The following is a 56,233-nucleotide window of genomic DNA, read 5'->3' on the forward strand; positions in this document are numbered from 1 at the left end:
GAAGCCGATGGACCCGGCCAGCAGCGCGGGCTTGCGGCCGACGCGGTCGGAGAGCCGTCCGACGAAGGTGATGGACGCCATGAGCACCAGCATCACGATGATGATCGAGACGAGGGCCTTGGTCTCGCTGTAGTGGAGCGTGGACGAGAGGTACGTCGGCATGTACGACAGCAGCATGTAGTCGGTGATGTTGTACGCGGCGACCAGCGCCATGCACAGCACCATCGCGCGCCACTGGGTCCGGAACACCTGCCAGAACGGCAGCGTCGTGCGCTCGTGCGCCGCGGACGCCTCTTCCTCCAGCTTCTGGAAGGCGGGGGTCTCGTCCAGCTTCAGCCGCAGGTACAGACCGACGAGTCCGATGGGCGCGGCGGCCAGGAACGGGATGCGCCAGCCCCAGGACATCATCGTGTCGTCGGAGAGCGTCACGGTCAGGATGGTGACCAGTCCGGCCGCGGCGGTGTAGCCGATGAGGGTGCCGAATTCGAGGAAACTGCCGAAGAAACCGCGCCGCTTGTCGGGGGCGTATTCGGCGATGAACGTGGACGCGCCGCCGTATTCACCACCGGTGGAGAATCCCTGCAACATGCGGAACAGGATGAGGAGCGCGGGCGAGGCGTAGCCGATGGAGTGATAGCCCGGTATGAGGCCGATGGCGAGCGTGCTCGTCGCCATCATGATCATGGTGAAGGACAGCACCTTCTTCCGCCCGATGCGGTCACCGAGCGGCCCGAAAAACATACCTCCCAGCGGCCGTACGAGAAAGGCCACCGCGAACGTCGCGAAGGAGGACAGCACCTGGATCGTGGCGTTCCCACCGGGGAAGAAGACCTTGCCGATGGTGACAGCGAGATAGCTGTAGATCCCGAAGTCGAACCACTCCATGGCGTTCCCGAGCGCGGCCGCCTTGACCGCGCGGTGAACGTCCTTCTCCTCGGTGACCGTGATGTCAGTGCGCCGCAGAGGAGGGTTCTTGCGCCGCTTGATGGCGCGGTGGAGCATGGGGTGCCGGACTGCGGCGGGGGCATCGGAATCGGTCAGGGCAGGCACAGCTATTTTCTCTCTCTTCGTCAGACGGATTCGTGCACCTACCCAGCGGTTCCTGGTTGATGCATATAACCGGTCTGGAGGTCTCGTGATGGAGTCAGCCGCCCGTGTGTTCGCCCGGCTCAGTACGGACGAGCCGATCGCCAAAACCGAGGTCCTGATGGGCAAGGCCGTGGTGCTCGGCGGGAGCATGGCCGGAATGCTGGCGGCGCGCGTGCTGTCCGACCACGCCGAAAGCGTGGTGATCGTGGAGCGGGACGCGTTACCCGCCACCGCCGCCCCGCGCCCTGGCACCCCGCACGACGGGCAGTTGCACACCCTGATGCACGGCGGCCGGATGCAGCTGCGGCGGCTGTTCCCCGGCTTCGAGGACGAGGCGGAGGCGGGCGGCGCGCTCATCTCGTCGCCATACACCATCCGGGCCTACGCCGACGGCGTCCCGAAGGTGAGCGACGGCACGATGGGGCTGATATCCAGCAGCCGCCCGTTCCTGGAGTCGCTGGTGCGGCGGCGCACCCTGGCCCTGCCCAATGTGAAGGTCCTCACCTGCCGCGCCCGGGGCCTGGAGTTCCGCGCGGGACGGGTCAGCGGGGTGCGCTGCGGCGGGTCGGGCGAGGACGAATGGGTCGAGGAAGCGGACTTCGTCGTCGACGCCATGGGCCGGGCCAGCAAGCTCGGCGACTGGCTGGAGAAGAACGGCTGGCAGCGGCCCGCGATGCGGCGGATGGCCATCAACATCGACTACGCCACCGGCTACTTCCGGCGCACCGAGGCCGACCCGGAGCTGGCCGCGGCCATCGCCTACCGGACCCCGACCGCGACCCCGCCGCGGGTGGCGAGCGGCGCGATCACCGCCATCGAGGACGACCGCTGGCTGATCACCCTGGCCAACTACGGCAAGCAGCCGCCGATCCGGGACGTGGCGGAGTTCCGGAAGCTGTGCGGCGAGCTGCCGCCGGTGTACCGCGAGGCGGTCGCGGGCGATCAGCTCGGCGAGATCCTCCCCTACCACCAGGCCGACAGCCGCCGCCGGGACTTCCATCTCCTCACCCGGTTCCCCGCCCGGCTGATCAGCGTCGGGGACGCGGTCGCCTCGTTCAACCCGATCTACGGGCAGGGCATGTCCTCGGCCACCCTGCACGCCTCGGCCCTGTCGGAGTATCTGCGCTCCCGGCCGGACCTCGACGCCCCCGCCCGGCGTTTCTTCGCCCTCCAGCGCGTCGTGGTGGACGCCGCCTGGCAGATCTCCACCGCGGCCGATCTCGCCCGGCCCGATGTGACGGGCCCCTATCCGCGCGGCTACCGCCTCAGCAAATGGTTCGCCGAGCAGATCGCCGACGCCTCGGTGACGGACCGGTCCGTCGCCGTGCGGTTCAACTCGGTGACGTACATGCGCACCCACCCCCGTTCCCTGGCCGCACCGTCCACGCTGCTGCGCGCCCTGCGGGTCAACCGCTCGCAGGGGAAGCCGCAGCGCGAGAAGGGTTAGCCCAATTGTTCGTCTCACTGGCCCGGTTCACCTGCCGCCGCAGCAAACTGGTGCTGTATCTGTCCGGAGTGCTGCTCGTCGTGGCGGGCGCGCTGGGCGGCGGAGTGATCAAGGAGCTGTCCGCCGGAGGGTTTGTCGACAACTCGACGGAATCGGCGAAGACCGCGCAGGTCATGGACGACAGATTCCGGGCGGGCGCCCCGGACCTCGTCCTGCTCATATCCGACGAACGGGGCGTGGACTCCCCCGCCGTGGCCGCCGCCGGGGCCCGGCTCACCGAACGCGTCGCCGATGAGCCCGGGGTCGAGCAGGCCGCGTCGTACTGGTCGCTGGGCAAGGCCGCGCCGCTGCGCGCCGAGGACGGCCGCCAGGCGCTGCTGATGGCCCGGATCTCCGGCGACGAGGACCAGGTCCAGAACACCTTCAAGCGGCTGGAGAGCCACTACGAGCACCGGGCCGAGGGGCTGGACATCCGGGTGGGCGGCAACGCCCTCGCCGACAAGGAGATGTCCGAGACCACCGAGAAGGACCTCATCAAGATCGAGGCGGTGACCTTCCCGGTCCTGCTGGTGGTGATGCTGTTCGTGTTCCGCAGCGTGGTCGCCGCCCTGGTGCCGCTGATGGTCAGCGGGCTGACCATCCTGTCGGTGCTGCTGGTCATCCGCGTCCTGACCCTGTTCACCGAGGTCTCCGCGCTCGCCAGCAACGTCACTACCGGCCTCGGGCTCGGCCTCGCCATCGACTACAGCCTGATCCTCATCAAGCGCTACCGGGAGGAACGGGGCCGGGGAGCGGAGACCGATCAGGCCATCGCCACCACGCTGCGCACCGCGGGCCGCACCGTGCTGTTCTCCGCGGTGACGGTGACCCTGGCCCTCGGGGCGCTGCTGGTGTTCCCGTTCTACTTCCTGCGCTCGTTCGCGTACGCCGGGATCCCGACCGCCCTGCTCGCCGCGTTCGTCTCGCTCACCTTCCTGCCCGCGCTGCTGAAGGTGCTGGACCACCGCATCGAGAAGGGGCGCGTCCTGCGCCGCCGCACGCCGAAGGCCGAAGACGGCTCCGGGGAGGGCTTCTGGCACCGGCTGGCCACCGGGGTGATGCGGTTCCCGCTGCCCGTCGCGGGCGCCGTCACCGCGCTTCTGCTGCTGCTCGGCGCGCCCTTCCTCGATCTGCGGCTGAGTCTGCCGGACGAGCGGGTGCTGCCCGCCGAGAGCCAGGCCCGGCAGGTCGGAAGCGACATCCGGGACGACTTCCGGGCCCAGGAGACCCAGGCGCTCAACGTGGTCCTCGACCGTACGCCCGGGCCGGGCGACCGGAACGTGGCCCCGTACGCCGAGCGGCTGTCGAAGCTCGGCGATGTGTCACGGGTGGACAGCGAGGCCGGGACGTTCGCCGACGGACGGCTGGTGCAGCGGCCGACGGACCTCTCGAAGCGCTTCGGCTCCGGCCACAGCACCTATCTGTCCGTCGTGCCGAGCCACCAGTCGCTCTCGGAGGAGGGCCGCGCGCTGGTCCAGGACATCAGAGACCTCCGGGCGCCCTACCCCGTCCAGGTGGGCGGGCCCGCGGCGGAGCTGACCGACTCCATCGACTCGATGAACGCCCGGCTGCCGCTGGCGCTCGCGGTGATCGCCGCCAGCTCCTTCACCGTGCTGTTCCTCTTCACCGGCTCCCTGCTGCTGCCCCTCAAGGCGCTGATCCTCAACTGCCTGAGCCTGAGCGCCACCCTGGGCGTGCTGGTGTGGGGGTTCCAGGACGGCCATCTGGAGGGGATCGTGGGCGACTTCGTGGTCACGGACTCGATCACCTGGACCGTGCCGGTGCTGCTGTTCTGCATCGCGTTCGGGCTGTCGATGGACTACGAGGTGTTCCTGCTGTCCCGGATCAAGGAGGAGTACGACAGAACCGGGGACAACGTGGCGTCGGTCGCCCGCGGCCTGGAGCGCACCGGTTCGATGATCACGGCCGCCGCGGTGCTGATCGCCATCGTGTTCCTGGGCTTCCTGATCTCCGGCATCGTCTATCTCAAGGCCATCGGGATCGGTCTGGCGATCGCGGTGCTGATGGACGCCACGCTGGTACGGGGCACCCTGGTACCGGCGTTCATGCGGCTGGTCGGCAAGGGCAACTGGTGGGCGCCGAAGCCGCTGCGGGCGCTGCACGCCAAGGTGGGCCTGCGGGAGAAGTGACCCACAAAGGCGCCGGGCGCGTCCGGGGAGGTCCCGGACGCGCCCGGCGTCGTGTTGTCGGTGGCTAGTCGCGGGCGCGCTGCGCTTCCCCGCGTTCGGCTTCGGCCTTCAGCAGGGCGTTCGGGGTGATCTCGATGTACGCGGCCTCCTCGTACACCGTGGCCACCGTGCGGTCGTAGAGCTTCCGGCCCTTGCCGTACGAGTCCACGATGATCCGCGCGGCGCGCGGCTTCTCCTCGTCCGGCAGGATGCGCGCGGTGCACGGGATGACGGCGCCCTTGGGCTTGCCGCGGATGTTGGACGGCGCGAACAGCACCTGGTCGTTGTTCCGCATCCGGCGCACCTTCCAGGAGTCGCAGCCGGTGCGCAGATAGGCCCGGCCGTTCTTGACGCCGAACCACATCGCCGACGGGACGGCGTCGCCGCTGCGCTTGTAGGTGACCAGCAGGGCGAACCGGCGGCGCCTGAACTGCCGCAGGTCACCGGGGCCGCCCGGGGTCGCCGTGACATGCCAGGTCACCGGGTCCCGCCAGGAGTCGTACATCCGCAGAAATCGCTGTTCCCACCATTCCTTGCTGAGCAGACGCGGCACGTACGGCCTTCCTTTCTCTTCCGGTCAGGGAATCCCGGTCAGGGGATCAGCACGATGCGGCCCGGGCCACCGGCACCGCCCTCGCGGCCCTCGAGCAGGCGGTGGGCGCGCGCCGCCTCCGTCAGCGGAAGCTCGGCACGCACCCTGCCGCGCAGCCGGCCGCCGGCCAGCTCGCGGTTGATGGTCCCGGCGGCGTCCGCGAGGTCCGCTGCCGAGGCGTTGCTGATGACGAAGCCGTGGAGGCTGATGTCGCGGGTGTAGACGGCGCCGACGGGCAGCACGGCGCGCGTGCCCATCCCGGCCATCAGGACGACGCGGCCGCCCCGGGCGAGCAGCGGGATCGTCGTCTCGAAGTCATGGCGCCCGGAGCAGTCCCACGCCACGTCGACCCCGTCCGGGGCGAGGCGGCGGACCGCGGCGGGGGTCTCGGGGTCGGCACGGTCGAGGACCTGGTCCGCCCCGCAGGTACGGCACCACTCGGCGTTCTCGGCGCGGTCGACGGCGATGACGCGCGCCCCGGCCGCGGTCGCGAGCTGGACCACGGCGCTGCCCACGCCGCCGCCCGCGCCCTCGACGAGGACCGTCTCCCCCGGCCGGAGGCGGGCCTCCCGGAACAGGCCGAGGTGCGCGGTCCCGGCGGTGTGCAGCACGGCCACCGCCGCGACCGGGTCGACCCCGGCGGGCAGGGAAAAGAGCCGGTCCACGGGCACGGCCGCGTACTCGGCGAAGGAGCCCTGTCTGCCGTCGTGGCCCAGGCTGTTGCACCACACCCTCTCGCCGCGGGCGAAGGCTCCGGCGGGGGTCTCGACGGTGCCCACCAGATCCCGCCCGATGACGAACGGTAAGGGCACCTCGGTGGCGTACGCCCCGGAGCGGACGAAGGTGTCCACGTGGTTGGCCGCCACCGCCTCGACCCGGACGAGCGCCTCGTCCGGGCCGGGTACCGGACGGGGCAGCGGCCCGGTCCGGATGTCATCGGCACCGCCGAGGGCGGTGATGTAGGCCGCCGTCATATCGCCGTTCACTGCACTGCGCTCCCCTTGCCGACCGTCATGCGAGAACGAAGGCGAGCGCCAGTCCCAGACATCCCAGATCGACCGAGCTGAGCCCGATGAAACGCGCCTTTCGCCACTCTTCCTTTCCGGCACCGTAATAGAGCTGCACGGCGTGGAGCACGACGACGGGCACGACGGTCAGCCCGAGGAGTGGATCGAATCGCGTCGTGGTGAACAGCAGGGTCAAAAGGGTGACGCTGGCGGCGAAGAGCAGGGTGAGGAATACCTTGAACCCCTTGGAGGGAAGGAGGACCGCCATGGTGTAGCGGTTCACCTCGGCGTCGCCTTCTTTGTCGGACGCGTTCCCGTAGGACACGATCAGCAGGAACCACAGGCCGACCAGGGCGCTGGCGATCAGGGATTCGGTGCTGACTTTGCCCGCGATCAGCCAGTACGGCACCAGACCGATACAGCCGATGACATAGAAGATGGTGACTTCGAGGCCGCCGGGCAGATAGCTGAGTTTCAGTCCCATCGAATACTGCACCGAGGCGATCTGCCCCACGAGCATCACCAGGACGGCGGCCGGCGGAGCCGTGCCGTCCAGGCTGGCCACGGCCCCGAGCCCGGCGGCGATCGCGATCACCCACATCGCGATCCCGAACCGGACCGCCTCGCGATCCGTCAGCACCCCGGTGAGCAGCGGCTTCTTGGCCACGGTGGAGGCGGGGCGGCCCGCGTAGTTGCGGGCGTCGCTGCCGTCCCTGAACCCGCCGAGGTCATCGGCGGCGCCCCCGCTCCACTGGGTGGCGCACACCATGAGCAGGGTCAGGGCGAGCGCGGCCGCGGTGTCACCGCCGACCCGGCCGTCGAGGCGCAGCAGGAGCAGGGCGAGGATCCAGCCGTAGGCGTGGTGGTAGATCCGGACCTTGCCGAGTTGGACGTACCCGATGAGCTTGGTGCCGAGCGGTATCTTCGTCGCGTCGGGCGTCGTGCCGGACGCGCTGGTTGCGGTCATGGACACGCTCCCTCAGACGCTTATGGAAAGGCGCTGTTCGGCCAGCGATTTCTTCAGCTGCTCCCGCTTGATCTTTCCGGTGACGGTCCGGGGGAACTCGCTGTCGGGGATGATGACGGGCTCGGCCATGGCGGCGAGACGGCGGGACGCGGATTCCCATGCCTTGCGCCGGAATTCGGTGCCGGGCCGCAGGGACAGGACGGGCTGGAGGGTGCCGTCCTTTTCCAGGACGACGAGTTCCAGGAACTCGGGGAACTTCTCCAGCAGGATGTCCTCGATGCCGATGCCGCTGATGGCGCCGGAGACCTTGTCGACCTGGCGGTCGATCAGGGTGATGCGTCCGATGCGCGATTTGGTGCCCCAGTCGCCGGTGTCCCACCAGCGTTTGTCGGGGTAGTCCTTGGAGGTCAGATCGGGCCGGTTGATGTATCCCGAGAACACGCCCGGGGTGTTGACGACCATGCGCCCGGGGGTGCCGGACGGTACGGGCCGCCCCGAGTCGTCGACGATGCGGACCCGGCAGAACGGGAAGCGGGGCCCGGCCGGGTGGCCGCGCAGCAGCTTGGCGCGGCGCAGTCGGCGCAGGGCGCGCAGCGGCTTCTGGGTGCCCTTGAGGTGGCTGCGGATGGCGACGGGCCCGGTCTCGTTCTGCCCGTAGACCTCGACGCAGACGGCGAAGCGGTGGTCCGAGCCCTTCAGCAGGGCGCTGACCGTGTCCGGGTGGATGACGTCGAATCCGGCGCCGAAGAAGCGGATCGAGCGGAACGCGCCGCCGGGCGCGAGGTGCTGCCAGGCGCGGAAGGTGTTGGGGTGGGTCTCCAGATAGGTGGGGCGGTGCCGCTTGAGCATCCGGTCCACGTTGTCCGGGGAGTCGTCCTCCAGGAGCAGCAGCGGCGCCTTGCGCATGAGGGCGGCGAGGATGCCGACCACGGTCCGGCCGTGCACGGGTGAGATGGCGAGGGCGAGATGGCCGTCCAGCCGGGACAGCCAGTGGATGACGGCCTGGACGCGGGCGTTGAACTGGATGCTGGCGCTGGAGCATTCGGCCAGCTTGGGGGTGCCGGTGGTGCCGGAGGTGTGGACGACGACGTACGCGGCGTCGGAGGCGACCTCGCGGGGCCGGGATATCCGCTTGTGGTCGGGGAGTTCGGCGGCGATGTCGCGCCAGTCGATGAAAGTGCCGATGTCCGGGAAGGTCTTCTCGCTTGTCCCGAGCCGGGCGTCGGTGGAGATGACGGCGGTGATGCCGGAGACGTTCTCCACCATGGAGGCGACGACCGGTCCTGAGAGGGTCGGGCTCATCAGGATGGGCACGGCGTCGAGGGCGGTGATGGCCGCGTACGCGACGATGATGTCGGTCGGGGACTCCAGCCAGACGACGCATCGCCGTCCCGGCTCGATACCGTGGGACCGCAGGGCGGTCGCGCCGCGCGCGGCGGCGTCGGCGACATCGCCCGGCCGTACCTTCTCGTCCTCGGCCGTGACGGCGATGGGCTGGTGGTCGACGATCCAGGGCTCGGCGTCACTGGGCAGACTCAGCAGCTTGTCGAAGATCAAGAGTGGGCCTCTTCTCGGAATGTGCCGTGTTTCCGGATGACCGGGTTATCGCGTGACGAGTTCCAGCAGTTCGTAGACCACGGGGCCTTCCGGCTCGTCCACGGTGGTGGAGTCGAGGGTGATCAGCCGCTGTTCATCGGCCGCCGCCAGCTCGTCCAGTTCGGGGCGCCCGGCCCGGCTGCTGAGGGCGATCAGCACCCGGCCCCCGGGCGCGAGGTGATTCCTCGCCTCGCGGAAATACCGCCTGTGCGCCTCGTATCCGGGGTCGACATAGGCCAGCTCATGAGCGGTCAAATCGAGTTCCGGCGGGGCCCACACATTGTTGGAATGCCAGTAGACCACGTCGAAAGCGGGTGCGTCGTGGAGCGCGTCGAACAGATCGCTGTGGACGGCGGTGACCCGGTCCGCGACGCCGAAGCGCTCGGCGTTGAGTTCGGTGTTCTTGACCGCCGCCGGATTGAGATCCGTGGCGTATACGGCGCGGCAGCCGGCGAGAGCGGCTTCGACGGCGATCAGTCCGATGCCGGAGCCGATTTCGAGGAAGGTGCCGCCGACCGGGAATTCCAGCAGGGACAGATGGGCCAGGCTGGACTTCGAATGCGCCGGGGAGAACACGTCCGGCAGCAGGGTCCATTCCTTGCCGCTCAGCTCGATGTCCGTCTGCTGCCGTACTTCGGCCCGGCTCGCCTCGCTCCGGCTCAAGGGCTGGGTGTAGTCGTACATTCAGCGCTCCGCAGGGGTCGTCGCGTAGTTCTCGATGTCGAAGCGGGCCAGGCCGTTGCGCAGCCTTTTGGTGGACCATGGCCAGGTGACGAAGTTCTTGCCCTTTTCGTCGAGATAGACGCTGCTGCATCCGCCGGTGTTGTAGACGGTCGAGGCGAGGCCGCGCTGCACCTCGTCGTTGAACGAGCGGAACGGCTCGGGCCGGATCTCCAGGGCGTCGATGCCCCGGGCGCGTGCGGTGCGTATCGCGTCCACGACGTAGTCGAGCTGGGCTTCGGCGAGGGCGAGCAGCGAGTTGTACATCACGATGTTCGGGCCGAGCAGCAGATAGGCGTTGGGCAGGGCGGGCAGGGTGGTGGCCCGGTATGCCTCCGGGCTCTTCGACTTCCAGGTCTCGGAGAGCAATTGGCCGTCCCGCCCCCGGATGCGTTCGGCGATCGGCGGATGGCGCATCTCGAAGCCGGAGCCGAAGACGACGACGTCCACCTCCACCCGCTCGCCGTTCGCCGCGATCAGCTCGCTGCCGTCCGCCCCGGCGAGGGCGTGCGGCACGAGCCGGGCGTTGGGCCGGGTCAGGGCCGGGAGGTAGGTGTTCGACAGCAGCAGCCGCTTGCAGCCGACGGTGAAGTCCGGGGTCAGCTGGGCGCGCAGTTCGGGGTCGGGTACCTGGCGCCGCAGGAGCCCCTTGCCGACCGGGGTGAGCAGCCGGGCGGAGCTTCGGCGGCGCATGACCAGGGCCAGTGCCTTCAGGAAGCCGTCGCTGACGCCGCGGAACAGCCGCTGGGTGACGGGGACGTGCCGGAAGAGCCGCCGGACGGGCCTCGGGACCCGGAAGTCGAGCCGGGGTATCACCCAGGCGGCGGTGCGCTGGAAGACGTACAGCTCGCGCACCTGCGGCTGGATCTCCGGCACGAGCTGGATGGCCGAGCAGCCGGTGCCGATGACGGCGACCCGCTTGCCGGTGAGGTCCACGTCATGGTTCCAGCGGGCCGAGTGGAACGTGTCGCCGGGGAATCCGTCCAGCCCGGGCAGGGACGGGGTGGTCGGCTCGTGGAGCAGACCGGAGGCGAAGATGACGTGCTGGGCGACGAAGCGCCCCCGGCTGGTGTCGAGGACCCATCGGCGGCGGTCCCCGGACCAGGCGGCCTCCAGCAGTTCGGTGCCGAAGCGCAGCGCCGGGGCGATGCGGAACTTCTCCACCGTGTCCTCGATGTACGACAGCAGCTCGGGCTGGCCGACGAAATTCCTGCTCCAGCCCGGGTTGGGGTGGAAGGAGAAGGAATAGATCGACGAGGGGATGTCGACGGCGCACCCCGGATAGGTGTTCTCCCGCCAGGTCCCGCCGACCCGGTCGGCCTTCTCCAGCACCAGGAAGTCGGTGATGCCGCCGCGCCGCAGTTTGACCGCGGCGGCGATCCCCGATAATCCCGCGCCGATCACGATGACATGCGCGTGCTGTTCCCCGGCCGGGGCCGGGGTGTCGTCCGCCGATATAGCCATGGGTTTCCCCCTGTCGCGTCACTACGCGCGTTCCAGGATCTCCTTGCTCAGCCGCAGTTCCCGCTCCACCGACACGGGGATGGTGCGCCGCAGAACCGGGTCGAGCATCCAGCGGGTGAGCGGGTTGAACTGAAAGGAAATCATGCGGGTGGCCCGGATGCCGCCGTCCACCGGCACACAGGAGAACCGGGCGCTGAATTCGGCCATCCGGTGATTGAACTTGTTCAGCGGCAAGGGCGCCAGCCGGATGTCGATGCACGAGCCCGGCGTGAGCCGCATCTGGGCGATGGCTTTCGGTTCCGGAAGCTTCAGCCCGGGCAGCTTGGGCTGGAACTTGAACTCGGTGAGATTTCCGTTCCTGCGCACCCAGGAGATCGGTCCGACCTTGTCATCGACTTCGACGTAGCGTTCGATGTCCATCACGAAGTCGAGGAAGGCTTCCGGTGTACAGGCGATTGTCTGTTCTTTCTCCACCTTGACCATGACGTCACACTACCGTCCTGCCTCGCTTTCACAGATACGCCCGCGCATGCAGCAGCGCGAGTTCGGCGAGTTCGCCTTCGGCCGTCAGCTCCCCTGTCGCGGAACCCCGGGTGCGCCGGGTCGCGACCCGGCACCAGGCCAGCAGCGGGCCGTGCAGCACATCGGTCGCGTCGTCGGGTCCGACGGTGTGGCCGGTACCGTCGTACGCCGTCAGCTCCAGCCGCAGGGAGCGGTCCGCGGGCGGGCGCACCCGGGCCCGGCCCAGGGCGTACCGCAGGGTGGCGTGGCCGAGTGCGGCGATGTGGCGCAGCCGGGGCGTCTCGGCCACCGGCAGCCCCAGCGCGTCCCGGATGTCCAGGCCGTGCGCCCAGTGCTCCATGAGCCGGGCGGTGGCGAACACCTCGGTGGTCATGCCGAAGCCCCAGGCCACGCGGTCGCCGGGGGCGCGTGCGGCCAGCAGCCGGCGGGTCTCCGTACCGGCCTTGTCCCACCAGGCGGTCAGGTCGCCGGGCGAGAGCCCGTCGCCCCGGCGGCATCCGGCGGCGGTGAAGTCCTCGGCGGTCGGATACGCGGGGACGGCCTCGGCGAACGCGCGCGGGCCGCCCGTCAGGGTGTCGCGGGCGACCTCCTCGGTGTCGGCCAGATGGGACACCTGGTCGGCCACGGTCCAGCCGTCCGCCGCCGAGTCACGGGCCCAGTCGGCGTCGGTGAGGGACCGCACCAGGGCGCCGAACTCCCGCTGCTCGTCGGCGAGATCGGCCAGCTCCCCGCGCACCGGGGCAGTCGCGGGCTGGCGTACCGGGGTCACAGGATCGCCACCGTTCCCGCCGAGCCGTCCACCGCGACCGGGCCGCCCGCGGCCAGCCGCTCCAGCGCCGCCGCGCCGACCCCGGTCACACAGGGCACCCCGAGTTCGCGGGCGACGATGGCGGCGTGGCACAGCATCCCGCCCTCGGCGGTGACCAGGGCGGCGGCCTCCGCCATCAGCGGGACCCAGTCCGGGTCGGTCTGCTCGGCGAGCAGCACCGCGCCCGGCTCCCAGCGGGGGTCGTCGATGTCGCGCAGCCGCAGCGCCCGGGCGGTGGCCGCCCCGGCGGAGTCCGCGGGGTTGTGGACGACCTTCCCGTCCGTCCCATCCGTCTCGTGGCGTTTCGGCGGCGGACCGCGGCGACTCCCCCAGCGCGGTGGTCATCGGCTTGGAACTGAAGCCACACCAGACCGTCTTCGAGCAGGGCGAATTCCAGATCGGCGGGGATGCCGAGCGCGTTCTGCACCGCGACGCACGCCGCGCCGACCGGCAGCCCGCCGCTGGTCAGCGGCTCCGGCTCCGATCCCCCGGCGGGCCCCTCGGGCGTCCACTCCTCCCAGGCGGGGGTGACGGCGCCGGAGACCAGGGCGTCACCGCTGCCGTGCGCCCACTCCAGCCGCCCCCTGCCGGGGCCGCGGCCCAGCCACAGCCCGCTGCGCACCGGGGTGCGGAAGGGCTGGAGCAGCACCGCCATGCCGACGTCGAGCACCGGTCCGGACGCGGTGCGCTCCCGGTAGGCGGCGACCCGGCCGCTGCGCGCGGAGTCCCGTACGGCGGCGATGGCGGTGGCCAAGTCGTGTGCGGGGACGTCGAGTTCGCTGCGGAACATGCCCGCGTAGCTGAGCGCCGCCCCGTCCTCGACCGTGGCCGAGCTGCGCACCGCCCAGCGCGGGGCGACCGCCGCGAGCCGGGCGAGGTCGTCGGTGGCGGGCTCGGCACCGACCGGCACCACCCAGGTGTCGGGGATGGTCGCCCCGGCGCGCAGCAGCGCGGCGAGCCCGACGGCCTTGCCGCCGACCGCGGTCCGGTCGCCGTCGCCGAGTTCGCCGGTGAGCCGCAAGACCGTGTTCGCACCGGTCACGGGGGTCTCCGCGCCGGTCACCGCGCCGCCCCCGCCCGTTCCTCGGCCTCCCGCTCGATCCCCAGCGAGAGCAGCAGATCGCGGTGCAGCTCCATCCAGACGTCGTGGTACGAGTCGCACATGACGCCGGTGAACGCCTTGTGGTCGCCGTCGCGCAGCCGGTCCAGGGCGCCGGTGAGCCCGTCGGCGTAGCGCCCGAACCGGGGGCGTACGGCGGTGAGTTCGCCGGTCACCTCCACGGCCTCGTCGTGCACGGCGCCGAGTTCGGCCACCCGCGCCTGGTCGTAGGCGGCGTCGGTGTGGTCGTTGGTGGCGCCGTCGCGGAGCTGCCAGCGGGTGCACAGCTCCTTGAACCGGTCGTTCACCGGCAGGAAGCGCTCGTATCCCGGTCGCAGCCGGTCCCGGCCGTCGCCCGCCAGGTCGTCGGCGATCAGCGCGGTGTGCCGCTCGCGGCCCTCGGCCGTGATGCGCCACAGTCCGCGCCGCTCCATATGGGTGGCGTGCCCGTCGGCCCGCAGTTTCTCCAGTTCGGCGAGGACGTCCTCGCGGTCGTGCCCGGACCCCGCCACCAGGGGGTCGGCCGGTGCCATGCCCTTGATGACGAGGGTGTGCAGGACGTCGAACGCGGCGGTGCCGGTGTCGCTTTCGGGAAGCAATGCGTCTCCCGTCGTCATGTCGTGGTGGCGTCGGCGCGCAGTTCGTCGAGGAGTCCGACGAGATCGCCGACCGTCGTGATGGTGGCGGCCTTGGGGTTGTCGACCAGCGCCACGCCGAAGCGTTCCTCCAGGGCCAGCAGGATCTCCAGGGTGGCCAGCGAGTCGATCTCCAGGTCCTGGATGATGCGATCGGTGGGCCGCAGATCCCGCTGGACCCGCTTGACCTGGGCGTAGACCTCCTCCAGGGCGGTCAGGGTCTCGGTGTCCGCGGACGCTCGGGTGGAGTCAGGAAGGGTCAAGGATGTTCACCTCTCCGGTACTGCCGTTGATGGAGACGGCCGTGCCCGCAGGCAGCGAGGCCGCGCCGGGATAGCCCACGACGCACGGAATCCCGTACTCGCGGGAGAGGATCGCGATATGCGACAGATCGCTGCCGCGTTCGCTGAGCACGCCCTCGGCGAAGGGCAGCAGCGGGGCGATGTCCGCGTCGGCGGACGAGCAGACGATGATCGCTGGATCGTCGGGCAGATCGCCCTCGGGCGTCATCACCGTGCCGGTGCCGACGCCGGGCGCCACCCCGCGCAGCCCCTGGGGCGTCCGGCTCAGCCACGGCCGGATCACCCCGTCGTCGCCGGTGAGGTCGAGGTGTTCGGGCATCGGGGTGGCGAGCGCCGCCCGGCAGGCCTCGATCCGCGGCCGGGCCCGCTCGATCAGCGCGGGCCGGGTGGCCAGTTCGGTGAACTCCCGGATCGTCAGATACGGCCACAGGTCGGCGTCGCCGCCCATCGAGGACGCCAGCGCGGGCAGCAGCCGCCGGTAGATGTGCAGGGTGCGCATCGCGAGGGACTTGGAGTGCTCGCGCCCCGCCATCATCTCGCCGACGGCGACCGCCAGCGACCGTACGGTACGGCCGCGCCAGGGCGAGACCATCCCGGCCAGAGCCTCGGCCGGGTCGATCGGCGCCACGGACGCCTCGCCGCTGCCGCCCGCCACCTGCTTGTGCCGCACCGCGTAGTCCTGCCAGGGCGCCTGGTTGTCCGCGACCTCGTAGAAGGAGGAGGCCAGGAAGTCGCCGGGGCCGAACGGGTCCAGGGTGGACGCCGCGGTGTGCAGCCGGTCCCAGACCAGTTCGCGCGGCCGGGTCAGCCAGTGCGCGATCTCCTTGCCGTGCCGCAGCAGCTTGCCGTAGACGCGCCGCTGGAGCGCGGTGACCGGCACCAGTCCTGACGTGGTCAGGATGTGCACCGCCCACGCCTCTTCGAGGACGGGCAGCGCGTCGCGCAGCACCCCGGCCAGCGCGATGGGGCTGTCGGTGGTGGTCGCGGCGCGCAGCCCCCACTCCAGCTCGGCGACCCGCTCCTCCAGGGAGCGCAGCCGCGGCCCTGTGTCGCGCAGTTCGCCCAGCAGCTTGGCGCTGCCCGCGACCTGGCGGACCCGGCCGGAGCGCAGCGCGGTGAGTTCCTCCGGGGAGTCGATGCCCTCGAAGTAGGCGTCGGTGACGTCGCTCGGCTGGAGTCCCGGGATGGAGGCGGACAGATGACAGTAGGCGGCCAGGTTGTGGTAGGGGCGGCAGCCGAAGTAGCCGACGAAGACGTAGTGCCCGCCCTCGGCCCAGGCCGGGCGCCCCCACAGCCGCCGGGCCAGCGCCCGGGTGCCGCGCTCCATCGGGTCGCCCACCAGCGACCAGGACATGGGCGAGAGCCGCTGCGGGGCCACTTCGCCGAAGTTGCCCGCCGAGTAGACGCGGAAGTAGGGGTGCGCGTCGGTGTCGACCGACACCTCTACCGACCGCGGTTGCTCGGTCGCCTGCTCGGTCATACGAGGGCCCTCCTCTCCGTACCGCCGCGCAGCGCCTCACCGGTGGCCCCGAGGTAGTCGGGGTCGGGGGCGGGCCAGGGCTCGGGGATCTCCTTGAGGACGTTCACGTCCAGGTCGAACCACGGCTCGGTGTACTCCGTCAGCTCCTTCGGCGCACCGACCCGTTCGCCGATCAGGCGGGTGAACCGGCCGAGCGGTCCGGCCTCGACGATCTTCGGCACCACGCCCCAGGGGCGGCACACCTCGGTGAACACTTCGCCGAGGGTGGGCATCGCCGGATCGAACCAGGTCCAGGTGGACCGGCCGATGGGTGTGGTGAGCGCCTTCAGCACGATCTGCGCGGCGGAGGTCGCGTCGGTGATCCAGCAGGGGAAGTCCCCGCGCCGGGCCAGGTGCACCGGGTATCCGGCGAGCAGATGCGGGAAGACCATCGGCAGGCCGTGCCGGGTGTCGGGCCGTCCGCCGCGCGGGGCGGGGCCGAGCACCGGGCCGAAGCGGACGACGCCGACGGGCAGTTCGGGGGTGTCCCTGACGAGCCGTTCGGCGCAGTACTTGCCGTACTCGTACCAGTTGCGGAAGCGCTGGCCGGTGTACAGCTCGCGGTTGGTGACGCGGCCCTTGGCGCGGCCGAGCGCCAGCAGCGAGGAGATGTGCACGGCCTGCCGCAGTGCGGGCAGCTCGCGCAGGAAGGCCAGCGCCTGGCGCATCCCGGAGCTGTGGGTCTCCAGCACCTCACCGGGGCCCGAGGTCCAGGACACCGAGCCGAAGCAGAGCACCACATGGGTGGTCTCCTCACGGACCCGGGCCAGATCGGCGGACGACAGGCCGAGGCGCGGCATCCGTACGTCACCGCGGACGCCCTCGCCGACGGCGGTACGGCCGCTGCGGGAGAGCACCCGGACGGTGGCGCCGTCCCGTTCGCACGCCTGCGCCACGGCCGTGCCCAGGAACCCGGAGCCGCCCAGAATCAACACGTTCATGCCGGGATCGTTCATGCCAGGAACCTCGACAATCCGCTGTCGGCGGGGGCCAGGGGACGCCCCGGCGCCGGGAGGTCGAACAGCAGCCGGGCGAGCAGTTCGGTGGAGGGTTCGGGCAGCGGGCCGTCCACCAGTCCGGCCAGCCTGCCGCGCTCCATCACCCGGTCCAGCCCGATGTAGCGCAGTCCGGTGAGGCTGTTGCGCCACGCCTGGGACAGCGGCAGGAAGCGTTCGGCGTTGGCGGAGAGCCACAGCACCTGTTCGGCGGAGGCCGGGACCAGCCGCAGCCACTTGCCGAAGTGCAGCGGCGACAGGGCGCGCGCCACCTCCAGCAGGCCGCGGATGGACGGGGCCCGCTCCCCGGCGGACAGATGGGTGACGACGGGCTCGGGGCGCGGTCCTGAGCGGTGCAGCCCGGCCAGCGCGTCCAGCAGGGTGCCCGCCGCCAGGTCGCGCGGCAGGACGTCGACCCGGGCGCCGCGCATCGCGGGCAGCACCCGGCCGGGCAGCTCGTCCCACCGCTCGGCCAGCAGATACAGCGAGTTGCGCTTGCGGGTGGCGCCGGTCTGCGAGTCGCCGAGCAGCGCGGCGACCCGGCTGATGAGGACATCGGGCTCACCGGGGCCGTGCCGCCGCGTCAGCTCCTGTTCGGCCAGCCATTTGCTGTGCTCGTACGCGGTGCGGTGGCGGTCGGGGGCGAGCGGGGTCTCGGCGATCCGGCCGAGGGTGCCGCCCGCGACGAAGATCGAGGAGGCGTAACCGTAGACCACCCGGCGCCCGGAGCGGCGCTGGAGCTCGCGGGCGACCTCGTAGCCGCCCAGGGCACCCAGCACGTTGACGGCGTACAGATCGCGGCCGCTGCCCGCCCAGTTGGTGTCCCCGGCGAGGTTGACGACGGCGTCGACGTCCTCGGACAGCTCGTCCAGCTCCGCGTCCGTCAGCCCCCACAGCGGTTCGCGTACGTCGCCGCCGATCCGGGCCTCGGCGAGCGAGGGGAACAGCCGCTCGAAGGGGACCTGGCCGGGGCGGGAGCGGCGCACCAGCGGCACGATCTCGATCCCGCGCCGCGGGGCGATCTCGGCGACCGCGGTGCCGAGTTGTCCGGTGATTCCGGGTCAGCAGCAGTTTTCATCCGAGATCGACACCCTCGTCGTAGGCGGCGGTGTCGGGCACCAGGCCCCCGGCGACCAGCTCCCACATCATCTCGTCGGTGCCGCCGCCGAGCCGGGCCAGCCGGGAGTCGCGCCACATGCGGGCGAGCGGCGTCTCGTCCTCGAGATAGCCGGGGCCGCCGAACAGGTGCATGCACTCGCTCATGACCTCTTCGACGAACCGCGCCGCCGTGGTCTTGAGCGCCGCGATCTCGCGGGTGCCGCACGCGCCGGGCACCGCTACGCCCTGGGCGGCGCTGTAGACCGCGTAGCGCAGCGCGATCAGCCGGGACGACAGTTCGGCCAGCCGCAGCCGCAGCGCCTGCTGTTCGATCAGCGGTTTGCCGAACTGCTTGCGGCGCTGGAGGTGGGCGGTGGCGAGCCCGATGGCGCGGGCCGCGCCGCCGACGGCCTGGGCGGCGATGGAGAGCCGTTCGTGGTTCAGCCCCCAGGTGGCGCCGAGCAGTCCGCCGCCGCGGCGGCCCACCAGGGCCTCGTCGGGGACCTCGGCGTCGATGACCATCCAGGTGGTGTCCAGCGCGGAGGTGCCCGCCTTGTCGAGCCGCTTGCGGGGTGTGAGCCCGTCGCGCGGTACGGCGAGCAGCCCGAGCCTGCCGTCGACCGGCCCCGAGCCCTCGTCCAGGCGGCACAGCAGCAGGGCGACGTCGCAGACCAGGCCGAGCGACAGATACTTCTTCTCGCCGGTGACCCGCCAGCCGCCGGGCGTCTTGCGGGCGACCGTGCGCACCCCGTTGAGGTCGGAGCCGCCGGTCGGTTCGGAGGCGCCGAGACAGCCGACGAGCCGCCCTTCCAGCGCCCCGGCCCGGTACTCGGCGAGCAGCGGGGAGTCCCCGAAGCGGGTGAGGATGGACAGGACCGTCTCGCAGTGCAGGCTGAGCCCGACGGACAGGCTGGCGTGTCCGAGCCGGCCGCTCTCCTCGGCGATGATCACACCGAGTCCGGGGTCGCCGTACGGGTCGGCCGGGGACGCGTCGCGCCAGCGCTCCTCGAACAGTCCGGCGAGGCCGAGTTCGGCCAGCGCGTCGCGCGGGAAGAGCCCCTCGGCCTCGGCCTGCTCGGCGACCGGTTCGAAGGTCCGCCGCAGCAGCTCCGCGACGCTCTTACGGGTGTCCTCCACCCGCTCGCCGAACGGCCCGGCCGTGAAGAGGCGGGAGGTCTGCCCGGCCGGGGCGGTCTGCTCCGCCGGTGCGGCCACAACACTCACGAGTCGTTACGCTCCTTCAGTTCACCCGCCACGTACGACAGCCACAGCGAACGGCGGCGGGGCTTGCGGCTGGAGGTCAGGGGGATGGTGCCGCGCTTGACGTACAGCACCTCGGCATGGGCCGCGTCGCCGGTGAACGACGCGATGACGGACAGCGCGTCGTCGAGCCGGTCGCCCAGCGGGCGTTCGGTGACCACCAGCACCGTCGGTTCGCCCCCGGTGATCCCGGCGACGACGGTCGCGTACCGCCGGGAGATGGCCCCGGAGGCGACGAGTTCGAGTTCGATGTCCTCGACGAAGACGTTCTGGCCGTTGATCTTCACGCTGTCGCCGAGCCTGCCGATCACATACAGCTCGCCGTCCAGCAGGAACCCGGCGTCGCCGGTGTACAGCCTGCCGTCGTGCAGTTTGGCCACGTCCTCGGGAGCGGGGTCGGCGTAGCCGTCGGCGACCGAGGGGCCCTCGACGTAGATCTCCCCGAGCACCCCTTCGGGCTGCGGGGCGCCGTCCTCGTCCAGGATCTCCACGCGCGCGGTCTCCAGCGGCGGACCGCAGGAGACCTGCCAGGTCCAGGGTTCGTCGACCGGTACGGTGCTCAGCTCGACGACCTCGCTCACGTCCAGCTTCTCCCCGAGCCGCCGCTCCAGACCGCCCGCCCGCACCATCCGGGCGACGTGGTACTTGCTCACCCCGGTGACCGCGAGGGTGCCCTCGGCCAGCCCGTACGCGGGCATCAGCGCCCGTACGTCGAAGCCGTGCGGGCCCAGCAGCGCGGCGAAGCGGGCCAGCACCGCGGGGTCGATCCGCTCCGCGCCGCTGACCACGGCGCTCAGTGCGGAGAAGTCCAGCCCTTCGAGGTCCTCGGGGCGGACCGCCGACAGCACCCGCTCGAAGCCGAAGTTGGGCATGCACATGTTGGAGTACGGGGTGCGTCCGTACTCGGCGATCCAGCCGCGGGTGTCCCGGATGAACTGCTCGGGCCGCATCAGCGCGTGCTCCACCTGGAGGGTCAGCGCGCCCAGCAGCCCGCCGACGAGACCCATGTCGTGGTAGAGCGGCAGCCAGGTGACCGCGCCGTAGCCCACCGGGTTCATCCAGCCCTGGATCATGCCCAGGTTGGTGGCCAGGTTGGCCATCGAGATGCGCAGTCCGCGCGGTGAGCCGCGGGAGCCCGAGGTGAACTGGAGCACCGCCAGCTCGCCCCAGGCGCGCGGCGCCTCCTCGGGGCGGTCGGCGTAACTCGGCGCCAGCACCTCGGTGCCGCCGCCGAGCCGGGCGACGTTCTCCGCGACCACGTCGTGGTAGCGCGGGTCGGCGATGGCGTGGCGCGGATGGATGCGGGCGGTGATGGCCTTCAGCTGGTTCTGGTAGCCCTCTCCCCCGCGCAGCGCGAGCGGCAGGGGCAGGACGGACGGGGTGGCGCCGATCGCGAGCAGCCCGAAGAACTGCGTGACGAAGTCCTCCCCGCCGGGCAGCACCAGCGGCACCACATCGCCGGGCCGCACCCCCGCGTCGGCGAGCGCGGCACCCGCGCCCAGGGTCCGCTGCGCCAGCTCCCGGTAGGTGAGCCGCTGCCAGGAGCCGTCGTCCAGCCGGAACCGCATCCCGCGCTCGTCCGACGGGTCGTCCAGCCAGCCGAAGACGCGGTCGTGGTCGGGTGTTTTCCGTTGCGCGCTGCGCTGCTGCGTTCGCTGCGACAAGGTGACCTTCCCCCTCTATTCGGTCGGCCGGGTGTCCGGCCCGGGCCCGGCGGTCCGGTCCCGCAGCAGCCGCGCCAGCTCCAGCCGCTGCACTTTGGCGGTGGCGGTGCGCGGCAGTTCGTCCAGGCTCAGCTGCACCGGCGGGCGCATCGGGGCCAGCCGCGCGGCCGCCTCCGCCCAGCGGGCGAGGTCCAGTGGCCCGCCGTCCCGGGTCACCACGACCGGGGTCGGCGCGCCCTCCTCGCCGGGGACGACCACGACCTCAAGGAGGCCCTCGAGCCGCGACATCAGCAGGTCCTCGGCCTCCAGCGCGCTGCCGAAGCCGGGGATGATGTCGACCTCGCGGTCGGAGACGTGCAGACAGCCCCAGCGGGTGCGGTAGCCGACGTCGCCCATCCGCCACCAGCCGTCGTCCAGCTGCCGCTGGAAGCGGGCGTCCTCGCCGAAGTAGGTGAGCGCCCGGCCGTCGGAGCGGACCTCGATGAAGCCGGGGTCGCCGGGCCCTGGGGTGCGGCCGTTGCGGTCGACCACCCGGACCGCCGTCATCCCGGGGAACGGGAAGCCGACGCAGCGTCCGTCGGCGGACATCGCGCGCCGCCGCGAGGTGGCACGGCCGACGGTCGGCCCGACCTCGCTCTGTCCGTACAGCTGGAGGTGGAACGGGCGCCGGCGCCGGGACGCGCCCAGGATCTTCCGTACGGTCCGCGGATGGATGGCGTCGAACGTGCTGCTCAGCGCCAGGACGTTGGACAGCGGCCCGCGCGGATCGTCGGCCAGCGGCTCCCACTCCACGAACGTATTGGGGTGGGCCTCCAGCACACCGGGCTTGACCTCGGCGAAGATGTCGGCGATCCGCTCGGGCGTGGCGTCCTTGGTGATGACGATCGGGAAGCCGCGCTTGAGCGCGATGGCGAGCGCGGTCACCAGCCGCGAGTGCACGAACGACACCCGTACGGCGAGGGTTTCGCGGCCGCGTATCAGCAGCCGGGCGCCGAGCGCCTGCGGGCGGTAGCGGGCGCGCAGCGACCGGGCGGTGTGCACGACGAGCTTGGGGGTGTCGGTGGTGCCGGAGGTGTGGGTGAGCAGCGCGGGACGCCGGGTCCTGGTCCGGGTGAACGGGCGCAGATGCGCGTCCGGGTCCCGCCGCAGCGCGGTGGTGCCCTCGGCCTCGCCGGTCACCAGAAAGACCCGCTTGCAGCGCTTGGTGACATCCGGCGGCAACTCGCCGACCAGCTTCTTCTCGTCGGTGATCAGATGCGGCCAGTCACAGCGGTCCAGCAGCTCCGCGACGACCTCGCCGGTGAGGCTGGGCGAGAGGGCGACGGGCACCGCGCCGACGCGGGCGACCGCGCAGGTGAGCAGGAAGATGTCGAAGCCGTCCTCTTTGTAGACGGCGACCTTGTCGCCCGGGCGTACCCGCAGATCACGCAGCGCGGATGCCATTTCGGCGACGAGATTCGCACAGGCGTAGACGGTGAGGTCGCTGCCCAGCTCCGGTGCGATGTCGAGTTCGTGGTCGAGGGTGATTTTCTGGTACGGGCTCTTCTTGGCAGCCCCGTCGAAGAAGGAGCCCAGGAACAGTCCCCTGTTCCCGATGCGTTGCAGAATCACGGTGGGCGTCACCCCTCGCCATCAGGAGGCGGTTTCGAGTGCGGCCTTGATACGGACGAGCGACTGCCGCATATCGCCGTCGATTTTGTCCGACCAGTCGTCGAGGAACTTCTTCACCTCGGCGTCGCTCATGCCGTGGAGAATTCCCCGCATGCCTTCGGTCAGTTCGCCCATCCAGAAGGCGTGGGTCAGCGTAACTCCGCCCGCCGTCGGCTCGACCGTGAACGACCATACGCTCTCCTGGGCGCGGCCGTCTTTGGTGCGCATGGCCCAGCTGAACACGCGCGGGGCGACGGATTCCACGACCTCGCATTGCGTGGTCCAGTCCCCGCGCACGACCGGCGCCCAGGCGACCACATCCGGTTCCCGGTGGTTGTGCGCGGTGAAGACGGAACCGACGGCCGACGGCTCTCCCTCGCTCCACTCCCCGCCCAGACACTCGGGGCTCCAGTCACCGCTGCGGGTGAGGTCGCTGACATAGGCGAAGACGGCGGCGGGATCGGCACGGATTTCGGTGGTGGCGTCCACGCGGAACGTTTCCGTGGAACTCATCGGTCGGCACCCCTCTATCGGGCGGAGGTCTTCTCGGCGGCCAGGAAGCCGAGCGTCTGCTCGGTGGTGTGGATCGCCGCGCAGCAGCGCGCGGCATAGTCCAGCGCGGACCGGTGGTGGTCGGCGGTGAAATCGGCGAGGGCGTCCGCCACCAGGAACGGCTGGATATCGGAGCTGAAGGCGTCGACCGCGGTCATCAGACAGCCGACATGGGCGTAGACCCCGCACACGATCAATTGGTCGCGGCCGGACTTCCGGATCAGATCACGGAGTTCGGAGCGGACGAAGGCGCTGTAACGCCATTTCGTCAGCACGGTGTCCCGGTCGGCCGGGCGCAGCGGTTCCACGATCCCGGTGTCCCGCTCGTGGGCGGACATCCCGGGACCCCAGAAGTCGTACAGCAGACCGCGCTGGCCGCGGTCCATGTCGCCGGGCTGGGCCGAGTACACCACCGGCATGCCGAGCGCTGTGGCCCGGTCGCGCAGGGCGCGGGTGTTGGCCAGCAGCTCGCCGTACAGGGCGCTGCCCGGGTCGTAGGGCGCCAGGAAGTACTCCTGCATGTCGTGGAAGAAGAGGACGGCGCGCTCCGGGTCGGGCCGCCAGTCGACCTGGTTCTTCGGCAGATCGGTCGCGGTCGGCATCGGATAGGGCGCGATGGCGGGAATGCCCATGGCCTTCTCTCACACCCCCAGAATGGCGCCGCCGTCGACGCACAGGTCCTGCATGGTGATGTGCCGGGCCCGGTCGGAGGCGAGGAAGACCACGGCGTCCGCGATGTCGCCGGGTTCGGCGATCCGCCGCAGCGGGATTCCGGTCTTGTACGTGTCCATCGAACCGTCGAGGGTGGTCTGCCGGTCGGATTCCGCGGACCACAGCGAACGCAGCATGTCGGTATCGGTCGAACCGGGCGACACCACGTTGCAGCGGATTCCGTATTCCGCCAGTTCCAGTCCGAGGGACTTGGTGTAGAGGGACGCGGCGGCCTTCGAGGCGCCGTACGCCGCCATATGGACCCGGGGTATCCGTCCGGCGTTGGAGGCGACGGTCACGATGGCGCCCTCGCCGCGTTCCTTCATGCGCGAGGCGACGGCCCGGGAACAGTGGAAGACACCGTCCAGATTGATCGAGAAGATGGCCCGCCAATCGCGGTCCGACATTTCCAGCGCGGATCCGGCGCGCATCACTCCGGCCGCGTTCACCAGCAGGTCCACGGCGCCGAGTTCGGTTTCGATCCGGTCGACGACCTCGTTGATGCGGCCGCTGTCGGTGACATCGGCGGGAAAGGCGACGGCGGTCAGTCCGTCCGCCGCCATCTTCTCCACCAGATCGGTCAGCCCGTCGGCGTCCTTGTCCACGGCGGCCACCAGAGTTCCGCGACCCGCGAGTGCCCGTGCGATGGCGGTTCCGATTCCGCCGGATGCGCCGGTGACGAGTGCGACCCGGCAGGCGATGTCGGCAGTGTCCTTGTGCTCGGTCAAATCCTCACCTTCCTGAAAGAGAAGGGGCAGCCGCCGGGCGGAGCGAAGAGACGCCGCGTAGGTTCGGCGGATGTATTCCGAGTCTACGGATTCCTATGCGCGAATCCAGGTGCGCATCAATTCGGCTGCCTGGTCGGGATTCAGCCGCGGATCGCACAGCGTCGTATAGCGCTCGGCCAGTCGCTCGACCCCGTCGACCTTTCCGCCGAGACATTCGGTGACATCCGATGCGGCGACCTCGAGATGGAGTCCGCCGGGGTGCTCCCCCGCCACTTCCAGGACCCTCTTGCAGCGGACCGCCTCGTCCACGATGGCGCTGAGGTGACGGGTCTTCACCCCGCCCGCCCGCACGGTGTTGCCGTGCATCGGGTCGCTCAGCCAGACCGCCCGGTGGCCCCGGGCCCGTACGGCGGCCACCAGGGGCGGCAGCAGGTCGGCGACCCGCTCCGCGCCCATGCGCGCGATCAGGGTGAGTCTGCCGGGGGTCCGGTCCGGGTCCAGCAGGGCGCACACCTCGGCGAGTTCGCCGGGGTCGGCGGAGGGACCGAGCTTGAGCGCGACCGGGTTGGCCACCTGGGACAGCAGCCGCACATGGGCCGAACCGGGCGCTCTGGTGCGGTCGCCGAGCCAGGGCAGATGGGTGGAGGCGAGGATCCGCTGTCCGGCGTCGGTGCGGACCAGCGGCGCCTCGTAGTCGATGACCAGCGCGTCATGGCTGGCCCATGGCCCGTCGGGGAACGGCCCCGGGCGGCGTCCGGCGCGGCGGTCCCGGTCGCGGGCGAGGACCCGTAACACCTCGGCGCTCGCCTCGTACGCCCGCACCATCCGCCGCGGATCGTGCTCCCGCGCCCCGGCGGACGGGGCCTCGCCGTTGACCATGTGGCCGCGGAAGGCGGGCAGCGGCACCCCGTCGACGTCCTCGAAGGGGCTGCTGCGCGGCTTGGCGAACTGGCCGCCGATCCGCCCGACCCGTAACACAGGGCCGTCGCCGCCGAGTTCATCGGCGAGGGCGTGCAGCACCGCCGTCTTGGCGCGGACGTGATCGGCGCCGGTCTCCTCGAAGCTCTCCGCGCAGTCGCCGAGCTGGACCATCCGCGCCCCGCCGGCCGCCACCACCGCCAGCGCCCGGCGCAGCCGGGCCAGTTCGGCGGCGGTCACCAGCGCGGGCGCGCTGGCCAGCGCGGCGCGGCTCGCCACGTAGTCCGGATGGGTCTTCCACTCCGGCTGCTGGGCGGCCACAGCCCCCTCGGGCCAGGGGAGTCCGGGCGCGGCCCGGGTGCCGTCGCCGATCACCGGTCGGCTTCGCATTCGATCAGCTCGGCGGGCTGCCGCAGCGCCCAGCCGAGCAGGTCGGCGAGGAGGTCGGTGCCGTGCTCGGTCAGCACCGACTCCAGATGGAACTGGGTGGCGGCGAACCGCTCGCCGCGCACCGCGTGCACCTCGCCGGTGGCCGGGTTGCGGCACAGCTCGACGGCGCCGCGTGCGAGTGGGGAATACAGCCGGTCGGCGGTGTGGCGGGCGGCGTACGAGTTGTAGAAGCCGACCGGCTCGGACCGTCCGAAGAAGTCGATGCGGCGCTGGGTGCCCTGGTTGGGCCGCTCCCTGGGGAAGAGTTCGAGCCCCAGCAGCGCGCACAGCACCTGGTGGCTGAGGCATTCGCCGACGAACGGGATACCCCGGGCGAAGAGCCCGCCGATCAGGTCGGCGATGCCGCGCACCTTGGGGTCGGTGGTGGCCCGTGGGTCGCCGGGTCCGGGCCCCAGGACGACGCAGTCGTAGCCGTCGACGGTGGCGGGGTGTACGGCGTCCCAGGGGCGGATGGTGGCGTCCAGGCCCAGCGAGCGGGTCTGGTGGCCGAGCATGCCGGTGAACATGTCCTCGGCGTCGACGATCAGCACCCGTCCGGCGTCCGGCCCGGCCGTCCGTACCGGCCGGTCGTCCTCCTTGCCCAGCCAGAAGGCCGACAGCCCGGCGTTGCGCCGCTCCAGCGCGCTGAGCACCTTGGGGTCGTGGGCGAGTGGCGCACCGCCGCCCGCGGGCCGGACCGGTGCCGCGGGCACGGCGCCCCGCTGCTCCAGTCCGGTGGCGGTCAGCAGCGCGTCCACCTTGGCCCAGGTCTCGGCGACCTCAGCGGCGGGCCGGGAGTCCCGGACCAGGGTGGCGCCGACGTCGACGCGCAGGTCGCCCTCGCGGCCGATGTCGGCGGTGCGGATGAGGATCGCCGAGTCCAGGGTGTCCCGGCCGGTGGCGTCCCGGCCGAGGAGGGCCAGGGCGCCGCCGTAGTAGCCGCGTCCGCTCTCCTCGTGCCGGGCGATCACCCGGCAGGCGTTCTCCAGCGGGCTGCCGGTGATGGTCGGCGCGAACATCGTCTCGCGCAGCACCTCGCGGACGTCCCGCGAGGTGGCGCCCTCCAGCAGGTATTCGGTGTGCGCGAGCTTGGCCATCTCGCGCAGATGGGGGCCGCGGGCCCGGGCGCCGCGGTCGCAGACCCGGGCGAGCATCTTCAGCTCCTCGTCCACGACCATGAAGAGTTCGTCGGTCTCCTTCTGGTCGCCCAGGAACTCCAGCACCCCGTCCAGGTCCGCGCCGGAGGGCGGATAGCGGTAGGTGCCGCTGATCGGGTTCATCCGCGCGGTGCCCGCGTCGACCTGGACGTGCAGCTCCGGGGAGGCGCCGACGAAGGTGCGGTCGCCGGTGTGCACCACGAAGGTCCAGTAGGCGCCGGACTCCATGGTCAGCAGCCGCCGGAAGACGGTCAGGGCGACCTCGGGCCGGTAGTCGCCCAGGGTGGCCCGGAAGGACCGCCTGATGACGAAGTTGGAGCCCTCACCGGCCCGGATCTCCTGGTCGAGGATCTTCTCCACGACCTTCTCGTAGTCCTCGTCCCCGATGTCGAACCCGGCGTCGCGCAGGGCGACTTCGGCGTCGGGCAGCAGATCCAGCGCCTCCTTGACGGGGAGGGCCGCGCGGCGCTCCGCGGTGAGCGCCAGGATCGGTTCGCCGTCGTCGTTGCACGCGTACCCGCGCTCGGTGACCTGGCGGAAGGGGATGACCGCCAGCACCTCGGCCGGTCCGCCGCTCCCAGCGCCCGCGTCCGCTTTTGCGGGTCCGGGGGACGGCAGTTCGGCGAGCGACCCCACCTCGGCCACCGTCCCGGTCAGCACCTCCACCTCGTGCCCGCCCGCACACGCTCTGCGCAGCAGAGCGAACGGGGGCGGGTCGGGCGCCACCAGCGCCTGGAGGAGATCCTGGGCGTCCGTGTCGCGGAAGCCCGTGACTTGATGGCTCGTCATGCCTGCCTTCCCTAGGCGCCGAGAAGCTGACTCACGATGCGAACGGGTGTCGACCCGCTGGGAGTGGATGGACGAAGGGGATCGAGGAAGAGGGAGAAACGAACGGGACGGACGCGGAACGTCAGCCCGATGCCTGCCGACTGGAGCGCTGCTCCAGCTCCGTGGCGAAGTCCTGCCACGCCCGGCTGCATTCACGTGCGGCCGAGGCGATCAGCTCCACACGGTGCGGCGGGACGTTGTCGCTGATCCGGGTCCACTCTTGCGGGCCCACCGTGCAGGCGTCCAGCAGCCGCAGCAACGTGCGGCCCGACTCCGAGAGCCGCAGCGACGGGTCCTTGCGCAGGTTGTGGATCAGTGCGGGGAGGTCGGGGGCGCGGTCGGCGCCGTCGATCCGGGCCACCGCCTTGGGCATCAGCGGGGTCGCGGTGGCCACCGCCTCGGGCTCACGGCGTACGGGCCCCGCGGGGGCCTCGCCGCGCCGCAGCCGGTCGCGGACGTCCCGCACGGTGGCGGCACAGACCCCGGCCTCCCGGGCGACCTCCCGCAGCGAAACGCCGGGCCGCTCGGCGAGGATCCGGCCGGCCTGGATACGGCCCTCGGCGGCGTCGACCGGGCGTTCCCGGCCGTCGCGCCCGAGCCGGGTGCTCGACTGGGGAATTTCCCCACTCGCACGGCGGCGGATCGCGCCGACCGTCTTATGGGAGAGCCCGGTGACCGACGCAATGGCCCGATCGGACCATTCCGGATGGGAGTTGATGATACGTTTGGCCGCGGCATTCCTGTCGGCCCGCGGCAAGGGAAGTCCATGCGAGACGTTTGCTTTGACCGCGAGGACGAATGCTTCTTCATCGTCGCACTCGCAGAAAATCGCCTCGATTTTACCCAGGCCGCGCAGATCCGCGGCCTGCACCCGGTGCATACCGTCGATGACATGCATCGTCCTGCGATTGACCAGAATGGGCGGCAGTTCGGCATCCGACTCGGCGAGCAGGCGCACATGTTCATTGTCCGCACCCGACAGCCGGGGCGAATCAAAGTGCGTTAACTCGCTCAGGGACACCATTTCCGTGGACTGCTGCGTGGTTTCGGCAGTGTCAGCCATGAGCTGACCATTCATGTGCCTTTCCCCCTGTGACAATCCGGTGCTTCATGGAAGACAGCAATGGACGCAGACATCAGGAGGCGTACTACCCATGGAGGGCTGGACGCTGGACGACAAGCCCAGCCGCATCGACGCGAAGGTGAAGTAATGACCGGCTCAAGGCCACCCCCGTGGACTTCCGCTTACCCCGTCTGTCTCATGGAACACGAGCCCTTGCGACTACCCGGAGCGCCGACTCCCACACGTCGGCCAGTTCATCGGAGGTCATTACGGCAGATATCGACAAGGCTCATCCCGGGCCCGAACCGGGATCGTTAACGAACCGCTGTATTCACGATTGTGAGTTAACATCAGTTCCAAGACGAAGCGACCGTAGCAGTCGCCGCGCTGAGGACGCAACCAAAACGTGACGGACCGTTTTATGGTCAACTCGCCCTATGCGAGGTATGCGAGGTGGACGTCTCGATGAGAAGATCTAGCGCCGCAGCAAGACGGGCAGTTGTTGATGTCCATTGGAGATGAAGGACTCCAGTGGACGAAGCTCGCCGGCCGGTGCCGCAAGGGCGAGATCGGGAAAGCGCTCGAAGAGGGCACGCAGGCCGATGCGCCCCTCCAGCCGGGCCAGCTCCGCGCCCAGGCAGAAGTGGGGGCCGTAGCCGAATGCCAGGTGTTCGCGGCGGGTCGCCCGGGTGAGGTCGAAGCGTCCGCGGTGTTCGCCGTGAGCCTGCGGATCGCGGTTCGCGGCGGCGTAGTTGATGACGATGGGGTCGCCCTCGCGGAACGTCAGCCCGGTCGCCGGGTCGTGGACGTCCTCGATCGGGAACCGCATGATGATGGAGGCGATCGGCGCCTGGTGGCGTAGCGTCTCCTCCACCGCGTCCCCCCATGAGGCCTGCCCGGAGCGCAGCAGGGCGAGCTGGTCGGGGTGGGTGAGGAGATTGACGATCGCGTGGTCGAGCAGGTTCACCGTGGTCTCGTGTCCCGCGCCGATCAACAGCAGCACACTGTCCGCCAACTCCTGCTCGCTGAGCCGGGAGTCGGTCTCGTCGTCGTGTGCGTCGATGAGCACGCTGGTCACATCGTCGCCGGGAGCCTTCCGCTTGATGGCCAGCAGCTCCGTCAACAGCCCGTACAACGCACGGGTGTTGGCCTCCGCCTCCTCCTCCGTCAGCCCGGTCGCGAAGACCCCGGCGATCCCGTCGCGGAAGGCGTTGTGCAGTTCGTCGGGGACGCCGAGAAGCGTGTTGACGACCATCAGCGGTAACAGCCAGGCGAACCGCGACCGCAGATCCACCGGCACCCCGGGTGCGGTGGTCCCGGTGGCATCCAGCTCGTCGAGCAGAGACTGGGTGATTCCCTCGATTCTCGGGGCGAGGGCCCGTACCCGGCCGGGCGTGAACGCGGCGCCGACCAGCCGGCGGAGCCGGACGTGCTCCGGGCCGTACGCGGTCAGCGCGTTACGGACGTCCATCCATATGCGGAGCTGCCACTTGGGCGGAATACGCTCGTCGATGTAGCTGTCGGGCCAGTGCCGGTGGGCGTCCTTGGAGATCCGGCGATCCGTGAGCAGCCGCTTGACCAGAGCCGGGTCGGTCACCGACCACGCCACCACCCCGCCGGGCAGCTCCACCGGGGTCGCCGGACCCCGGTCCCGCAGCCGGTCCGCTTCGGCGTGGATGTCACCCGCGGTGGGGTCGAGTCGGAAGGGGCAACCGGTGGTCAGCTCGGCACTCATGGTGAGGAATTTTCACCCCATTGAGCCGCATGAGAAAGAGGAAAAGCGGACCGAAACGAATAACATCCGCCCCCTCGACCTCATGCACCGCACGAGAAATACCGCGTTTCAAAGGGGAATTCGCGGCTCCTCATCACATATCCCCGGGGGATATGGAGGGGGCACAAAACTACCTGCACGGCGGCCCGTACGAAAATAAATGCGACCGCGGCATTACGGAATACGAGCCTCCGCGGCGGTGCCGTCCCCTGCGGCCGCTGTGCCGTCCCCGGCCGCCGCGCCGTCCGCCCCCTGGCTCTGGCTCTGGCGGCGGGCCGCGATCACCACGTACACGAGCACGCCGGCGAACAGGAACAGCACACCCTGGTACACCGCCGCGTACCCGGCCCCCGAGACCAGCCAGAAGGAGAAGCCGAAGCCCGCCAGCGCCAGCACCAGGTCCCAGACGAAGCGCCCGGTCCGGACCTCGTCGCGGCGCCCCGCCAGCAGGAAGTACAGCTGCGCGCCCGCCGCCAGCAGATACGGGACCGTCGCCGAGAAGGTGGTGATCAGGACGAGGGTCGCGAAGACGCCGTTCGACCCCGAGGTGTAGTTGACCACGGTGAGCAGCGACGCCAGGACCACCCCGACGAACACCCCGACCGTCGGCACCCCGCGCCGCCGCTTCGCGAACACGGCCGGGAAAAGCCCGTCCTTGGCGGCCGCGTACGGCGCCTGGGCGCTCATCAGGATCCAGCCGTTGAGCGCGCCGACGATGGACACCACGGCGGCCAGCGCGATCAGCGTCCCGCCCCAGGTTCCGCCGAACATCGCGTCGACCGCGTCCGAGAAGGGGGCGGTGGAGTTCACCAGGTCCTTGTGGGCGACGGTGCCGAACACCGACACCGTGCCGAGGAGGTAGACCACGGCCGCGCCGATCGTGCCGAGCACGCTCGCCCGCCCCACGTTCCGCTCCGGGTTCTCCATCTCGCCCGCGCTCATCGACGCCGACTCCACACCGAGGTAGCTGTAGAGCAGGATCGCGGCCGCCGCCGACATCCCGCCGACCGCGCTGCCGCCGCCCGCGTTGAAGGGGCCCATGTTGTCCGGGTCGAAGAAGAAGAGCCCGACGACCGCGACGAAGAGCAGGGGGATGAACTTCAGCACGGTCGAGACGAGTTGTACGGCACCGATCCAGCGCGTCCCCGCGAGGTTCGCCAGCGCGGGCAGCCACAGCGCGAGCAGCGCGATGGCCAGGTCCATGCCCTTGGAGGACGTGTGCCCGGGGGCCAGCACATGCACATAGCCGACCGCCGCCACCGCGAGCGCCGCGTTGCTGACCCAGGTCATCGTCCAGTACGACCACGCCGACAGGAAGCCCGCGAAGTCGCCGAAGGCGGCGCGGGCGTGGACGTACGGCCCGCCCGTACTCGGATCGCGCCGCGCCAGCCGCCCGAAGACGAGCGCGAGCGCGATGGCACCGACCGTCAGGACGACGAAGGCCAGCAGGCTGAGGGTGCCGTACGGGGCGACGGAGGCGGGGAGCAGGAAGATGCCGCCGCCGATGATGTTGCCCATGACGAGGGCGGTCGCCGTGGGCAGACCGAAGCGGCGCGTGTGGTGCTGGTCGAGCATGCGCATATCGTCATGGACGATGTACGGTGCACCAAATCACCGGGCTTTGTCCGGCAGGACGGGGTCGGCCGCCGGAAATGGTACGGCCATGGGGCTCGGAATCCGCGATTCCTGCGCCAGCCCCTGCGCACCGTCAGACAAGACGCCGTCGTCCGAAGCCCGCTCGTCCGTCTCCACGGAGACCTCCGGCACCTCCGGCCCGTCCGCCTCCCGCAGCCAGCGCCGCAGCACCGTGTGCACCCGCTCCGCGCCCACCAGCTCCTCCCCCGCCGCGACGGGCGCGGACAGCTGGACCGGCCACAGCAGAAAGGGATGGCCCTGCTCGCCGCCGAGCCCGCCGTGCGAGCCGATCTGCTCCTCGAAGGCGTGCACCTCGCCGGTCGCCGCGTCATAGGCGGAGTTGACCATGATGTCGGGAGTGTTCCGGAAGTGTGCGGTCCGCCGTACGGCCTCGGCGGCGCCCGGCCCGAAGAGCGCGAGCGGGCTCTCCTTGATCACCCGGTGGGTGTCGAGGTGGTGCTCGGCGCCATTCGCCCCCAGCACCACCGCGCCCTCGGTTTCGGAGCGTACGAGCAGGAAGCCGACACCGGGGTGGTTGGCGAGGGTGTGCAGCAGCGCGGGATGGCGCCGGTCGATGGCCTCGCGGCTCATCCGGCCGGGGACGTCGGGGAACGAGATCAGCCCCAGGTTCCCGGAGGCGAGCACCACCGGCCGGGCCTCCTCCTGGTCCGTATCGTCCTTCTCCGGCCGGTGCAGCGCCGCCCGCGCCGCCTCGCGCGCCTCGGCCCCGCTCGCCGTACGCCCGACCGCCTTCGGCACCGGCAGCCCGCACCCGGCGCGCACCAGGTCCTCCAGCGTCAGCCCGTACGCCCCCGCGAAGGTGGCGCCCGGGCTCTGGCCGTGGTCGGACAGCAGCACGATGCGGTAGTCGCGCGGCGCGCGCTCCGCGACCTTGGCGATCAGCGCGATCGACCGGTCGAGGCGGGCCAGCACCTGCTGGGCGTCGCGGCTGCGCGGGCCGGAGTGGTGCGCGACCTCGTCGTACGCCACCAGGTCGGCGTAGATCGCGGTGCGGCCCGACAGGATGTCCCCGCTCACCGCCGCCACCACCACGTCCCGCTCCACGACCGTGGCGAATGCCCGGATGAAGGGGTAGAGCCCGCCGCGCCCCACCCGCGGCGACTCCCGGCGCAGCTTGGCCCGCGTGGACTGGCAGATCTCCCGGCACACCTCGGCCACGAACGAGGCGGCGGTGCGGGTGGCGTTGGCCGGGTCGGAGAAGTACGCGAAGTAGCCGCTGCGGGAGCGGTTGCGTTTGCTGCGCCGCGCCGCGACCGACAGGACCAGCGCGAGTTCGTCGGCGCCCCCGGTGAACAGGTTCCCCCGGCTCGCGCCGTCCACCGTCAGCAGCCCGTCGTGCCCGGCGCGGGCGGCGGCGCGGCGCTGCAACACGGCCGCGCTCGTCGGCCGGTTGCTCACCATCACCTCCCCGCTCTTCTTCTCGTACCAGCGGAAGGCGGGCACGTCCTCGTTCGAACCGTGCAGGATGCCGAGCTGGCTGGCGCCGGTCTGGCTGGACCAGTCGGTGCGCCACGGCGTGACGGTGTGGGTGCCGCCCACCCACGCGGCCACGGTCTCCATGACCGGCGGCCTGTTGTCCCGCGGCCGCAGCGCGTCCCGCAGTACGGCGTGCCCCACCCCGTCGAGCTGGAGGAACACCGTCCCCGGCGGCCGCGCCCGGCCCCCGTCCCCGCCGCTGAGGCGCCGCTGACGGTCCGCGAGCCGCGCCAGCCGGCGCCGGTACGCCCCGTCGTCCCGTACGGTCAGAAAGGTGCTCGTCGCCGAGGACGCGGCCGACATCACCGCCGCCACCACGACCGCCGTCTCCGGCTCCACCGCGCCCCGCCCGTCGGGGACCACGCTGAGCGCGATCAGCAGCATCGACCCGTTCAGCACGAACACCAGCAGCCCCAGCACCAACGCGGGCATCAGCAGCAACGCCCGCACCAGCAGCGGCCACACCAGCGCGCTCAGCACACCGAACGCACCGGCACCGCTGGCGGCGGTGATCGCGATCCGCGTCGCGCTGTCGCCGTCAGCGGCCTGCAACCGGAAATCGGGCAGGATGCCCGCGAGCGCCAGCATCGTGAGCGTCGACACCGCCCACACGGCCGTCACCCGGAGCAGCGCTCCCCCCACGGTCTTCCATCGGGGCTTCTGCACGCAGTGGCCTCACTTCGGATTCCGGTCCGCGCTGGGCGCGCGGACCGATTCCCAGCGTTACACAGCGCGGGTGCGTCCCGGCGGGCACGAGGTGACGGGGAGTGAACCATTCCGCTTACGACATGGTGACGGTCGTGCCGCCCGGACGTCCTCCACGCATGGCAGAGTCATGAGCATGAAGACGTTATTGCCGGGTCGGTACAGACCCGTCACCGCTCTCCTCTTCGTCGCCTTCTCCCTGACCGCCTGCGGTGAGCAGCGCGTCGCGGCGTCCGATGCCCCGAGCGCTCCCCCGACGTCCAAGGCCAGTCCCAGCCCCAGTTCCTCCGGTGCTCCCGCTTATGTGGAACCCGGAGTCGTCGACGGCGCCCCGCACAACGGCGACAACAACGCCTACCGCCGCCCCGGTGAGATGTCCCCCGCCGGCGCCAGGGACGCGCGGAGGGAAGCCGACCGCATCGAGCCCGTGCTCAAGCGGCTGTGGAACCAGAAGAAGTGGGACCCCAAGACCGTGCGCACGGCGCTGCTCAAGCTCGGCTACGAGGAGGAGCGCTTCGGGCCGAAGGGAGAGCGGCTCGGCGGGACGCTCACCGTGACGGGAATGCCCTCGCGCTACGAGGCCGACCACTATGTCCACCCCGAGGGCGCCCGGGTGGGCCTTCGCGTCCATGACGACGCATGCGTCACGGCATTCCTACAGAAGACCAACTTCCAGGTCAGCACCAACGGGCCCTATATGGAGACCGGCTGCTTCGCACCGCCCTCCGGCCACTGAGACGGTGCGGGACGCCGCACCCCGCCCCATGACGACGTCACACGCGGTCCAGGCGCTGTGGCGGGTGGGGCGGCCACGGCCCGAGAGGGGGCAGTTCCTCCGTCGCCACCGGTGGGACCACGGGCGTACGTCCGGACAGCCAGGCCGCCAGGTCGCGCACGCGTCCGTCGACCACCGTGCCCGGCGGCCCCTCACCGGCGGCCCATTGGCGGCGCATGTCCTCGGCCCGGACCAGAGTGCCTGCCGGAAGGCGGCCGAGGAGGAAGTCGATGGCGTGTGCGGCCAGGTCCTCGGGCCAGTCGCCCGGCCCTACGCCGAGGTCCAGGTCGACCATGTGGATCCACGCCTCGCGCCAGCGTGCGAAGACCGTGGCGGCGATGTCCGCGTTGCGGAACGTGACCGGACGGCTCCAGTCCACCTCGTCGGCGCGTGCCCAGACCGCCTCCAGTCCGGCGGTGTGCGCGGCGAGTTCCGCGCGGTGCTCGGCGGCGCTCCGGCCCGCCGTGGCCTCGATGATCGCGTTGCGCTCGTCCATCCCGCCGTCGTAACCCGCGACGAGCTCACCACGCAGGGCATGCTCCGCGAGACGGGCGAACATCCGCGCGTTGTCCGTGAGATGCGCCAGGACATGCCCGCGTGACCAGCCCGGAAGGGCGGACGCCTCGGCGACCTGCTGGTCGTCGAGTCCGGCCACGACCCGTTCCAGGGACCGGTGGGCATCGATCACTGCTGCGACAGGAGGGTGCATACCGAAGATCATGAGCCGCTTGGCCGAACGCTGTCCATTGCCTACGCCACAGTGCTGTCCGGATCGTCCAGCCACACCCGATGCCCGTCCGGCGTCACGGTCAGCCCGAACCGGGTGTGGTCCGGCGCGCCCCGCGTCTGCCACCACCGGTACGCGCCCTCCACCTCGTCCCAGAGCCGACGCGGCCCCGCCTGCCAGACGCGCGCCTGCGTCTTCTCCTCGCGGAACACCACGCACGCCCAGGAGCGGTCGCCCAGCCCGTAGAACCACACCGGCCGCGCCCCGTCCTCCTTATCCGCCACCACCTGGACGCAACGCGGTACGCGGAGCCCCAGCACGAAGGGGAGGGCGCTGTACGGCCCGGTGACGAACTCCGCCTCGGTCAGGTCGGTGGTTGACGTATCGGCGCCGTCGGTCGGGTCGTACGCGCCGTGATCGGGGAGCGCCGGCCGCTGGGAGCGCAGCTTCATGAACTCCACGGGCCGGGTGAAGCGGCCGGTCGCCGTCCCCTGGTGCACCGTGAGCCGGGCGACGGCGTCGGCGTGGGTGAAGTGCGTGCCCCAGGGCGCGACGATGAGGCCGCCGGGGCGGGTCTGCTCGATCCACGCCCCGGGGATCGCCCGGACCCCCACGGTGGCCAGGACGCGGTCGTACGGTGCGCGGCCCGCGTGCCCCTCGGCTCCGTCGCCCACGACGACGGCCGGGTGCCACCCGGCGGCGCGCAGCCGCTCGCCCGCGTGCCGCGATACGGCGGGGTCCACCTCGACGGTGGTGACCCCGCCGCCGCGGCCACAGCGGTGCGCCAGGGCCGCCGCCGTCTCGCCCGTGCCGGTGCCGACGTCCAGCACCGTCATGCCGTCGTCCACCGTGAGGTCCTGGAGCAACGCGTAGACGACGGACGGCATGGAAGAGCTGCTGCTGGATACCCGTCCGGGTTCGGTGCCGGTGTGCTCGCCGTCGTCCCACTGCGTCACGATCGGCGCGTCACGGTCGGTGGCGGCATACCAGGCGCCGGGGTCCTCGGCCCTGTGGACGGCGGTGGCGTGGTGGGTGCGGGTGTCGAACGGCCACATGAGGTCGGGCAGGAAGTCGACCCGGTCCACGGCGGCGAAGGTGGGCGCCCAGTCCGCCGCCATCGCCCGCCCTTCCAGCAGCGCCCGCCCCAACGCCCGCCGCCCCGCGCGGGATTCCGATGTCATGGACGGCAGCATAGAAATGACAGCTGGAGCCGGACACGAACCACGGATAATGGGCGCATGTTCGACCACGAGATACTGCCGCCCGCCGTGGACACGGAGGCCCTGCTCGCCCTGTCCCGCGAACACCACGCCCGGACCGCGCGGGCCTGGGGCACCCGCGAGGTGGGGGGCCATCTGGTCAAGGTGTACTCCGTGCACGCGCCCGGGCGGGCCGTGACCGACCAGAACGTGGCCACCGCCCTCCGCCTCGCGGGCGGCCATCTCGAACTCGGCGCGACCCGTGGCTCGCTGGGCCTCGCCGTGCTCATCGTGCACGCGGGCGGCGACGGCGACTACGTCCTGATCCACAGCTGGATCGAGGGCTACATGTCCGACCTCGCCGTCTTCTCCGGCCCCGCCGACGCGCCCGACGAGCTGCGCCCCGGGCGCGTCGGGCTCGCCCCGTGCGTGTGGGAAGCAGCGGTCCTCGCCCATGAGCGCGAGGCGTTCTCGCGGCACCTCCTCGACGGCGACGGCGCCCTCGCGGACCGGCTCGCCGCATGGCAGGCCGACACCCTTGACGGCGGCGTCCGATGACCACGGCGCACGTCCGGCGGGCCCGCCCCGCCGACCTGCCGCGTGTCGCCCTGCTCGCCGCCGAGCACGCCGACCGGCTCCGCGCCCTCCTGTTCGGCACAACCGCCCCGCGCCTGCACTGCTTTGTGGCGTAGCGCGCCGACGGCGAGGTCGTGGGGTACGCCACCTGCGCCCCGGAGGTCTCCACGGCCTAGCCCGGCGCGCCGGCCTCCTGGCGCATCCGGGCGGTCAGCTCGGCCGGGGCCTTGTGCGGTGATCCGGAGTCGTAGGGCGGCTGGGGGTCGTACTGGAGCATCAGCTGGACGGTCTGCGCGGTGGCGTCCCCGGCGATCCGCCCGGCCAGGGCCAGGCCCATGTCGATCCCGGCCGAGACACCCGCCGCGGTGACGTACTTGCCGTCGAACACATAGCGCTCGTCCACGGCCTCCACCCCCAGGGCCCGGAGGTCGTCCATGGCGGTCCAGTGGGTGGTGGCGCGGCGGCCGGTGAGCAGTCCGGCCGAGCCGAGGATCAGCGAACCGGTGCACACCGACGTGGTCCAGGTCGTGGTGGCGTCCACGGCCCGCAGCCAGGCGAGCACTTCCGGGTTCTTCTGCTGCTCGGCCGGGAACGGACCGCCGGGCACCAGCACGACGTCCGGCCGCGCCACTTCCTCCAGCGTGGCTTCGGCCACCAGCTGGAGGCTGCCGCTGTCGTTGCGCACCGGGCCGCGGCGTTCGGCCACGAACACCGGCTGGGCGCCGGGCAGTCCGGCCAGGGTGTCGTACGGGCCGACGGCGTCGAGGGCCGTGAAGTGTTCGTAGAGCAGGATCGCGATCTGCACGATGGTGCCTCTCGATAGGAATGGTTGACGTGGGCTCAGGGATGGAAGCGGCGCCGGTACTCGGCGGGGGCGGTACCCAGGTCGCGGACGAAGGCGCGGCGCATGGCCTCCGGTGTGCCGTAGCCACAGGCGCGGGAGACCTCCGCGATGCCGCCGTCGGTGTCCTCCAGCAGCCGCCGCGCCACTTCGAGCCGTACCTGGTCCACGTACCGGCCGGGCGTGACGCCGATCTCGTCCCGGAAGGCGCGGGCGAAGTGGCGGGGTGACAGGTTCGCCCGCTCGGCCAGGGCGGATACGGACAGGTCGGCCTCGGGGTGTTCGGCGATGTACTGCTGGATGTCGCGCAGCGGACGGCGCTGTGCGCTCTGTGCCGCCAGCTGGACGCTGAACTGCCGCTGACCGCCGGGGCGGCGGAGGAAGACGACCAGGAAGCGGGCCACGGTGAGGGCGACATCGCGGCCCAGGTCCTCCTCCACGAGGGCGAGCGCGAGGTCGATGCCGCTGGTGACCCCGGCGGAGGTGGACACCGCTCCGTCACGGATGTAGATGGGCTCCGGGTCCACCTCCACGGCGGGGAACCGCTCGGCCAGCCCCTCCGACAGCGCCCAATGGGTCGTCACCCGGCGACCGTCCAGCAGCCCGGCCGCGGCCAGCGCGTAGGCCCCGGTGCACACCGACACCAGACGCCGCGCCGCCGGGGCGTTCTCGCGCAGCCACGCCACAACCCCCGGATCCATCGCGCGGGTGCCCTCACCGCCCGGCACGATCAGGGTGTGCGGAGCGGGCGCGTCCGGCAGCGCGAGGTCCGGAGTGACCGACAGCCCGCTGGAGGTGCGCACCGGTGAGCCGTCCAGGCTGCCGGTCCTGATGTCGTACGCGCCGGGGACCGTCCCCGCCGCACCGGCGAAGACCTCCAACGGTCCGGTGAAGTCCAGGCTCAGTACGCCGTCGAAGAGGACGATGAGCACGGTGCGCGCTTCCATGGCGTCCATGCTGGCCGCTGGAGATGATGGCAGCAATGACGCGTTTCCCACCTTTCCTGCCAACGGCGGCCGGATGCACCGGTTCCCGACGTCAGGCGTCGAAGCGGTGGCGCGCGCCCTCGATGTGGCCGAGGTACCGGTGGGTCCAGTCGCACATGGTGTCGACCGTGGCACGCAGCCCCCGGCCCGGCTCGGTGAGGGTGTACTCGACCCTCGGCGGCACCGTGGGGTGCACCTTCCGGTCGACCAGGCCGTTGCGCTCCAGCATGCGCAGGTTCTGGGTGAGCATCTTGTGGCTCACGCCCTCGACCTCCCTCCGCAGCTCGCTGAAGCGCAGGGTGCGCTCGCCGAGCGCCTCGATGATCAGGAGCGCCCACTTGTTGGCGACGTCGGAGAAGATCTCCCGCGCCAGCGAGTCCGCGCGCCGCAGGTCCGCGTCCTCGGGCAGGCCCTTGAGTTCCTGCTTGGTCACCATCAGGTTCCCCTGTCACCAAAAAGTGCGTTCTTCCAGGTCGGCCCTCACTCTCTTACGGTTTCCGAGTAACCGCAAGAGAGCGACCCAGAAGGGCGAAAACCATGGCCACCAACGATGTCTTCAACCACAACGTGCCCGCCGAGAGCGACTTCGGCTACTCACAGGCGATCAAGTCCGGCGATCTGATCCACGTCTCCGGACAGCTCTCGCTGGACGAGGCGGGCGACTTCCGCCACCCGGACGACTTCGCCGCCCAGCTCCAGCAGACGTACGTCAACGTGGACAAGGTCCTGGCCCACTACGGCGTCACCCGCGGCCAGGTCGTCTCGCAGACCCTGTACGTGGTGAACCTGCGGCAGCACGCGGATGCGGTGGCGGAGGGCAACCGCGCCTACTTCGGCGACCACCGCCCGGTCAGCACGGTCCTCGGCGTCACCGAACTGACCTTCCCCGGCCAGGTCATCGAGATCAGCCTCATCGCCGACACGAAGCTGAACGCCTGAGCCCAGTCCGGTCCTCAGTCGATCGATCCCCAGGCCCGGTACGGCCGCCGTTGCGGCTCGGGGGTGTTCTGGACCACGGCAGGTCCGTGCCGCCTGCGGGAGCGGTGTTTGAGAAGACCGACCAGGCCCGCTATGCCCCCTGCGGCGAACGGCAGGGAGAACATGCCCGCCAGTACCAACATGCCAATGGCGTTCGCCTTCTTCCCGTCCTGGAGTGCGCCGATACCGGCAACGATGAAGATCACGATGATCACGAGCGGAGGCAGGAGCCATGGCCACGGATTGGGCTCAGGGGTCTCCCGGAAAGCCGCGTACCAGTAGCGGGCGCACCACCAGGCGACCGCGAGGACCGAAAGTGCAGCTGCGGCGAAGCCGATCATAGGCAGCGGGCTGTCGGTGGTGTTCACGGCCACGATGGAAAGCGTCACCCCCATCAGGGCCATGAAGGGCGTCAGCATCCCTCCCACAATGAGGCGGTGACGACGGGAGCCGCTGAGTGCGTTGGGCGGAATGAACATGATCAAGCATCCTACGGAAGGCGGGGCTGATCACGGACCCTGCCGACGCGCGTTCCGGAGCGGCGCGAGGCCGTCGAAGACGATGGCGAGCATCCGGTCTCGTACCTCCTCATCAAGGTGGGCGGGTGCGGAGGCTCGCGATGTGGCAACGAGCAAGGCGTACACCTCGGGCAGTTCGACATCACCCCGAACGGCGCCGTCGCGTTGGGCATGCTGGAGCAGAAGACCGACGGCTCGGCGCAGCCCGTCCGATGCCCGAGCGGCGTCGCCGCCGTTGCCGCCACCGGCCTCGTACAGGGCCTCGCCTATGGCGATTTTCCCAGGCGCGTCGGCGACCAGGTGGCTGAAGAAGCCGAAGAACGCCGCACCCGGGTCCGCGGCATGAAAGAGCGATTCGGCCTGCTCGCGCAGGCGATCGAACCGCTGCACAAGAACGGCCTCCAACAGCGCCGCCTTCGTGGGGAAGTGGCGGAAGACCGTGGCGATGCCGACGTTGGCCAGACGGGCCACCTCCTCGGTGGACGCCAACTGACCGCCCCTGCCGAAGACCTCTTCGGCGACGCTCAAGATCCGCTCGCGGTTGGTTCGCGCGTCAGCGCGTTGCGGCCGCCTGCCATCCGTCCCTCGGTCACCTGGAGTGCTCATCGCGCTTCCCACCCGTATATCGCTATCCGAAGTGGCGACTCCGTATAATCGGAGTCGCCACTTCGGATCGTACAGACGACAGGAGAGCGCCATGTCCCAAGTCCTCAGCCCGCAAGAGGGTGTTCCTCGCGCTCGTGGACGGTGTCGCGGAGGGCCGCTGGAACGAACTGCCCGATCTGTACGCGGAGCGGACCCACGTGGTGCACCCGTTCGACCCGCTTCGCACCGCCGCGCTCCGCACCCGCGACGAACTGCGCGAACACTTCAGACCGACCGGCCCAGGCCCGCAGTTGCACCGCCGGGCAACCAACATCACGATCCACGAGACGACCGACCCCGAGGTCATCGTCGCCGAGTTCGAGTACCAGGGCACGGTCGTGGAGACCGGAGAACCCTTCGCGCTGCCCGGCATCTTCGTGCTGCGGGTGCGCGACGGCCAGATCATCAGCTCTCGCGACTACTTCGACCACGTCACCGCCGCCAGAGTTCGCGGGCAGTTCGACACACTCGTCGCAGCCGTGCGGGCGAGCGATATCCCCAGTCAGCAGACCTAGAGACGGACGCGGGCCCAGACGGTCTTTCCGACGATGCGCTCCCGCACGCCCCACGCCTCGGCGAACGCCTCCACGATCGCCAGCCCGCGCCCGCGCTCGGCGTCCGGCGACGCGTCGCCGAGCCGCGGTAGCCCCTCGCGGGGGTCGGAGACCTCGATGCCGACCAACTTTTCTGCGTCGTATGCGATACGCACCTCGTAGTACCTCCCGGGTACGCGGCCATGCCGTACCGCGTTGGTCGCCAGCTCCGAGAGCACGAGCAGCACCGCCTGGGCGGAGCCCGGGGCCACGCCCCACCCGTGCAGCGCGGCCTCGGCGGCGTGGCGAGCGCGGTGGACGGATGGGGGTACGGGTGTAAACCTCTGCTTCCAGCCATGGCGAGGATTTACGTCGTGACTTTGTGCATTCATACCCCCACTGTCGGTGCAGGTGGCTAGCGTCACCAGTAACAGAACGTCGACTGCGGCGGCCGACAACTCTGGTCGAACGGACGTTGATTGGCGTTGAGCCGCGTTGAGGGGTGGTTGGGATGCCACAGGCCAAGAAGAAGGACGCTGCACCGCCGACCGTGCAGTACTTCGCCGCTGTGCTGCGGATTCTGCGCGAGCACGCGGGGTTGACGCAGGATGAGCTGGGCAAGCTGATGAACTACACCGGCTCGGCCGTGAGCGCGGTGGAGACGTGTGCGAAGCCGCCGACGGACGAGTTCATCGAAGCGGCCGAGAAGGCGCTGGACGCGAGCGGGTTGCTGAGGGCGGCCATCGGGTTCCTGCGGCTGGACCGGTACCCGGTGCACTTCCAGGGCTTCGTACAGCTGGAGCAGGAGGCGGTCAGCGTGTCGTCGTACTGCACGCAGCTGATCGACGGTCTGTTGCAGACCAAGGAGTACGCCCGCGAGGTTCTGGTGCATGCCTTTCCGCCGCTTGAGGAACAAGAGATCGCCGATCTGACCGAGGCTCGGATGGATCGCAAGGCGCTCCTTGACCGAAAGCCAGGAGCCGTGGTCAGCGTCATCCTGGAGGAAGCAGCGCTGCGGCGGCAGATCGGCGGACCCGAGGTCATGCGCGCCCAGTATGCGTACCTCATCGAGTGCGCCGCACGTCCCAACATCGTCATCCAGGTGATGCCGATGAGTCGCGCAGGGCACGCGGGACTGCAAGGACCGATGACGTTAATCGAGACGCATGACGACACGCCCATGGCCTACATGGAGAGCAACGGGAAGAGCATGCTGTTGTCCAAGCCGGACGAGGTGGGTGTTCTCGCCCGGCGCTATGCCATGATCAGGTCCCAGGCTCTCGGGCCGGACGAATCCGTATGCTTCATCGAGCAGTTGATGGGTGAGCTATGAGCAGACTCGTGTGGTTCAAGAGCAGCTACAGCGACTCCGGCGGCGGCGACTGCGTCGAGGTCGCCCTCGACTGGCACAAGTCCAGCTACAGCGACTCCAGCGGCGGCCAATGCGTCGAGGTCGCCCGGACCCCCGTCACCGTCCACGTCCGGGACTCCAAGGTCCCCGACGGGCCGAACCTTCAGATACCCGCCCACGCCTGGTCGACATTCCTGACGACCCTCACGCCTCCCAGGTAACCGGCAACCTCCGCACGCCGCGCGTGGACACGCCCACCTTCCACTCCACGTCCCGCTCGGCGTCGGCGAGCCGCAGTCCCGGCAGGCGTTCCAGCAGCGTCCGCAGAGCGATCTGGAGTTCCATGCGGGCCAGTGGAGCGCCCAGGCAGTGGTGGGGGCCGTGGCCGAAGCCGAGGTGGGTGGCCTCGCGGCGGCGCAGGTCGAGGTGGTCGGAGTCGGTGAAGACGCCTTCGTCGCGGTTGGCCGAGTTGATGGCGACGACGACCGGCTCACCGGCCCGTACGGTCACCCCGCCCAGCTCGATGTCTTCGAGCGCGTACCGGGGCTGCATGCTGCCGGAGCCGAGCGGGGTGAAGCGCAGTAGCTCCTCGACCGCCTGCGGGACGAGGGAGAGGTCCGCGCGCAGGGCGGCGAGGTGGTCGGGCTGGGTGAGCAGGACGTAGAAGAAGTTCCCGAGCTGCGTGGCGGTGGTCTCGTGACCGGCGATGAGGATCGCCTCGGACAGCGAGAGCAGTTCGTCCTCGGACAGCCGGTCGTCATTCTCCCGCGCGGCGACGAGGGAGCTGAGCAGATCGTCCTGCGGGGCGGTGCGCCGCTGTTCGGCGAGACCGGCCATGTAGTCGCGCAGCAGGGCCCGGTAGCCCTTGATCTCCTCCAGCGTGTACTTCGTCGTGGAGAGGAACGCCTCGGACCACAGGCGGAAGTCGGCCCGGTCCTCGAACGGCACGCCCAGCAGCTCGCAGATGACCGTGATCGGCAGCGGCAGGGCGAAGTCCTCGACGAGGTCGGCAGAGGCCCCCTCCGCCCGTATCGCGTCGACCAGGTCGTCGGAGAGCTGCTGTACGCGCGGCCGCAGCCGGTCGATCTGGCGCACGGTGAACGCCTTCGTCACCAGGCGGCGCAACCGGCTGTGCTCCGGCGGGTCGAACGTGCTGATCGTTCCAGGGCCGGGCGCGTACGGCCGTACGCGCGGGGAGTCGCGGCCGACGGAGGCCGCCCGGCTGAACCGGGGGTCGCCGAGGACGAGCCGGGCGTCCTCGTAGCGCGTGGCCAGCCACCCCGGTTCGCCGTACGGGAGTTGGACCCACGCGAGCGGCTCCTCGTGGCGCAACTGGGCGTACAGCGGGGCCAGGTTCAGCTTCTCGGCCTGGAAGGGATACGTCAGAGGCTGGGCGGACGTCATGCATCCTCCTCGGCAGCCGTGTGGGGGGAGGTCGGCCACCTCGGTTCGCATTGTCCACGCCGAAGATCAGGGAGATCATTAGAGATTCACCGCCTGATCCGGGCGCGACCGCTCTCCAGCTCCTCGCGGGCCACCTCCACGAACGCCTCGCGCCGCTCCCGCTTGACCGGCGACCGCCCCCGCTCGCTGCGCATCAGCGCGTGCAGCTCCTTGGTGTAGTCGTGGGCGGCCTGGGCGGCATCGGTGGAACACACCAGCTCGACGGCCTTCGTCGCCAGCCACAAATCATGCAGCTTCACATCCTCGGGGTCGTCGAGGGTCGGCATACCGAGCTTTCGGCGGTCCAGGACCAACTCGACCCGCTGCACCGCCTTTAAGAACCCCGATATGGCCTCCTTGCGCTCCGACCGCGCCACGTCCGCGCGGTGCCGATGGTCGCGCTGCACCTCGACGCGGTTCGCCAGGTGCTGCCCTACGAGGGTCCCCGCCGTCCCCAGCAGAACGCCGATCAGGGCGAGAACCGTGCTGTCCGTAACTCCGTCCACGGCATCTAGCTTTGATCACGACCCCGACGGTCCGCCAGACCGCTCAGCGCAGCAGCGAGAACAGCGCCCAGAAGAAGAGCCCCAGCCCGGCTGACGCGAAGACCGCCCCCATCGCGGTGAAGATCCACAAGATGTTGTTGCTCTCCGCCGGGAGCGTCCAGCTGGAGGGATCCGCCGGGTCGTAGCGGACCTCGACCTCGGTGCCGATGGCAAAGGTCTGCTCACGGGGGCGGGCCGTGTTGAACCTGGTCTCCATGGGCTGGTCGTCGGCTGTGGTCTAGGAGATGACCGGGTAGTACGCGGTGGTCCCGTAGCTCCGGATGGTGACCCCACCTTCCGATCCGTGTCCCTTCAGCTGGGTCGGCTCAAGGTCGGTCACCACACCCTCCGCACTCGCGCCCGTCCTGAGCAGAGTGCGACGCTCATGGATTTGGCGGTACATCACTATGCCGATGAAGGTTCCGGCCAGGGTGAGGGCCAGCGAGAAGATCCAAAGAGCGAGGGAATCGGACATGAAACCTGTTTCAATCGGCAGCGGCAAACAGCAGCGACCCTACCTGCGGCACTCCTCCGCGTCGTCCTCCGCAAGCAACGCGTGCACCCGTTGCAGCACGTCGATATGGGCCTCGTTGCAGAACTCGACCAATGCGTGCGCGAGAACCGACTGGGCGACCGCCCCTTCCCGGCGGGAGGACGCTTCCAGATCGCGCAGGATCGGGTGGTCCTGCTGCTGTTGGCGGACCACGGGCACGAGGCGTTCCGCCACCAGGAAGGACCGCTGCGCCTCCGGCAGGCCGTCGGCGGGTGTCTTCAAGTCCACCGGCAGGTCGATCGCGGCCCGGTTGTCCAGGATCTCCGCCAGTTCCTGTCGCATCCGCTGCTGGCGTTCGATGCTCGCCGCGAGTTCCGCGTCCAGGGCGCGCAGGATCTGCTCCGCCCTACGCGGCCGACGACGCGGCGGTCACCGAACGGGCGAAGGTCGCCGAGCAGGTGGCCCAGCAGTGCGCGCGCCATGACCGCGACGGTCTGCTGCGCCACGTGACCACGGCGAACACCGCCCGCGACCTGGACCGTATCCGGGCCGCGCTCGGCGAGGAGAAGACCAGCTACCTGGGCTACTCCTACGGCACGGCGCTGGGCGCCGCCTACGCGTCGATGTTCCCCGAGCGCTCCGACCGGATCGTGCTCGACAGCAACATCGGTGACACCCACCTCGACCGCGACGGCCTGCGCCGCTACGCCCTCGGGATGGAGCAGTCGTTCCCCGACTTCGCGACGTGGGCGGCCGCACGGCACGACAGCTACGGCCTGGGCCGCACTCCCGCGCAGGTCCGCAGGACCTTCTTCACCCTCGCCGAGCGACTCGACAAGGCTCCGGTGGGGGGCTTCGACGGCAGCCTGTTGCGGCAGTACACCTTCGGCAATCTGTTCAAGAGGACGCAGTACCCCAAGCTGGCTCAGCAGTGGCAGGCGCTGGCTGGTGGCAACGGCACGGCGGCCCGCCGCCCGCTGTCGCAGAACGCCACCGCAGACGAGGTGCCGGCCTCATTCGACAACTCCCTGTCGGTGTTCCTCGCCGTGACCTGCAACGACATCAAGTGGCCCACGAACGTCGACACTTATCGGCGCGGCGTCGCCGAGGACCGCGGGCGCTACCCGCTGTTCGGCGCCGCCACCGCCAACGTCACGCCCTGCGCCTTCTGGCCGTACGCCCCGGCCGAACCGCCGGTCGCGGTCAACGACGACGGACCGCGGAACGTGCTGCTCGTACAGAACCTGCGCGACCCGGCGACACCGCATGACGGCGGGAAGATGCTGCGCCAGAAGTTCGCGGCCCGATCCCGGCTGCTCAGTGTCGACGACGGCGGCCACGGCGCCTACGTCCTCGGCGACAACTCCTGCGCGCTGAACACCACCACGCGCTACCTGGTCGAGGGCACGATGCCCGCGAAGGACACGCTCTGCCCCGCAGTCTGACCCCCGGCCCGGCCGACCGGCAGCGGTACCCGGCCAACGCCGACTCGGTCGGACCCTACTCCGTGCCGAGAATGCGCAGTCCGAGGCGTCACCGCCGTCCCGTGAGCCGGGGGAGGTGGGCGGCCGAGGTTCCCAGGCCGGTGGGGATGTCGAGGCGGCGGTGGGGGCGGCCGGGGAGGTCGCGGCGCAGGTCGTCCTCCTTGTAGCGGCGGCAGCCCTGGTGCCAGGTGAGGATGCCCGACAGCCAGTTCTCCAGCTCGCGCACGTAGCCGTCCAGGATGCGGCGGGCGTCCGATCCCAGCTTGAAGTCGTCGTAGACGACGGGGAGTTCGTGCCGCGCGACGTGCTGGAACTGGCGCATCCGGGAGGTCATCAGGTCGTGGACGATGCCGAGGGCGGTCGGGTAATCGCAGTTGAAGAAGTTCTGGACGACCAGGACACCGTTGTGCACCTCGCCTTCGTACTCGATCTCCTTCTGGTAGGAGAAGACGTCGTTGAGGAGGCAGGCGTAGTCGGCGGCGGCGTTCTCCAGGGAGCGCAACGGGCCGCTGCGGTAGATCTCGGGTGGGACCTGCTGCCCGTGGGCCAGTCGGCACAGGCTCATGGTGAGGTCCGAGCCGAAGGTCATCCGGCGCATCTCGATGTAGTCGACGGGGTCGGGGATGCGGTGGTGGGCCTGGTTGGCCAGTTCCCACAGCCAGCTGGAGGTCATGTCCTCGATGGCCGTGCGGAAGGTACGGCGGGCCTGCGGGGTCATCGGGCCGGCGGTGCGGGTCCAGAGATCGGCCAAGCCGCGCTCCAGCGCGTTGGCGGGGGCGGGCGGCGCGGAGCCGTCCACCGGCATGAAGGACGAGAGCCGCTGGTTGGCGGCCTTCGCCCCGGCCAGGTCCCGGGTGCGGCCGAAGACGACGGGGAAGTAGTCGTCCCCGTACGTGCCCCAGGTCAGCCAGCCGGAGGTGATGTCGAGCTGATCGGGGGTGGCGTCGGGGTGGATGCCGGCCGCGCACAGGGGGAAGTCGAAACCGGCGAGCTTGCGCGCGGTCCAGATGTGCGAGCCGGGGATGCCGGGCTGGGCTTCGAGCATGCCCATGCGGCGCCCCCACTCGACCGCGTTCCGCCGGGCGCCGTCCAGGTGCGGGCTGAGCCGGGTGGTGAACGGCATGAAGAAATCGGGCAGTTGCGAGGGCCCCACGCGCTGATGCGGGACGTGGGTGAAGCTCCGCAGCCGGCCGGACTCGGCCCGGCGGGTGGTCGTCAGCCCGATCCGCGCCGCCGAGGTGCCCAGCCCGGTCGGCCCGCTCAGCAGGAGCGAGAACCCGCCGAGTCCCGACGGGGCCGGACTCCCCTCCGACCCGCTCCCGTTCATGTAGCGGCTGGACCGCATGTGCCACTCGTGGCCGCCCGACTGCCAGTCCTGTAGCCCCTTGACGTAGGCGAGGACGGCCGCGCACTGGTCCGGGCTCAGGCCGGTCTCGGCGAACAGCGGCGGGAGTTCGGTGAAGACGGTGTTCTCGAACTGCTGGAGGCGGGAGGTGAGCAGGTCGTTGACGGCGTCGGCGGCCTCCTGGGTGGCGCAGCCGAGGAAGGTCTCCAGGACCAGCACGCCGTTGCTGTTCTCTCCCTCCTCCTCGACCTCGCGCTGGTACGAGAAGAGGTCGTTCCGCAGGTGCACGGCGTCGGAGAAGCTGTCCCGCAGCACCTGCAACGGGCGTGACGCGGCGACCGGCGCGGGCACCTCGGCCCCGATCGCGTACTCCACGAGCCCCGCCGACCAGGGGGCACCGCCGACCTTGCGGCGCATCTCGATGTACTCGACGGGGTTGGGAATGCGGTGGGCGTTGATGTTCGACAGCTCCCACAACGACTCGTTGAGGAGGTTCTCGGTACTCTCCGCGAACCGTGCCCGCCAGCCCGCCGACATGCTCGGCACCGTACGGGTCCACAGGTCGGCCAGACCGGCCTCGACCGGGTTCACCGGCTCGGGGACGGCCGTGGCCGGGTCGGTCGGCATGAAGAGCGGCAGCCGGTCCAGGTACGCCTTGGCGCCCTCCCGGTCGTTCGTGTACTTGAATTCCTCGAGGAAGTGGTCGTCGAAGAAGAAGACCCACACGTACCAGTCGGTCACCAGGGAAAGGGCCGGGCCGGACGCGTCGGGGTGGGTGTAGGCGCACAGCAGGGCGTAGTCGTGCGCGTCGAGGTCCCGCTCCTCCCAGACCCCCGAGCCTTCGAGCATGCCCATCTCACGGGCCCACCGCTTCGAGTGCCGCCGCGCCTCCTCCAGATGAGGGCTCAGGCGCGCCGGATGCGGCATGTAGAAGTCCGGCAGTTCAAAAGGCTGTGTCACGGGTGCCCGGCCCTTTCCTGAATGCGAAGCGTGCGTTTCAGCCGTGTCCGGCGGATCACGCCGGGGCGGGGTGCTGGGCGCGCCCCGCCGCGTTCGCCGGCTGCCCTTCGGGGCGCGCATCCTGATCCGCCTGGCACTCTCTAGTTCCCGTAGTGGCCGATCTCGACGTCTTCGAGGATGCCGAGCGCGTCCGGGACGAGAACCGCCGCGGAGTAGTAGGTACTGACCAGGTAGGAGATGATCGCCTTCTCGTCGATGCCCATGAAGCGGGCGTTGAGGCCGGGCTCGATCTCGTCGGGGATGCCGGTCTGGTGAAGGCCGACGACGCCCTGGTCCTCCTCGCCCGTTCGCATGGCCAGGATGGAGCTGGTGCCGGCGGAGCTGACCGGGATCTTGTTGCAGGGCAGGATCGGGATGCCGCGCCAGGCCGGCACCTGGTGGCCCTCCAGCTCCCCGCCCTGCGGGTAGAGCCCGCGCTTGTTGCACTCCCGGCCGAAGGCCGCGATCGCCTTCGGGTGGGCAAGCAGGAACTGGGTCTTGCGGCGCCGCGAAATCAGCTCGTCGAGGTCGTCGGGAGTGGGCGGGCCACTGTGCGTACGGATGCGCTGCTTCAGGTCGGCGTTGTGGAGGAGACCGAAGTCACGGCTGTTGACGAGCTCGTGTTCCTGGCGCTCGCGCAGTGCCTCGACCGTGAGACGGAGCTGCTGCTCCACCTGGTTCATGGGGTCGTTGTAGAGGTCGGCGACGCGGCTGTGCACGCGGAGCACGGTCTGGGCAACGCTCAGCTCGTACTCGCGGGGGCTGAGCTCGTAGTCGACGAAGGTGCCGGGCAGGGTCCACTCGCCCTCGTGTCCGGAGGCCAGGTCGATGGCGGCCTCCCCCTGCTTGTTCTGCGGCGGGCGAGCGGCGGAGCCGAGCGCCTCCAGGTGCGTGCGCAGTCCTTCCGAGCGGCCCTGGATCTCCTCGAACGCCGCCCGGGACAGGCTCAGGACGGTGCACGTCGTCACCGCGCGCACCGTGACCTCCCACTCGCCGGCCGAGCCGGTCAGCAGCCCCTCGCCGACGTAGTCCCCGTCCGCGAGCACACCGAGGACGGTCGGATCGCCGTACTTGCCGGTGCCCAGCTTGTTGCTCTTGCCGTGCGCGATGAGAACGACCTCGTCGGCCGGGCTGCCCGCCTCCACGATGGTCTCGCCGGCGGCCACCTCCCGCTGCTCGAACCGCTCCGCCAGCGCGCCCAGAACCTCCTCGTCCGCGAAGTCGCGCAGCGGCGGCAGCTCACGCAGCTCGGCGGGGATGACCCGGACGTCCGTGCCGGTGGCGACGAACTCGACCCGGCCGTCGCCGAGGGTGTGGGTGAGCCGGCGGTTCACCCGGTACGCCCCTCCGGAGACCTGCACCCACGGCAGCAGGCGCAGCAGCCACCGCGAGGAGAGGCCCTGCATCTGCGGAGGGGTCTTCGTCGTACTCGCCAGGTTCCGCGCGGCAGCCGTGGCCAGGCTCTGCTGCGGCTGCCGGCCGTCCTGGTCGGCAGGGGGCGGGTCGAACGGCAAAGACATGAAGGCGCCATCCATCCATGAGAGCGGGAGAAGGAACGACAGATCGCAACTGTCGGGGCGCAAGAAAATGATCTTCGCCCGCACTGGACCCTAACATTCCGCTTTCTGCGGGCAACTAGGTGCGCTGGATGAGAAGTTCCCGGTCGAAGCGTGCCGATTCGGGCCCGTACCAGGCCGGTTGCCACAGCCCTGTCGGCGGCGAGGTCGTCCAGCGAACGGATGGGATGGGCAGCCTTCGCCGCCGGCACGCGGGGCATGGCTCGAACCGACCGCTCAGCGAAGCCGCCCGCCTCCGCAGCGTGACCGCCGCCTCGTCCGCTCGTTTGAACGGCCCTGGCGGCGGGTGCATGCTCGGTAAGGAGGAGATGGGCGCATGAACGCCGAGGCCCCGCGGACCGCCGTGATCACGGTCGACGAGTCCGGCATCGTCACGGGCTGGAACCGCGGTGCCGAACGGGCGCTGGGGCATACCGCGGAGGACGCCGTGGGGCGGCGGGCCGGGGAGTTGCTCGTGCCCGAGGGCGGGGCGCCGTTCTGGGACGGGCCGCCGGAGCGGGACGACTGGCTGGGGTGGCTGTCGGTGCGGTGTGCCGATGGCCGGGTGGTGCGGGTGCGCGGGGTGGGGCACCGGCTGATGGATCGCGCCGCGCGGGGGCCGTGGGTGCTGGTGGCGTCGATCGAGGACGGTGGCGCCGCGGGGCCGCGGCCGCTGCCGCAGGAGGTGGAGCGGGCGGTCGTGGACTGGCTGTTCTCCGTCTCCCCCGTGGCCGTGACCATGTACGACACCGATCTCAAGTGCATCCGGCAGAACGCCGCCATGACGCGGATGTCGGGGATCTCGGAGGCCGACCGCAAGGGGCTGCGGCTGCCGGAGGTGCTGACGGGGCCGGACGCGGCGGCGTGGGAGCAGCGGCTGCGGCGGGTGCTGGAGACGGGCGAGACCGCGTTTCAGCGGGAGAATGCCGGGGGGCGCCTGCCCGCGAATCCGGACCGGGACGCCGGTGTTCCTGGCCTCGCCTCGCCTTGCGGGGCGCGGACGGGGAGAACGCTCGCTTGGTACGACGTTCGCCGACGTGAACCAGCAGATCGGTCCCGGGGAGCGGCTTGACCCTGTTGAACGAAGGCGAGTACGCGGATCGGGCAGCACCCTGGACGTGATGCGCACCGCGCGGGAACTCGCCGACGCGGCGGTTCCGCGGCTCGCCGACTGGGTCACCGTCGATCTGCTGGAGACGCTGCTCAGGGGCGATGAGCCGGGTCCGTTCACGGGGGTGGTGGCGCTGCGCCGGGCGGCGAACCAGTCGATCATCGAGGGGGCGCCGGAGGCGGTGCGGCAGCCGGGCGAGGTGGACTTCTACCCGCCGTACACGCCCGCCGTGCGCTGCATGGCCACGGGCCGGTCGGCCCGGCACCGGGTCACGGACCGGGACATGCGGGACTGGCTGGCGCGGGACCCCGCCCGGGCGGAGAAGTTCCGGGAGTACGGATTCCAGTCGATCATGGGGGTGCCGGTGCGGGCGCGCGGGATGACGCTGGGCATCACCATGTTCTACCGGCGGACCAAGGACCCGTTCACGGAGGACGATCAGCTGCTGGCCGAGGAGCTGGTGGCGCGGGCCGCGATCTGTCTGGACAACGCGCGCCGCTTCGACCGCGAGCGCACCGCCGCGCTCAGCCTCCAGCAGAGCCTGCTGCCCCGGGGCACTCCGGCGCAGGCGGCGGTCGAGACCGCGTCCCGCTATCTGCCCGCGGGCGGCCGCTCGGGGCTGGCGGGCGACTGGTTCGATGTGATTCCGCTGTCCGGGGCGCGGGTCGCCCTGGTGGTGGGCGATGTCGTCGGCCATGGCATCAGCGCGGCGGCCACCATGGGACGGCTGCGCACGGCGGTCCGTACGCTGGCGGATGTCGATCTGCCGCCGGACGAGCTGCTGACGCATCTGGACGATGTGGTGATCCGGCTCGCGGCGGAGACGGAAACCGGAACGGAATCGGAAGCGGAGGCGGGAGGCGGCGACGGAGGCGAGCCCGCCATCCTCGGCGCCACCTGTACGTACGCGGTCTACGACCCGGTCGCCCGCACCTGTTCCGTGGCCCTGGCCGGGCATCCGCCGCCCGCGGTGGTCACCCCGGACGGCGAGGCGCGGCTGCTCGATCTGCCCGCCGGTCCCCCGCTGGGCCTGGGCGGGCTGCCGTTCGAGGCGGTGGAGGTGGAGCTGCCGCCGGGCAGTCTGCTCGCGCTCTACACCGACGGGCTGCTCGGCTTCCGCGAACCGGAACGCGAACTGGACGGCGCGCTGGCGGAGTTGTGCCAGACGCTCACCCACCGCGCGCCCTCCCTCGACGCGCTGTGCGACCACGTGCTCGGCGATCTGCTGCCGGACCACCCCGCCGACGACGCCGCGCTCCTCATCGCCCGCACCCGGGCCCTGGGCACGGACCGGTTCGCCGTACGGGATCTGGCGGCCGACCCGGTCACCGTGGCGTCGGCCCGGTCGTGGGCGTCGCGCCGGCTCGACGCCTGGGGTCTCGCGGACGCGTCGTACATCACGGAGCTGGTGGTCAGCGAGCTGGTCACCAACGCCATCCGGCACGCGGAGGGCCCCATTCAGCTGCGGCTGATCCGCGACCGGACGCTGATCTGCGAGGTGTCCGACGCCAGCAGCACCGCGCCCCATATGCGCCGGGCCCGCCTCTCCGACGAGGGCGGCCGCGGGCTGCTGCTGGTCGCCCAGCTCACCCAGCGCTGGGGCACCCGGCACACCCACACGGGCAAGACCATCTGGTGCGAGCAGCTGGTCGGGGCGCACCCCTGAGTCGGACCCCGAGTCGGGTCACATCCCTGAACGGAATCTGGGAAAGCGAAGAACTCCGTTCATTGATATGGACACGTCATTGCCTCTGGCCTACGTTGACGCCTGGTCCGGACCATGACGACTGGACCATGACGACTGGAGGTGGGCACATGCCCGCGTTACGCATGAGGGTCAGAGTGGGCGTCGCCGTCGGCACGCTCATGGCCGCGCTGACGGGGACGGCGACCGCACACGGGGCGACGGCGGCCGACCCGACGGACGGATGGACGCAGAAGTCGTACACGTACAGCATGCAGAAGCCGTACAACCTGGATCTCAGCGAGCGCTACAGCTACAACTCCGGCACCAAGACCCACACCATGTGGGTGAACGCCTCCGACGAGCCCTTCGAGGAAGGCAGTTCGACCAATCCGCGCACCGAGATGCGCTGGAAGAACGACTACACCTCGGGCAAGCAGATGTGGGACGCCGATGTGTACGTCCCGTCCGGCACCAACGGCGCGGACATCATGCAGATCCTGCGCACCAAGCGCCCGTCCGGGACCCCCGCGACCGACATCATGTTCCGGGCGTCCAGCGCGAACGGCGGCACGCTCAAGCGCTATACGAACGAGACCATCAAGACCGGGATCTACAACACCTGGTGGAACCTGAAGGTCGCCCATGACGCGAGCGCCGGAACGATCCAGGTCTACGCCGACGACAAGCTGGTGCTGACCGCCGACGACCGCGGAGAGGCCACCCGCTACTTCAAGAACGGCGTCTACCACCATGGTTCGGGCAAGGCCGAGGCCCGCTTCCGCAATGTCCGCTACTGGGTCAAGTAGGTCCGTACGCCGCACCGGCCGTACGTCGCACCGGCCGCCCGGCACGGCGGCCGGTGCGGCATGTCCACGGCGCGCCTACAGCGGCGTCGGGACGTCCGGCACCGGGGTGTGCGCCACACCGTTGATCAGCACATGGAAGCCCCACACCAGCCGCTCCTGGGGAGATCCGGAGAGCAGCCGCGGACCCAGCGCGGCGATGCGCGGATGCGTCCGCTCCGAGGCGCCCATCAGCCCGGCGGCCAGCGCCTCCCAGTCCTCCTCGTTGTGGCCGTCCTCGTCCGGGCCCCGCCAGGCGTGCTCGGCGGCGGTCGCGGTGCCGAACTGGAGCAGCACGTCGACCAGCCACGCCGCCCGGTCCGGCGCGACCCCGCCCTCGTGCAGCAGCGCCAGCACCCCCTCCGTGAGGTTCAGGAAGTACGTGCCGAAGGGGCGCGCGGCCACGGCCGAGCGGGCGAGGCCGGGGTACGCGAACAGCAGGTCCGTGTACGACATGAGGACCCGCACCAGCCGCTCGCGCCAGTCGCCCTCGGCGGTGACCGGGCTCAGGTCGACCCCGGCGAGCAGTTCGTCGAGGACCGCCGCGTGCAACTCGGCGGTGTTGCGGACGTAGACGTAGAGCGAGGCGGGCCCGGTGTCCAACTCCTGTGCCAGGCGGCGCATGGTGACGCGTTCCAGGCCCTCGGCCCGCATGAGGTCGACCGCGGTCGCGATGATCCCGTCCCGGGTCAGGGCTGGTTTCGCCGGACGTTCACGGCGGCTCTGGCGCGCGGCGGAGTTCGCTGTCATGGACTCATGCTAACCGGGTGCGAACATGTTCGTAACGAATGCGTTTGCCACGAACATGTTCGTCCGCCTACGCTCCTCCCGTCCGGCACGACAGGCACCACATCGCCGGGGAGGCGCCCCATGTCCACCGGTAGGTCCAGCGGTACGTCCGCACCCAGCATCGCGATCGTCGGAGGAGGGCTCGGCGGGC

57 protein-coding genes and 1 pseudogene (1 of these 58 running past the window's edge) are annotated in these 56,233 nt (G+C 70.7%); 14 read left to right on the top strand and 44 right to left on the bottom strand.

The features are described from left to right. Window positions 1–1,002, bottom strand: a 1,002-nt coding sequence (locus SSOG_RS09820) for an MFS transporter (RefSeq protein WP_050799830.1), incomplete at its 3' end; no start/stop codon positions are given. 136 nt (window positions 1,003–1,138) lie between these two features. Here SSOG_RS09820 and SSOG_RS50260 point away from each other — a divergent pair. Beyond that, on the top strand, window positions 1,139–2,536 hold the full coding sequence (locus SSOG_RS50260; protein ID WP_050799831.1) for an FAD-dependent oxidoreductase: 1,398 nt from the start codon (window positions 1,139–1,141) through the stop codon (window positions 2,534–2,536). A 5-nt stretch (window positions 2,537–2,541) separates the two neighbouring features. Next, a complete protein-coding gene (locus SSOG_RS09830; protein WP_050799832.1) occupies window positions 2,542–4,725 on the top strand; it encodes an MMPL family transporter in 2,184 nt (727 codons plus the stop codon). A gap of 64 nt (window positions 4,726–4,789) precedes the next feature. Here SSOG_RS09830 and SSOG_RS09835 read toward each other — a convergent pair whose 3' ends face one another. The 27 genes from SSOG_RS09835 to SSOG_RS09965 all read right to left on the bottom strand — a co-directional run bounded on the left by SSOG_RS09835 (window position 4,790) and on the right by SSOG_RS09965 (window position 34,620). Next, a complete protein-coding gene (locus SSOG_RS09835; protein ID WP_009714065.1) occupies window positions 4,790–5,317 on the bottom strand; it encodes a PPOX class F420-dependent oxidoreductase in 528 nt (175 codons plus the stop codon). A 38-nt stretch (window positions 5,318–5,355) separates the two neighbouring features. Next, window positions 5,356–6,342, bottom strand: coding sequence for an NADPH:quinone reductase (locus SSOG_RS09840; RefSeq protein ID WP_009714066.1), 987 nt, complete (start codon window positions 6,340–6,342; stop codon window positions 5,356–5,358). A gap of 25 nt (window positions 6,343–6,367) precedes the next feature. Next, complete coding sequence (locus SSOG_RS09845; protein WP_050799833.1) at window positions 6,368–7,330, bottom strand: UbiA family prenyltransferase; 963 nt, start codon at window positions 7,328–7,330, stop codon at window positions 6,368–6,370. Window positions 7,331–7,342: 12 nt separating this feature from the next. Further along, window positions 7,343–8,887: a class I adenylate-forming enzyme family protein gene (locus tag SSOG_RS09850; RefSeq protein WP_009714068.1), complete on the bottom strand. Its 1,545-nt coding sequence runs from the start codon at window positions 8,885–8,887 to the stop codon at window positions 7,343–7,345. 45 nt (window positions 8,888–8,932) lie between these two features. Beyond that, window positions 8,933–9,610, bottom strand: a complete 678-nt coding sequence (locus tag SSOG_RS09855; protein ID WP_009714069.1) for a methyltransferase — start codon at window positions 9,608–9,610, stop codon at window positions 8,933–8,935. Continuing rightward, window positions 9,611–11,110, bottom strand: a complete 1,500-nt coding sequence (locus SSOG_RS09860) for a flavin-containing monooxygenase (RefSeq protein WP_009714070.1) — start codon at window positions 11,108–11,110, stop codon at window positions 9,611–9,613. A 21-nt stretch (window positions 11,111–11,131) separates the two neighbouring features. Then, a complete protein-coding gene (locus SSOG_RS09865) occupies window positions 11,132–11,593 on the bottom strand; it encodes an SRPBCC family protein (RefSeq protein ID WP_009714071.1) in 462 nt (153 codons plus the stop codon). Between the two features lie 28 nt (window positions 11,594–11,621). Then, window positions 11,622–12,401, bottom strand: a complete 780-nt coding sequence (locus SSOG_RS09870; protein WP_050799834.1) for a maleylpyruvate isomerase family mycothiol-dependent enzyme — start codon at window positions 12,399–12,401, stop codon at window positions 11,622–11,624. Then, window positions 12,398–12,619 (bottom strand): PEP-utilizing enzyme, encoded by a 222-nt coding sequence (locus SSOG_RS09875; RefSeq protein WP_039937063.1) that lies wholly within the window; start codon window positions 12,617–12,619, stop codon window positions 12,398–12,400. The genes SSOG_RS09870 and SSOG_RS09875 overlap by 4 nt, the downstream gene beginning before the upstream one ends. Continuing rightward, complete coding sequence (locus SSOG_RS50955) at window positions 12,577–13,482, bottom strand: PEP/pyruvate-binding domain-containing protein (protein WP_154685916.1); 906 nt, start codon at window positions 13,480–13,482, stop codon at window positions 12,577–12,579. The genes SSOG_RS09875 and SSOG_RS50955 overlap by 43 nt, the downstream gene beginning before the upstream one ends. Window positions 13,483–13,499: 17 nt before the next feature. Continuing rightward, a complete protein-coding gene (locus SSOG_RS50960) occupies window positions 13,500–14,156 on the bottom strand; it encodes a hypothetical protein (protein ID WP_009714073.1) in 657 nt (218 codons plus the stop codon). Next, window positions 14,153–14,437 carry an acyl carrier protein gene (locus SSOG_RS09890; RefSeq protein ID WP_009714074.1) on the bottom strand — a complete coding sequence of 95 codons (285 nt, stop codon included), beginning with the start codon at window positions 14,435–14,437 and terminating at the stop codon, window positions 14,153–14,155. The genes SSOG_RS50960 and SSOG_RS09890 overlap by 4 nt, the downstream gene beginning before the upstream one ends. Next, entirely contained in the window at window positions 14,424–15,956 is a 1,533-nt protein-coding gene (locus SSOG_RS09895) for a PEP-utilizing enzyme (RefSeq protein ID WP_009714075.1), read from the bottom strand. Before SSOG_RS09895 ends, SSOG_RS09890 begins: the two co-directional genes overlap by 14 nt. Further along, complete coding sequence (locus tag SSOG_RS09900) at window positions 15,953–16,936, bottom strand: SDR family oxidoreductase (RefSeq protein WP_167542482.1); 984 nt, start codon at window positions 16,934–16,936, stop codon at window positions 15,953–15,955. The genes SSOG_RS09895 and SSOG_RS09900 overlap by 4 nt, the downstream gene beginning before the upstream one ends. Before the next feature lie 11 nt (window positions 16,937–16,947). After that, on the bottom strand, window positions 16,948–18,045 hold the full coding sequence (locus SSOG_RS09905; RefSeq protein ID WP_078510279.1) for an SDR family oxidoreductase: 1,098 nt from the start codon (window positions 18,043–18,045) through the stop codon (window positions 16,948–16,950). Between the two features lie 19 nt (window positions 18,046–18,064). Further along, complete coding sequence (locus SSOG_RS09910) at window positions 18,065–19,312, bottom strand: acyl-CoA dehydrogenase family protein (protein ID WP_009714077.1); 1,248 nt, start codon at window positions 19,310–19,312, stop codon at window positions 18,065–18,067. Further along, on the bottom strand, window positions 19,309–21,012 hold the full coding sequence (locus SSOG_RS09915) for an AMP-binding protein (protein ID WP_009714078.1): 1,704 nt from the start codon (window positions 21,010–21,012) through the stop codon (window positions 19,309–19,311). Before SSOG_RS09915 ends, SSOG_RS09910 begins: the two co-directional genes overlap by 4 nt. 15 nt (window positions 21,013–21,027) lie before the next feature. After that, a complete protein-coding gene (locus tag SSOG_RS09920; RefSeq protein WP_039940914.1) occupies window positions 21,028–22,623 on the bottom strand; it encodes a class I adenylate-forming enzyme family protein in 1,596 nt (531 codons plus the stop codon). A gap of 21 nt (window positions 22,624–22,644) precedes the next feature. Next, the gene (locus tag SSOG_RS09925; protein WP_009714080.1) at window positions 22,645–23,175 is read right to left on the bottom strand and encodes an SRPBCC family protein; all 531 of its coding nucleotides are present in this window, start codon (window positions 23,173–23,175) and stop codon (window positions 22,645–22,647) included. A gap of 14 nt (window positions 23,176–23,189) precedes the next feature. Beyond that, on the bottom strand, window positions 23,190–23,846 hold the full coding sequence (locus SSOG_RS09930; protein WP_009714081.1) for an isochorismatase family protein: 657 nt from the start codon (window positions 23,844–23,846) through the stop codon (window positions 23,190–23,192). Window positions 23,847–23,855: 9 nt separating this feature from the next. Next, window positions 23,856–24,653 (bottom strand): 2,3-dihydro-2,3-dihydroxybenzoate dehydrogenase, encoded by a 798-nt coding sequence (locus tag SSOG_RS09935; protein WP_009714082.1) that lies wholly within the window; start codon window positions 24,651–24,653, stop codon window positions 23,856–23,858. Window positions 24,654–24,746: 93 nt separating this feature from the next. Then, on the bottom strand, window positions 24,747–25,961 hold the full coding sequence (locus SSOG_RS09940) for a 3-deoxy-7-phosphoheptulonate synthase (RefSeq protein ID WP_009714083.1): 1,215 nt from the start codon (window positions 25,959–25,961) through the stop codon (window positions 24,747–24,749). Further along, on the bottom strand, window positions 25,943–27,946 hold the full coding sequence (locus tag SSOG_RS09945) for a phenazine-specific anthranilate synthase component I (RefSeq protein ID WP_009714084.1): 2,004 nt from the start codon (window positions 27,944–27,946) through the stop codon (window positions 25,943–25,945). Before SSOG_RS09945 ends, SSOG_RS09940 begins: the two co-directional genes overlap by 19 nt. Window positions 27,947–28,067: 121 nt before the next feature. Beyond that, entirely contained in the window at window positions 28,068–29,048 is a 981-nt protein-coding gene (locus SSOG_RS09950) for a ParB/RepB/Spo0J family partition protein (RefSeq protein WP_208867341.1), read from the bottom strand. A 475-nt stretch (window positions 29,049–29,523) separates the two neighbouring features. Then, window positions 29,524–30,783, bottom strand: a complete 1,260-nt coding sequence (locus tag SSOG_RS09955) for a cytochrome P450 family protein (protein ID WP_009714086.1) — start codon at window positions 30,781–30,783, stop codon at window positions 29,524–29,526. Between the two features lie 213 nt (window positions 30,784–30,996). Next, window positions 30,997–32,397, bottom strand: a complete 1,401-nt coding sequence (locus SSOG_RS09960) for an amino acid permease (RefSeq protein WP_009714087.1) — start codon at window positions 32,395–32,397, stop codon at window positions 30,997–30,999. Window positions 32,398–32,433: 36 nt separating this feature from the next. After that, on the bottom strand, window positions 32,434–34,620 hold the full coding sequence (locus SSOG_RS09965) for a phage holin family protein (RefSeq protein WP_078510280.1): 2,187 nt from the start codon (window positions 34,618–34,620) through the stop codon (window positions 32,434–32,436). A gap of 175 nt (window positions 34,621–34,795) precedes the next feature. Here SSOG_RS09965 and SSOG_RS09970 point away from each other — a divergent pair, with 175 nt between their 5' ends. After that, window positions 34,796–35,395 carry a hypothetical protein gene (locus SSOG_RS09970; protein ID WP_050799836.1) on the top strand — a complete coding sequence of 200 codons (600 nt, stop codon included), beginning with the start codon at window positions 34,796–34,798 and terminating at the stop codon, window positions 35,393–35,395. A gap of 37 nt (window positions 35,396–35,432) precedes the next feature. Here SSOG_RS09970 and SSOG_RS09975 read toward each other — a convergent pair whose 3' ends face one another. Both SSOG_RS09975 and SSOG_RS09980 read right to left on the bottom strand, forming a co-directional pair. Beyond that, window positions 35,433–36,143, bottom strand: a complete 711-nt coding sequence (locus SSOG_RS09975) for a maleylpyruvate isomerase family mycothiol-dependent enzyme (RefSeq protein ID WP_106516615.1) — start codon at window positions 36,141–36,143, stop codon at window positions 35,433–35,435. A gap of 41 nt (window positions 36,144–36,184) precedes the next feature. Then, entirely contained in the window at window positions 36,185–37,342 is a 1,158-nt protein-coding gene (locus tag SSOG_RS09980; protein WP_078510588.1) for a methyltransferase domain-containing protein, read from the bottom strand. A gap of 57 nt (window positions 37,343–37,399) precedes the next feature. Here SSOG_RS09980 and SSOG_RS09985 point away from each other — a divergent pair, with 57 nt between their 5' ends. Both SSOG_RS09985 and SSOG_RS48280 read left to right on the top strand, forming a co-directional pair. Beyond that, window positions 37,400–37,918, top strand: a complete 519-nt coding sequence (locus SSOG_RS09985; protein ID WP_009714092.1) for a hypothetical protein — start codon at window positions 37,400–37,402, stop codon at window positions 37,916–37,918. Further along, the gene (locus tag SSOG_RS48280; protein WP_208867342.1) at window positions 37,915–38,052 is read left to right on the top strand and encodes a hypothetical protein; all 138 of its coding nucleotides are present in this window, start codon (window positions 37,915–37,917) and stop codon (window positions 38,050–38,052) included. Before SSOG_RS09985 ends, SSOG_RS48280 begins: the two co-directional genes overlap by 4 nt. Before the next feature lie 56 nt (window positions 38,053–38,108). Here the strand turns inward: SSOG_RS48280 and SSOG_RS09995 are convergent, their stop codons facing one another. The 3 genes from SSOG_RS09995 to SSOG_RS10005 all read right to left on the bottom strand — a co-directional run bounded on the left by SSOG_RS09995 (window position 38,109) and on the right by SSOG_RS10005 (window position 40,199). Continuing rightward, the gene (locus SSOG_RS09995; protein WP_009714093.1) at window positions 38,109–38,741 is read right to left on the bottom strand and encodes a DJ-1/PfpI family protein; all 633 of its coding nucleotides are present in this window, start codon (window positions 38,739–38,741) and stop codon (window positions 38,109–38,111) included. 35 nt (window positions 38,742–38,776) lie between these two features. Then, window positions 38,777–39,724 (bottom strand): GlxA family transcriptional regulator, encoded by a 948-nt coding sequence (locus SSOG_RS10000; protein ID WP_039937073.1) that lies wholly within the window; start codon window positions 39,722–39,724, stop codon window positions 38,777–38,779. Between the two features lie 91 nt (window positions 39,725–39,815). Continuing rightward, window positions 39,816–40,199, bottom strand: coding sequence for a winged helix-turn-helix transcriptional regulator (locus SSOG_RS10005; RefSeq protein WP_009714095.1), 384 nt, complete (start codon window positions 40,197–40,199; stop codon window positions 39,816–39,818). A gap of 101 nt (window positions 40,200–40,300) precedes the next feature. On the opposite strand from SSOG_RS10005, the gene SSOG_RS10010 reads away from it, so the two are divergent. Continuing rightward, window positions 40,301–40,702 carry a RidA family protein gene (locus tag SSOG_RS10010; protein WP_009714096.1) on the top strand — a complete coding sequence of 134 codons (402 nt, stop codon included), beginning with the start codon at window positions 40,301–40,303 and terminating at the stop codon, window positions 40,700–40,702. A gap of 14 nt (window positions 40,703–40,716) precedes the next feature. Here the strand turns inward: SSOG_RS10010 and SSOG_RS10015 are convergent, their stop codons facing one another. Together SSOG_RS10015 and SSOG_RS10020 are read right to left on the bottom strand one after the other, a co-directional pair. Further along, window positions 40,717–41,220 carry a hypothetical protein gene (locus SSOG_RS10015; RefSeq protein WP_009714097.1) on the bottom strand — a complete coding sequence of 168 codons (504 nt, stop codon included), beginning with the start codon at window positions 41,218–41,220 and terminating at the stop codon, window positions 40,717–40,719. Between the two features lie 30 nt (window positions 41,221–41,250). Then, the gene (locus SSOG_RS10020) at window positions 41,251–41,787 is read right to left on the bottom strand and encodes a TetR/AcrR family transcriptional regulator (protein WP_245606262.1); all 537 of its coding nucleotides are present in this window, start codon (window positions 41,785–41,787) and stop codon (window positions 41,251–41,253) included. A gap of 212 nt (window positions 41,788–41,999) precedes the next feature. Here SSOG_RS10020 and SSOG_RS10025 point away from each other — a divergent pair, with 212 nt between their 5' ends. Further along, window positions 42,000–42,419: a nuclear transport factor 2 family protein gene (locus SSOG_RS10025; protein ID WP_208867343.1), complete on the top strand. Its 420-nt coding sequence runs from the start codon at window positions 42,000–42,002 to the stop codon at window positions 42,417–42,419. Here the strand turns inward: SSOG_RS10025 and SSOG_RS10030 are convergent. Further along, window positions 42,416–42,829 (bottom strand): ATP-binding protein, encoded by a 414-nt coding sequence (locus SSOG_RS10030; protein ID WP_039937075.1) that lies wholly within the window; start codon window positions 42,827–42,829, stop codon window positions 42,416–42,418. The two genes, SSOG_RS10025 and SSOG_RS10030, sit on opposite strands and share 4 nt — an antisense overlap. Window positions 42,830–42,948: 119 nt before the next feature. Here SSOG_RS10030 and SSOG_RS10035 point away from each other — a divergent pair, with 119 nt between their 5' ends. Further along, complete coding sequence (locus SSOG_RS10035) at window positions 42,949–43,770, top strand: helix-turn-helix domain-containing protein (RefSeq protein WP_039937077.1); 822 nt, start codon at window positions 42,949–42,951, stop codon at window positions 43,768–43,770. Then, a complete protein-coding gene (locus tag SSOG_RS10040) occupies window positions 43,767–44,009 on the top strand; it encodes a DUF397 domain-containing protein (RefSeq protein ID WP_009714102.1) in 243 nt (80 codons plus the stop codon). Before SSOG_RS10035 ends, SSOG_RS10040 begins: the two co-directional genes overlap by 4 nt. Here the strand turns inward: SSOG_RS10040 and SSOG_RS10045 are convergent. From SSOG_RS10045 to SSOG_RS55825, 5 genes are all read right to left on the bottom strand, one after another. Beyond that, on the bottom strand, window positions 43,993–45,192 hold the full coding sequence (locus SSOG_RS10045; protein ID WP_009714103.1) for a cytochrome P450: 1,200 nt from the start codon (window positions 45,190–45,192) through the stop codon (window positions 43,993–43,995). The genes SSOG_RS10040 and SSOG_RS10045 overlap by 17 nt on opposite strands. Before the next feature lie 86 nt (window positions 45,193–45,278). Beyond that, on the bottom strand, window positions 45,279–45,737 hold the full coding sequence (locus SSOG_RS10050) for a hypothetical protein (RefSeq protein ID WP_009714104.1): 459 nt from the start codon (window positions 45,735–45,737) through the stop codon (window positions 45,279–45,281). 43 nt (window positions 45,738–45,780) lie between these two features. After that, window positions 45,781–45,993, bottom strand: coding sequence for a DUF3592 domain-containing protein (locus tag SSOG_RS10055; protein ID WP_039937078.1), 213 nt, complete (start codon window positions 45,991–45,993; stop codon window positions 45,781–45,783). Window positions 45,994–46,014: 21 nt separating this feature from the next. Continuing rightward, window positions 46,015–46,251 (bottom strand): hypothetical protein, encoded by a 237-nt coding sequence (locus SSOG_RS10060; protein WP_009714105.1) that lies wholly within the window; start codon window positions 46,249–46,251, stop codon window positions 46,015–46,017. Window positions 46,252–46,290: 39 nt separating this feature from the next. Then, window positions 46,291–46,611, bottom strand: a complete 321-nt coding sequence (locus SSOG_RS55825) for a hypothetical protein (RefSeq protein ID WP_245606264.1) — start codon at window positions 46,609–46,611, stop codon at window positions 46,291–46,293. Window positions 46,612–46,667: 56 nt separating this feature from the next. Between SSOG_RS55825 and SSOG_RS10070 the strand changes: the two are divergent. Further along, window positions 46,668–47,714, top strand: a pseudogene (locus SSOG_RS10070) (alpha/beta hydrolase); the annotation flags it as partial. 88 nt (window positions 47,715–47,802) lie between these two features. On the opposite strand, the gene SSOG_RS10075 reads toward SSOG_RS10070, so the two are convergent. Together SSOG_RS10075 and SSOG_RS10080 are read right to left on the bottom strand one after the other, a co-directional pair. After that, window positions 47,803–50,058, bottom strand: coding sequence for a family 2 encapsulin nanocompartment cargo protein terpene cyclase (locus SSOG_RS10075; protein WP_009714107.1), 2,256 nt, complete (start codon window positions 50,056–50,058; stop codon window positions 47,803–47,805). Between the two features lie 140 nt (window positions 50,059–50,198). After that, a complete protein-coding gene (locus SSOG_RS10080; protein WP_039937083.1) occupies window positions 50,199–51,617 on the bottom strand; it encodes a family 2B encapsulin nanocompartment shell protein in 1,419 nt (472 codons plus the stop codon). A 373-nt stretch (window positions 51,618–51,990) separates the two neighbouring features. Here SSOG_RS10080 and SSOG_RS52295 point away from each other — a divergent pair, with 373 nt between their 5' ends. The 3 genes from SSOG_RS52295 to SSOG_RS10095 all read left to right on the top strand — a co-directional run bounded on the left by SSOG_RS52295 (window position 51,991) and on the right by SSOG_RS10095 (window position 55,257). Next, entirely contained in the window at window positions 51,991–52,725 is a 735-nt protein-coding gene (locus SSOG_RS52295) for a PAS domain-containing protein (protein WP_039937086.1), read from the top strand. Between the two features lie 49 nt (window positions 52,726–52,774). Continuing rightward, window positions 52,775–54,430 (top strand): ATP-binding SpoIIE family protein phosphatase, encoded by a 1,656-nt coding sequence (locus SSOG_RS10090; protein WP_167542436.1) that lies wholly within the window; start codon window positions 52,775–52,777, stop codon window positions 54,428–54,430. Between the two features lie 149 nt (window positions 54,431–54,579). Then, window positions 54,580–55,257, top strand: coding sequence for a polysaccharide lyase family 7 protein (locus tag SSOG_RS10095; protein WP_039937087.1), 678 nt, complete (start codon window positions 54,580–54,582; stop codon window positions 55,255–55,257). A 75-nt stretch (window positions 55,258–55,332) separates the two neighbouring features. Here SSOG_RS10095 and SSOG_RS10100 read toward each other — a convergent pair whose 3' ends face one another. After that, window positions 55,333–56,043, bottom strand: a complete 711-nt coding sequence (locus SSOG_RS10100) for a TetR/AcrR family transcriptional regulator (protein WP_009714111.1) — start codon at window positions 56,041–56,043, stop codon at window positions 55,333–55,335. A gap of 120 nt (window positions 56,044–56,163) precedes the next feature. Here SSOG_RS10100 and SSOG_RS10105 point away from each other — a divergent pair, with 120 nt between their 5' ends. Next, window positions 56,164–56,233 carry the start of an FAD-dependent oxidoreductase gene (locus tag SSOG_RS10105; protein WP_009714112.1) on the top strand. Its footprint extends 1,106 nt past the window's final position, so the window shows 70 of its 1,176 coding nt (coding positions 1–70); the start codon lies at window positions 56,164–56,166; its stop codon lies off the right edge, out of view.

Origin of the sequence: Streptomyces himastatinicus ATCC 53653, assembly GCF_000158915.1 — a bacterium.
Taxonomy (GTDB): Bacteria; Actinomycetota; Actinomycetes; order Streptomycetales; family Streptomycetaceae; genus Streptomyces; species Streptomyces himastatinicus.

Coding starts and splice junctions, on each gene's coding strand:
- SSOG_RS50260 (WP_050799831.1), top strand. CDS start 1,139: ATGGAGTCAGCCGCCCGTGTGTTCGCCCGGCTCAGTACGGACGAGCCG.
- SSOG_RS09845 (WP_050799833.1), bottom strand. CDS start 7,330: ATGACCGCAACCAGCGCGTCCGGCACGACGCCCGACGCGACGAAGATA.
- SSOG_RS09855 (WP_009714069.1), bottom strand. CDS start 9,610: ATGTACGACTACACCCAGCCCTTGAGCCGGAGCGAGGCGAGCCGGGCC.
- SSOG_RS09860 (WP_009714070.1), bottom strand. CDS start 11,110: ATGGCTATATCGGCGGACGACACCCCGGCCCCGGCCGGGGAACAGCAC.
- SSOG_RS09865 (WP_009714071.1), bottom strand. CDS start 11,593: ATGGTCAAGGTGGAGAAAGAACAGACAATCGCCTGTACACCGGAAGCC.
- SSOG_RS50960 (WP_009714073.1), bottom strand. CDS start 14,156: ATGACGACGGGAGACGCATTGCTTCCCGAAAGCGACACCGGCACCGCC.
- SSOG_RS09895 (WP_009714075.1), bottom strand. CDS start 15,956: ATGACCGAGCAGGCGACCGAGCAACCGCGGTCGGTAGAGGTGTCGGTC.
- SSOG_RS09900 (WP_167542482.1), bottom strand. CDS start 16,936: ATGAACGTGTTGATTCTGGGCGGCTCCGGGTTCCTGGGCACGGCCGTG.
- SSOG_RS09925 (WP_009714080.1), bottom strand. CDS start 23,175: ATGAGTTCCACGGAAACGTTCCGCGTGGACGCCACCACCGAAATCCGT.
- SSOG_RS09930 (WP_009714081.1), bottom strand. CDS start 23,846: ATGGGCATTCCCGCCATCGCGCCCTATCCGATGCCGACCGCGACCGAT.
- SSOG_RS09940 (WP_009714083.1), bottom strand. CDS start 25,961: ATGCGAAGCCGACCGGTGATCGGCGACGGCACCCGGGCCGCGCCCGGA.
- SSOG_RS09945 (WP_009714084.1), bottom strand. CDS start 27,946: ATGACGAGCCATCAAGTCACGGGCTTCCGCGACACGGACGCCCAGGAT.
- SSOG_RS09950 (WP_208867341.1), bottom strand. CDS start 29,048: ATGGCTGACACTGCCGAAACCACGCAGCAGTCCACGGAAATGGTGTCC.
- SSOG_RS09955 (WP_009714086.1), bottom strand. CDS start 30,783: ATGAGTGCCGAGCTGACCACCGGTTGCCCCTTCCGACTCGACCCCACC.
- SSOG_RS09960 (WP_009714087.1), bottom strand. CDS start 32,397: ATGCTCGACCAGCACCACACGCGCCGCTTCGGTCTGCCCACGGCGACC.
- SSOG_RS09970 (WP_050799836.1), top strand. CDS start 34,796: ATGAAGACGTTATTGCCGGGTCGGTACAGACCCGTCACCGCTCTCCTC.
- SSOG_RS09975 (WP_106516615.1), bottom strand. CDS start 36,143: ATGCACCCTCCTGTCGCAGCAGTGATCGATGCCCACCGGTCCCTGGAA.
- SSOG_RS09980 (WP_078510588.1), bottom strand. CDS start 37,342: ATGACATCGGAATCCCGCGCGGGGCGGCGGGCGTTGGGGCGGGCGCTG.
- SSOG_RS09985 (WP_009714092.1), top strand. CDS start 37,400: ATGTTCGACCACGAGATACTGCCGCCCGCCGTGGACACGGAGGCCCTG.
- SSOG_RS48280 (WP_208867342.1), top strand. CDS start 37,915: ATGACCACGGCGCACGTCCGGCGGGCCCGCCCCGCCGACCTGCCGCGT.
- SSOG_RS10000 (WP_039937073.1), bottom strand. CDS start 39,724: ATGGAAGCGCGCACCGTGCTCATCGTCCTCTTCGACGGCGTACTGAGC.
- SSOG_RS10005 (WP_009714095.1), bottom strand. CDS start 40,199: ATGGTGACCAAGCAGGAACTCAAGGGCCTGCCCGAGGACGCGGACCTG.
- SSOG_RS10010 (WP_009714096.1), top strand. CDS start 40,301: ATGGCCACCAACGATGTCTTCAACCACAACGTGCCCGCCGAGAGCGAC.
- SSOG_RS10015 (WP_009714097.1), bottom strand. CDS start 41,220: ATGTTCATTCCGCCCAACGCACTCAGCGGCTCCCGTCGTCACCGCCTC.
- SSOG_RS10030 (WP_039937075.1), bottom strand. CDS start 42,829: ATGAATGCACAAAGTCACGACGTAAATCCTCGCCATGGCTGGAAGCAG.
- SSOG_RS10035 (WP_039937077.1), top strand. CDS start 42,949: ATGCCACAGGCCAAGAAGAAGGACGCTGCACCGCCGACCGTGCAGTAC.
- SSOG_RS10040 (WP_009714102.1), top strand. CDS start 43,767: ATGAGCAGACTCGTGTGGTTCAAGAGCAGCTACAGCGACTCCGGCGGC.
- SSOG_RS10045 (WP_009714103.1), bottom strand. CDS start 45,192: ATGACGTCCGCCCAGCCTCTGACGTATCCCTTCCAGGCCGAGAAGCTG.
- SSOG_RS10055 (WP_039937078.1), bottom strand. CDS start 45,993: ATGGAGACCAGGTTCAACACGGCCCGCCCCCGTGAGCAGACCTTTGCC.
- SSOG_RS10060 (WP_009714105.1), bottom strand. CDS start 46,251: ATGTCCGATTCCCTCGCTCTTTGGATCTTCTCGCTGGCCCTCACCCTG.
- SSOG_RS55825 (WP_245606264.1), bottom strand. CDS start 46,611: ATGCGACAGGAACTGGCGGAGATCCTGGACAACCGGGCCGCGATCGAC.
- SSOG_RS10080 (WP_039937083.1), bottom strand. CDS start 51,617: ATGTCTTTGCCGTTCGACCCGCCCCCTGCCGACCAGGACGGCCGGCAG.
- SSOG_RS52295 (WP_039937086.1), top strand. CDS start 51,991: ATGAACGCCGAGGCCCCGCGGACCGCCGTGATCACGGTCGACGAGTCC.
- SSOG_RS10090 (WP_167542436.1), top strand. CDS start 52,775: ATGCGCACCGCGCGGGAACTCGCCGACGCGGCGGTTCCGCGGCTCGCC.
- SSOG_RS10095 (WP_039937087.1), top strand. CDS start 54,580: ATGCCCGCGTTACGCATGAGGGTCAGAGTGGGCGTCGCCGTCGGCACG.
- SSOG_RS10100 (WP_009714111.1), bottom strand. CDS start 56,043: ATGACAGCGAACTCCGCCGCGCGCCAGAGCCGCCGTGAACGTCCGGCG.